Raw genomic sequence first — 57671 nt, 5'->3', positions numbered from 1 at the left:
AGTAGATGCACCCTGATAACTAACTTCCCCTAGCTGGCTAACACCACTGGGGGTTTTTTCTTGAGTTGATAAACAACACCCATGATGCATTTTAATTGTTCCGGAGGATGATATTAAACCCAGAACATTTAATTAGTAGATGCACCCTGATAACTAACTTCCCCTAGCTGGCTAACACCACTGGGGGTTTTTTGTGGTTAAGATCAATCATACTACCGCTTCATAAAATCTAGATTAATCTCAAAATTATTATTTGTAATGGGTCAATCGCTCCAGAGATGAACGGCAATTGATCACTCCTTCAAAATCCTCAATTGACTGACTCCTAACTTCTGACAGATGTATTCTTCAGGTAATTCTTCTATTACCTAGTCTCAGGACATCGGCAATTAATTTGATACAGTTTCCCCAAACAAATTAGCTACAAGTTTTTTGGGGATAGGTTCATATCAATAAATTACCATCCGGTTTTACCACGGCTTTATCTGAAGAAATTGTGCCTTAAGGATAGATTTGTAGAAATTTATGGGCAACTTTTTCACACCTTGATTATCAAAACTTGATCCGGATATTGTCAGTTAAACCAAGAACATTTAATTGGTAGATGCACCCTGATAACTAACTCCCCTAGCTGGCTAACACTAACTGGGGGGTTTTTTTATTTAGAAATAAAAACACGCTTCCTAGGGAAAATTTATCCGGAGGATTGTGCCATACCTGAGAACATTTAATTGGTAGATGCACCCTGATAACTAAGCTCCCCTAGCTGGCTAACACTAACTGGGGGGTTTTTTCTAGGTCAAAGCTGGTTTTGGATACCATCTGATTTACTCCAGACTGTAGCAATATGATTGTTTCAGTTGCCACTTGCTGTAGACCACTAGTCTAACCCTGTTTTCTGCCAAAGGTAAAGCCCTGTTTCTTTCCCGCTTTCATTCTATTTTGAGCCGAAGCTATGACTCCAGAATGATTGCGGCGATATATAATAGCACTCTTAATTATTTTTCTAGAATTAATGCCTTTGTGCAGTCTCGTGCAATCTGTTACTATTTTATGACATAATAAGCAATTTTTACAAAAAAGCTAGAGATTCTATAGCGATATGAGTTTATCTGTGATTAAGTTCTCTTCAGAAGAATGCGGCATCTGCCACAAGATGTCTTTTTATGACAAAAAGGTGGTTGAGGAACTGGGTTTGCTATTTATCGATGTGAAAATGCAGGATACGGCGACTTATCGCCAATACCGCAAAATTTTGTTAAGCCAGTATCCTGATAAATCACAAATGGGATGGCCTACCTATATTATCTGTGATTCACCTGAAGCCGAATTTCAGATTATCGGTGAGGTTAAAGGGGGACATCCCAAAGGGGAATTCAGAAGTCGGATTCAAGAAGTGTTAGATTCTACTGCTGCTAATCAGAACTAATTAGCTCGAAGGATTTTACCTCTAAAACAGGGCCAATCATGGCAATTGTCATGACATCTTCCCGTACCTGTCCCGTGACTTTGGCTTTTTGTCCTGATTTGAGTAAGCTTTTATCAGCGCCTTTGAGTATTTCGTAGGTAACGCCTTCGTCTGTAAATAACGCCCATGCGCCCATACCAATATTACGACGTTCGATAGTACCTGTAATTGTAATAGTCATTTGTTTTTTGAAAACGCAATGAAATCATTCGCCAACAAACAGAACGGGCATTACAAGAAAGCCAAATTCTGTTGCAGTTCGTCATGGATAGCCTACCCATAGCCATTTTTTGGAAAGACCGCAACTGCCGTTACTTGGGCTGCAACCGCCAGCTACTTTTAGATGCTGGACTATCTTCGGCTGCGGAAATTATTGGCAAAACAGACTTTGATGTGATATTTTTCTGGTTAGCGTGGCAAGGTTCACAGGAATATCAGAAACTTGAAGCTTATCGAATTTGGGCAGAACAGTTTGAACGGGCTAAATATGATATCTATGCAGTATTAGCTCAAAAAGGTAATGATATCACTTGGGGAAAACCTACAACTAAAGGACCAATTGAATTAGAAACTTTTTCTTTATTGGATGTTGAAGAAATCCGCTTTTTGGTAAATGGTAATTCAGTAGATTTAGAAAATCCACCCGAAAAAGGTCGTCAAATTGAATTAGAGTTTTTATTGAATACTGCTAAATCAATTCGTGTTCCATTTACAGAAGTTCACCTCGCAGCAGAATGGGCTAAGTTTTTGCAGAGGTTTTTGTCTAGGACGTAAATTAACGATACATTCTAGACAACCTGTACGGGCGTATTGCAATACGCCCCTACCGACTCCTGCTATACCACTTACCCATTACCCATTACCTTATTAAGCTGTTTGTTTCTCGTCTTTTAATGCTAAACGTACCAGCCCGTAACAAAGTAGGGCATTAACGATGAGGAAGGTACGGGCTAAGTTACCATCTCCTAATCCCCAAACTGCGGGATCATAAATGGCACTGACTGTTAAACAGGCGGCTATTCCCAAACTTGAACCAATAGCAAACCATTTCCAATTGGGATGTCCTAACAGTAATACTATCAATGTCAGGGGAATTAGCACAGAAGCAAAGATGGGATTTAAAGCACCTGTTCCTTGTATGCTATTGCCTAGTTCAGGAATGGAACTACCCAAAACCCGGAAAGGCCATTGAGGAAGATCAAAGATATAAATTCCCTTGAGGAAGAATAACCCAGAACTACCAAAAATTAACCCACTGGATAAAGACCAACTCCAAGTGAAGGGGAAGTAAACCCGTAAGAACCAAGCGAGGAGATAAGAACCTACTACCATGAATATTTTAGGTAATAGTGCGATCGCTCCGCCATCTATCCAAAAGCCAGGGTTGATATAGCCGTTATCCCGTAACCACCGGAAGAAATCGGGAAAACTGATTTGTCCTTGGGTGGCAAGTTTAACTGCGGCTTCGGCGTTAAGTTGTCCAGCGCCATAATAGTTCAAACCATCATCTTGAATAACTCTGGCTGATTGTTGGAGAACTTTTAAAATTTCATCTGTGTCTGTAACTCCCGCAGCTTTAATTAATGCTGCCACACCAGCAACGTGGGGGGAAGCCATGCTGGTTCCTTGGAGTCCTAAAAATACACCTTCGCCATTTTCATCAATAGTTTCTTGGAGAATTCCGCCGGTTTCACTCCCCCCAGGAGCGGAGATATCTACGCCAGCACCATAGTTGGAATATTCTGCTTTTTCTCCATCTGGTCCAAAGGCGGAAACGCCGATTACATGGGGGTAACGGGCTGGATAACTAGCCCCATTAGTGCTTTCATTTCCGGCAGCGGCAATGATGACTACACCTTTTCTGTGGGCATATTCGATGGCTTCTTTCATCAGTTGGCTTTCACCACCACCACCTAGACTCATGTTAATCACGTCTGCGCCTTTATCGGCGGCAAATTTGATGGCTTCGGCAATATCGGCAACTGTTCCTGAACCATAGGCATTTAGCACTTTTAAGGGCATGAGGCTGGCTTCGTAGGCAACTCCAGCGACACCATAGTTGTTATTGGTGGCTTGGGCGACTGTACCGGCAACATGGGTTCCATGTCCGTTGTCGTCGTTGGCTGCTTCGGTGTCGTTAACAAAGTCGTAGCCTTTGACGAATTTTGTCTCGGCTAAGTCGCGGACTTGGGTAATGCCGGTGTCAATAACCGCAACTTTAATACCACTACCTTTGGTCAGATTCCACGCGCCTTCTATGCCAATTTTGTGCAGGTTCCACTGTTTGCTGTAATATTGGTCATTGGGACCAATTAATGAGGGATTTACTGGTTCGTTTGCTGATGCTGTGGCTTTACCTTCGGGAACTGTTTTATAAATATAATTTGGCTCGATGAATTCTGTGGCTTTGGCAAAGGGAGATTTTTTGAGGTTTTGCAACCGTTGGCGATCGCCTTTGATAATATACACATTGTCCGCTGCTGAATATTTATTATCCAGTTGAGGTGTGACATTATATTGTTGTGCGATCGCTTGTAAATCCTTTTTAATGACGGTTTCTCCAATATCTTCCCGAAAATCCAGCAAAATTGTCTCAAAGTCACCTTTAGCTGCCAATCCCTGCAAATTCAGAAACCCAAACACAGCAGTTGTCAACCCAATGACAAACAAGGACAATAATATAAGTCTTCTCATATCAACTCATTGTCAGTTTGCTCACTACCATAACTCATAATAGGGAGTATTAGGGATCATCCCTGGCATTAAAACGAGGCAGCTTTGTCATACAATGTAACCAGTGCTTGCATGAGGTTAAGACACTGCTGTGAAGTCATGGTGTGTGGTTGTAAGGATTGGTCTATTTATGCCAAACTATATTTTTCAATTGGTAATTGGCAGATTTTAGAGCCTGAGTATTGATTGGGAAGATGGGGGAGATGACGATAAACTCTACTCTTTTGTCTATTTTCTAATTACAAATTACGAATTACGTATCCCTAGCGGGACTGTAAGCACTATTACGAATTACGAATTACGAATTATTATGGAACGTGGTCTTTTATGGTTGCCTTTGTTAGTGATATTTTTCTGGTTAGCGTGGCAAGGTTCACAGGAATATCAGAAACTTGAAGCTTATCGAATTTGGGCAGAACAGTTTGAACGGGCTAAATATGATATCTATGCAGTATTAGCTCAAAAAGGTAATGATATCACTTGGGGAAAACCTACAACTAAAGGACCAATTGAATTAGAAACTTTTTCTTTATTGGATGTTGAAGAAATCCGCTTTTTGGTAAATGGTAATTCAGTAGATTTAGAAAATCCACCCGAAAAAGGTCGTCAAATTGAATTAGAGTTTTTATTGAATACTGCTAAATCAATTCGTGTTCCATTTACAGAAGTTCACCTCGCAGCAGAATGGGCTAAGTTTTTGCAGAGGTTTTTGTCTAGGACGTAAATTAACGATACATTCTAGACAAATCAGACAAACGGTACTTTGAGAAAAATTACAACAAAAAAACCAACATTATCAAGTCTAGAAAGTGGCAGTGTAAACTACCGTGAGGTTTTTGTGATAAATTAGGAAAAAAAGCTACGCTAAAATATAATTTAAAGTGTGAATTAATTTAATTATTGAAAAAGCTTTATGGCAATCTCCCATTACTTAATTCTGATTCTGGAGAATTCGTCAGAAGATAGGTTATTATACTGCAATTACTTAGCTCAGGATATAGCTACTACTTACGATTTTATTGAAACTGAGACAGGAGCAGAAGCATTAACGCAACTGGAGCAAACCAGTCCAGACTTAATACTTCTAGACTATCAACTGCCAGATATGGATGCGTTGGAATTTCTGAACCAGTTGCGGTTGCAATCTGGTAGTATAAAAATTCCAGTCATTATGTTAACACAGCAAGGAGATGAAACCATAGCTGTTCAAGCTATGAAGAGTGGTGTTCAGGACTATTTAATCAAGAGCAAACTCACCTCTAGTGGACTCCACCGCGCTGTTCATACCACTCTAGAGAAAACCCGGTTGATAGAGCAGATTCGGATGCAGGAGCAACAACAGCAGTTGTTAGCTGGGATCTCACTTCACATTCGTCAGTTTTTGCGTTTAGAGGAAATTTTGTCAACAGCCGTTCAAGATGTTCGGGAATTTCTCAAAGCAGATCGGGTGATGGTGTCCCAGTTTGATTCCCAGATGAATGGTAAAATTGTTGCTGAATCTGTACTACCTCAGTGGAAAACCTTCCTAAACTGTGAAATTCAGGATAGTTGCTTTCGAGAGAATCAGGCAATAGCCTATCTTAACGGCAAAATTCAAGCAATTTCTGATATCCATCATGCTGGACTAAAAGCCTCCTATATCAACATACTAGAGCAATTTCAGGTTAAGGCTAACCTGGTTGTACCCATTTTGTTCAACACAGAAGTAACTGATCAGTCCGCTTCTACCTATCAACTTTGGGGGTTACTTATTGTTCACCAATGCAGCGGGACTCGTGAATGGGAAACAAATGAACTTGGTATACTCCAGCAACTTTCTGTGCAGATGGCTGTGGCCATTCAACAGGCAGAACTTTATCAAAACTTGCAAAATCTCAATACCTCTCTAGAGCAGAAGGTACAAAAAAGAACGAAAGAACTACAAGCTAATGAGCGCAGATTTCGGGCTATTTTCGATAACACCTTTCATTTGACCGGATTGCTGACAACCGCAGGAATTGTCTTAGAAGTCAACCAAACAGCTTTAAATTTTGGCGGACAGCAATTAGAAGATGTGATCAATCGACCGTTCTGGGAAACTTACTGGTGGACAATTTCTCAATCAACTCAGGAGAAGTTAACACAAGCGATCGCTCTTGCTGCCCAAGGTGAATTATTTATCCGCTACGAAGTAGATATATTGGGTGCTGGGGGTCAGATAAGCACCATAGATTTTTCTCTGCGTCCCCTCAAAGATGAATCAGAACAGATAGTGATGCTGATTGCAGAAGGGCGAGATATTAGTGATAAAAAACGCCTTGAACGTGAACGCCAAGAGGCGCTCAAAGCACTCCAAGCCTCAGAAGCTGAACTTCGAGGGCTGTTTAATGCCATGGTCGATGTAATTCTGGTGATAGATAAACAGGGACGTTATCTCAAAATTGCTCCCACCAATCCTGATAAGCTTTACCGACCAGCTGAAGAGTTGCTCGGTAAAACCCTCCATGAAGTTTTTCCTCATCACCTCGCAGATCAGTTTGTGAGCATTATTGAGCAAACTCTAACTACACAACAATTCTCAGAGTGTGAATACAGCTTACAGATTGGCAATCAAGAAGTTTGGTTTGGTGCTAAAGTTTCACCGATTTCAGCAGAAACGGTCATTTGGGCAGCACGAGACATCACCGCAGCAAAACGCAATGAAATCATTCGCCAACAAACAGAACGGGCATTACAAGAAAGCCAAATTCTGTTGCAGTTCGTCATGGATAGCCTACCCATAGCCATTTTTTGGAAAGACCGCAACTGCCGTTACTTGGGCTGCAACCGCCAGCTACTTTTAGATGCTGGACTATCTTCGGCTGCGGAAATTATTGGCAAAACAGACTTTGATCTGGTCTGGCGAGAACAAGCACCACTTTATCAGGCAGATGACCGCATCGTCATGGAGTCCGGTACGCCCAAGTTCAATATTGAACAAACATTTACGAAACATGGCAACATTCACAGGTGGTTAAACACTAATAAAATACCAATGCAAAACGCTGATGGTGAAATCATCGGCGTTGTGGCCAGCTATGAAGATATGACAGAACGCAAGCTGATCAAACTGGCATTACAGGAAAGTGAACAACGCTATGCAACACTGGTAACATCAGCCCCCGTTGGTATTTACCGCGCCGATACCGAGGGCAATTGTTTGTATGTTAATGATCGCTGGTGTGAAATTGCTGGATTAACTCCTGAAGAAGCGGCAGGCTTGGGCTGGTCCAGCGGTTTACACCCGGAAGATCGAGATATGATTTCAGCAGAATGGGATCGCTGCACCCAAACAGGTGGAACTTTTAGTTTGGAATATCGGTTTTTGCGACCGGATGGAGTTGAAACCTGGGTATTTGGGCAAGCTGTTCAAGAAAAAAATTTAGACGGAAAGATGACTGGTTATGTCGGCACAATTACTGATATTAGTACTCGCAAACAAGCAGAAGCAGCCTTGCGCCGAAGTGAGCAGCTTTATCGCACCCTGGTAGATAACTTTCCTAATGGGGCAGTTGTCCTATTTGACCATGACCTGCGATACCTACTGGTTGGAGGCTTAGGACTAGCTTGTGCAGGTTTGAGTAAGGCAGAAATGGAAGGAAAAACGATTTGGGAAATCTTTCCCGCAGAAATCGGTGAGAGGATTGGACGGAATTATCGGCAAGCACTGACTGGAGAATCTGCAATTGAGGAGATTTTATATCGCGATCGCCTCTACCTTGACCACAATATCCCTGTGCGAGATCAGCAGGGTAATGTGATCGCAGGTATGTCGATGTCCCAAGACATCACCGAGCGCAAACAAACAGAACAGGAACTTCAAAGAACTTTAAATCAGTTATACCACCTCAATCAAGACTTAGAAAATCAAGTTCAAGAACGCACCCAAGCATTGCTAAACAGTGAAAAATTCCTTAACTCGATTATCGAAAATATTCCGAATATGATTTTTGTTAAAGATGCTGATGAGTTAAAATTTATCCGTTTAAACAAGGCAGCCGAAAATCTCTTAGGTTATGCGCGAGAGGAATTGATAGGTAAAAGTGATTATGACTTTTTCCCAGAAGAAGCAGATTTTTTTGTTTCTGAAGATCGCAAAACTCTTGCCTCACAGGAGATTTATGAAATATTAGAAGAGGAAATTCATACTAAAAACCGGGGAATTCGCATATTACACACCAAAAAAATCGCCATCACAGATGAGCATGGCCAGCCGAAATATTTAGTCGGTATTGCCGAAGATATTACAGAACGTAAGCAAGCAGAACAAATAATTAAGCAACAAGCCGAAAGAGAACATTTGCTGCTCCAAACTACCCAACGCATTCGTCAATACCTGGATTTGTCCAGTATTTTTAATACTGCTACTCAAGAAATTCGGCAATTAATAAATGCCGATAGGGTAGGAATTTTTAAATTTGCTCCTCATAGTAATTTTAACGATGGTGAATTTGTCTCGGAATCTGTAGTTGGTGGCTTTAAATCTGCACTAAAAATTAAAATTCATGATCATTGTTTTGGTGAACAATATGCTGCTTACTATCATCTAGGGAAAATGCACGTAGTAGATGATATTAACAATGCTGGACTTACAGACTGTCATCGTGATGTTTTGGCACAATTTCAGATTCGAGCTAATTTAGTTGTGACATTACTAGAGGGAGAAAATTTATGGGGTTTGTTGTGTATTCATCAATGTTCTCAACCCCGTGACTGGCAAGATTTTGAAATTGAACTTGTCCAACAAATAGCTAACCAATTAGCAATAGCTATTCAACAATCTACTTTATATGAGCAAGTACAGTTAGAACTGATCATTAGAAAGCAAGCAGAAGAGGAAATTTTACTACAACTGCAACGACTAAAAATCATTCAGAAAATCACTCAACAAATTCGTAGCAAGCTAAATTTAAAAGATATTCTAGCCACCATCACCCAACACGTTCAAGAATTAATGCAAGTTGAGCGGGTGATTGTATTCCGTCTGTTTCCTGATGGTAAAAGTCAAATTGTCGAAGAAGTTGTTGCTAACGGTTATGTGGCTTTAAAGGATCTTCATTGGGACGACGAAAGATGGTCACAAGAGATTTTAGACTGTTACTGGCAAGGTCAACCCCGGATTGTGCCTGATGTGATGAACGATATCTGGACTAATTGCTTGGTAGAATATTCCTTAGCAGGAAATATCCAGTCGAAAATTGTCGCTCCCATCTTGCAGGAAATTGGAGAAAATGAAACCGGGCGCTGGGTAAATGCTCCTAATAACAAACTCTGGGGCGTATTAGTTGTCCATGCTTGTAGTACAAAACGCATTTGGGAAGATGGGGAAGCCCAATTATTGCAACAAATAGCTAACCAATTAGCGATCGCCATTCAGCAAGCAGATTTATTTGAGCAATTACAACTGTCTTTGGTTAAAGAAAAAGAAGTCAGCCAAATGCGAGCGCGCTTCATTACTATGGCATCCCATGAGTTTCGCACACCTTTAGCTATTATTTCCTCATCTACAGGCATTTTACAAAATTTTAGCGATCGTCTGACTACAGAAAAAAAACATGGACACCTAGAGATTATCCAAAAAACCATCAAGCATATCGTCCAACTTCTTGATGATGTCCTCATGATCAACCGCGCTGAAGCTGAGAGGATGGAATTCAACCCAGAAGCATTAGATATCATTGGCTTCTGTCGTCATCTCAAAGATCAAATAGAAGGTACTAGCAGCAAACATACAATAGAGTTTTTCTTAAATGCCAGTGAGCCGATATTAGATGACACTTTGGTTGTTCAATTTGATCCGAAAATCCTCCGCCAAATTCTGACAAATCTTCTTAGCAATGCCATTAAATATTCTCCTGAAAATAGTTTCATTTATTTTAGTTTGACTAGAGATACCGACAAGCTGATATTTAAAATTAAAGATTCGGGTATTGGTATTCCTGAAGAAGATAAAGTTAATTTATTTGCATCTTTTCATCGAGCTTCTAACGTTAGCAAGATTTCTGGTACAGGTTTGGGTTTAGCAATAGTCAAAAAATGTGTTGATCTGCACAAAGGTGAAATTACATTAGATAGCCAAATAGACGAGGGAACAACATTTACAGTCAGTATTCCTCTGCAAATTCCTTTAAAGTGACGATTTAGACTGGGTTTGCCGAATGGGAATTTCAATCACAAACTCTGCTCCTTTACCAGGAGAAGAAATACACTTTAACGAACCGTTGTGTTGTTCATTAATAATTTGATAACTGATATATAAACCTAATCCTGTACCTTTACCCACCGGTTTTGTACTGTAGAAAGGATCAAAAACTCTTTGTTGAATTTCTGCTGACATTCCTAACCCATTATCAGCGATGCGGATAGTGATATATTCAGAATTACATACCTGAGTAGAAATGTGAATTTTGGGTTTGGAAATGGGTAATTTATCATTGTGAATTCCGATTCCCTCCAAAGCATCTATAGCATTAATTAAAATATTCATAAATACTTGATTGAGTTGTCCTGGAAAACACTCAATTAATGGCAAATTTCCATATTCTTTAATAACTGTAATTCTGGAAATATGCGGTTGAGTATGGAGTCGATGTTCCAAAAGCATCAACGCGCTATTAATACCATGATGAATATTAGTAGGTTTTAACTCAGATTGATCAAGATGAGAAAATGTCCGCAAAGAATCAACTATTTTCTGAATACGTTCTGTACCAATTCTGATAGAAGAGATGAGTTTTGGTAAGTCTTTCTGTAAAAAGTTTAGTTCAATAACTTCGGCTTGTTCATGAATTTCATTAACTGGATGCGGATAATTAATTTGATACAGTTTTAATAAATTCAATAAATCTTGAATATGTTTATTAGCATAACTAATATTGCCAGAAATAAAGTTCAAAGGATTATTTATTTCATGAGCAATTCCTGCTACTAATTGACCTAAAGAAGACATTTTTTCACTTTGAATTAGTTGAGATTGGGTGCGTTGTAGTTTTTTTAAAGTTTCTTCTAATTCTAATGTCCGCTGTCTAAGTTGAGTTTCTGATTCTCGTAATTCTTCCTCGGCTCGATGACGATCAGTCACATCACGACTTACACCCAGCATAGCAAAAATTTCTCCTTTACTATTACATAAAGGAATTTTCCTTGTATCTAAAATATATAATTTACCATCACAACCAGGTGCAGGATCATAAGGATTATGGATGGTTTCACCTGATAAAACCAGTTGATCATCTGTGCGAAATCCACGAATTTTTTTATCGGCATTACCAAATACTATTTCTTCGGAAGTACCTAATTCTAAATCATCTTTACCAATAATTTCCTCAATAGTTTTACCAATTGAATTAGCTACGGTATAATTCACGAGAAGATAACGATAGTTTTGATCTTTGACAAATATCCAATCAACGGATTTTTCAATAATCATTCTAAAGAGGAAAGATTGCTCTTCCGTCTTTTGTAAATCTTGCTCTAATACTGTCTTTGCTTGTTTACATTCTTCTAACTCTTGTTGTAATTTATGATAATCTTCTAATACTTTTTCAAGTTCAGCATTCCGTTGACGTAAAAATGTAATTTCCTCATCTGGAGATTGATTGGACATAAAACAGTAAAGTATATATATAGGACTAATATTTGATTTTTGAAATTTTACGTAGGATGGGCATTGCCCACGATATCCTGGTTCTGTAAGGCATAGCCCTACCTACACTACTTAAAATTTTATGGCTACGCCACGCAAGCTATCAAATATAATTTATGATTCCTATAAGTAGCCATCATGAAGAACTGGTCGTCCTTGGTCTTGATTTTTATCTGCTTTAGGATTAAATCTAAAGGGTCGGACTGGTGAATCTTTCCACAACAAAGGCAGATGGCTGGACTTCATAAATCTCACCTTTTTGGCTGGTTCTGCCTGTTTGATATATTCCAGCCTTTCACGAGTAAAGTTACGGAAAACAGAGATACAAGGAGTAGGACAGACAGGAATAAACTGCCATAGTCCTGAGAATTTGAATTCTAGGTCTTCCAACTCTCCAGAAATTGTGTGTTCTTCTTTACCTGTATCAAAGCCAACTAGTTGAAAAGCGATGCTGTGGGGTTGCTCCTTTTTGGGGAAATGAATTACCTTAGGGTAAACAACCAATCTGTAAGTATGGTTGCCAGTATTTTCTATTTCTTTGGTCAGAGCATCAAATACTCTCCGTTTTTGGGGAATATAGAAAAGTTGGTATTCGGAGCGACCGATGGTAATTGTGTTTTTGCCATCAGCATTTAAGTTGACCTCCCCAACAATTACCCCAATAGCTTGAAATATCGCTCCCGAATCTTCAATATCTTGCTGTTGCTCGTCGGTATCAAGGTTGACTGGTTCCTGGTCAGATGGGGCTTGAAGTTGAGGGTCAGGAAGAGTAGGCTCATTAGGTTCAGGGTTGTTAGATGCCATAATTTTTATTCTTTTGACAGAGCGATAACGACAATTTTTAACGCCAACCTACTTATCTATTTTAAATAGTTAGACTCTATCATAATGATAACAAATACAACTTTCACCCCTGTTGCTTTAACTATTGCCGGTTCTGATAGTGGTGGGGGTGCAGGAATTCAAACCGATTTACGTACATTTGCTTTTCACTGCGTTCACGGTACAAGTGCTATTACCTGCATTACAGCCCAAAATACTTTAGGAGTTACACGTGTCGATGCTATGGCGGCGGAGGCTGTTGTAGCTCAAATTCAGGCTGTTCTAGAGGATATTGGTGTGCAATCTGCAAAAACGGGAATGTTACTCAACCAAAAAATTATCTTGGCAGTATCCCAGCAAATAACAGCTTATAAAATTAATAATTTAGTAGTTGATCCTGTGATGGTATCACGAACAGGAGCGCAATTAATTGATGATGATGCGGTGCAAACCCTGCGGAATACTCTGGTTCCCCAAGCAGCTATTATTACACCCAATCGCTATGAAGCGCAGATTTTAAGTGGGTTAGAAATTGCTTCTTTAGAAGATATGCAAACAGCAGCGGAAATTATGCACAGGGAATTAGGAGTTAAGGCTGTTTTAGTCAAAGGTGGAGGAATGTCTGGAAATTTGCGGGGGGTAGATGTGTGGTTTGATGGGGAAAGGTGGGAAACTTTAACAACCAAACTAGTAGAGACAAAAAACACTCATGGTACAGGTTGTACTCTATCAGCTGCGATCGCTGCTAATTTAGCTTTAGGCAAAGATTTGTGGACAGCAGTGCAACAAGCGAAAGAGTATGTGACAACCGCACTCACTTACTCCCTAAATATTGGCAAAGGACAGGGGCCTGTAGGACACTTTTTCCCGTTGTTGCAAATTCATGGTATCTAGTACAAGAAAGCAGATTGGATGTGTAACAACTTATTCTTGGGTATAGTCTCCGGGATAACTTTACTCTGATAGTATATTTTGTTAATCTAAAGACCTTATTTTGATACTAATATTGAGATGCGAACAACTACAGGTCATGTTCACAGTCAACCACCTACTCCCAGCTACTCTTCCTCTGTACCCCTTTATGTGTATAGGGAATTAGCAACAGAGTTACAAACAGTACAGGGCAAATTAGATGTAGTCACCATTAATAATCAGAAATTAGCCCAAGAAAATCAAATCTTGCGTCAAGAAATTCATAAAGTCGTTCAGTCTTGTTTAGAACTGCAAAAGTTGGTGGCATCTTCTGCTACAGCTGCTTCTCAACCAGTAAACCGTATTAATACAGAAGTAAAATCCGCACCCAATTCTCAACCAGCGCCCCAGAAGACAGAAGTAAAATCTACACCCAATTCTCAATCAGTAAACCGTACTAATACAGAGGCAAAATCTGCACCTAAGCCCCCAACAGCCGCACCTCCACGTCAGCCAGTTTCTCGTCCAGCTAAAAAAATCCAGCGTGAGGTTTTCTCTGTACCGATGATGGATATGAATTTCCCAGGATCAGAAGCAGTATTTATAGAAGAGCAGGAAGTACGCTATTATACTAATCCAGAATCACAGTTAAAAGGACTGAGTGGCTGGTGGTTAGTGATGACTATTGTTTTAATTATGGTGATGGGTTTTGGTGCTGGGTATTTAGTTGTGCGTCCTTTGTTGCAAAACCAGAATCAGAGTCGTTAACTGTCTGAATATGAGCAATATGATCAAAACTGTTGTTGGGTAGCGCGATCGCTTAACCCAACCTACGATGTTGCTAAACGAAAAGAGACTTTTAAAACATTCTCTGAACACAATCAGGTTTAATTTACCTAAAACGCTCCGGTTATTTGTCTATTTCTCCTTCAACGGCTGGGGAAGTTTTTTTCAGAACTGGTTTTTGTGGAGGATTGCTACGCTCCTCTCGATTATCCTTTTTGGATACTGGCATTACTGTAGGTTTATCCTTTCTGGATGCTTGTAATGCTGTAGCTTTATCCTTTTTAGACGCTTTAAGAAATTTTGGTGCAGTTTCTTGGGGTAAAGCTAATAGCGCCACAAAACCAAAGACATTCCGTTGGGGTAAAAATTTGGCCTTCAGGGAGACAAAAACTGGTCGTCCTTGGTCTTGATTTTTATCTGCTTTAGGATTAAATCTAAAGGGTCGGACTGGTGAATCTTTCCACAACAAAGGCAGATGGCTGGACTTCATAAATCTCACCTTTTTGGCTGGTTCTGCCTGTTTGATATATTCCAGCCTTTCACGAGTAAAGTTACGGAAAACAGAGATACAAGGAGTAGGACAGACAGGAATAAACTGCCATAGTCCTGAGAATTTGAATTCTAGGTCTTCCAACTCTCCAGAAATTGTGTGTTCTTCTTTACCTGTATCAAAGCCAACTAGTTGAAAAGCGATGCTGTGGGGTTGCTCCTTTTTGGGGAAATGAATTACCTTAGGGTAAACAACCAATCTGTAAGTATGGTTGCCAGTATTTTCTATTTCTTTGGTCAGAGCATCAAATACTCTCCGTTTTTGGGGAATATAGAAAAGTTGGTATTCGGAGCGACCGATGGTAATTGTGTTTTTGCCATCAGCATTTAAGTTGACCTCCCCAACAATTACCCCAATAGCTTGAAATATCGCTCCCGAATCTTCAATATCTTGCTGTTGCTCGTCGGTATCAAGGTTGACTGGTTCCTGGTCAGATGGGGCTTGAAGTTGAGGGTCAGGAAGAGTAGGCTCATTAGGTTCAGGGTTGTTAGATGCCATAATTTTTATTCTTTTGACAGAGCGAGAATTCTTTGAGCCGTAAGTATTTGACACGCTGATCTGAATTCTACAGGCGCGATCTTATCACACTCCAAATTTGGAAGCACTGCAACAAGCATTTAACAATTCACCTTTAACCGCTTAAACATAGCTGACCGTCCTTGCATTGCCAAGGTATCATCTAAAGGTGTAAGTTGAATTTCTTGTTGATACTTTAACCGCAGGGCTGTTTGAATTAACCAGTCGGCAACAAAGGGATTCTTGGGCAACAAAGGCCCGTGGGAATAGGTAGCAATGGCATTTTGATAAAATGCGCCCTCTGTTCCATCTTCACCATTATTACCCAAACCGTAGACTACGCGCCCCAAGGCTTCCACTTTCCCTAGTTTGGTGCGTCCACCGTGATTTTCAAAACCGACCAAATAGGGTTTGGTTCCAGTCATTGCTTCCAGTTCTTGTGCCAGACGTGAGGCTGTAACTTCTATGACTAAGTTACCAATGCAACGTTTGCTATTTTCTCCAGGATGAATAGAAACTAAATCTAATATTCCTAAACCTTCAATTCTCTGTCCAAACGCTGGTTCGTAATAATGTCCTAGAAGTTGGGGAGAACCACAGGTAAAGACTCCTGGTGTGCCATTTTCGATTTTTTCGCGCATGGCATCAGCTTTTGCCCCTTGTAAGTCGCGCATGACGATTTCTTGCTGACGGTCTTGTGCGCCGCCACCGACGATCACATCTACTGATTTTATATCTTCTGCGGTTGAGTTTTGGTCTAGGGGTAAAACAGTGACGTTGTATCCCCGCCATTGGGCGCGGCGTTCTATAGTGATCACATTTCCGCGATCGCCATAGGTACTCATTAATTGGGGATATAGCCAACCAATAATAATTTCCATCTGTGCAGAATTCATAAAATTAATGTGGGTTCAATGTTACCTTATTTTTTCTATTTCCCCGGACTTTTAGCTATTTTGTATTGTAGGCAACAGTTTTTTTGTTACTTTGTCCTGATAATAAGTAGGTGGGCGTTAAAAATTGTCGTTGGGGCAAGGGAACAGGGAACAGGAAGAGAGCTTTGGGCGATTTTACTTTTCTTCACATACCTTTAAATTTTTCTGTTAACCTACTTATCTAAGGGATTCAGCAAAAATTCGCGCTGTTTCTGTTGAGATTACAGAAAACATTAGATTTATTCAACAACCAAATAAATTAATTAATCAACTAATAAATATATGGATTGTAAAACCGCTACTTTAGTTTATCAAACGGAAAATCATCTAGAAAAAATTAGGGAGATTTTTCCAGAAGCTTGGCAATTTTTAGAAGCACAAGCTTTTGCTTATGTGCAAGGTAAAGCACACGATTTTGATTCCGCAGTCAAAGCCTTAGTTGGGAAAACCAATTTTAAGTTTAGAATGGTTCACCGCGATGATCAAGACCAATTAACAAAAGATTTGGGTGAGTTATTGGGTGATATCACTTCTCGCTTATTACTAGAAAAGCATTTTTCACAAGTTGTTGGCCAGACAGTTTTCTTTAGTACGATTTGCTGTAGTAGTCATCTCACTACTGACCATGAATTAAGTTTGGAGGAAGTTTTACCTCTCCAACGTGCCGCAATAAAATTGCAGTAAACCAATTAAGATGCAGTTGTATAGAATAAAATTTTAAGCACAATTGCCACAGATTAAATAATTAGTTTAATTCTATATTACTGTGGCAAAATTTGAACTTTATTACCAACTTGCAAAGTTTTCCCAACTTCTGATGTCGGTACTTTAGTATTCACACTCAATCTGTAAAAATGATTAAATCGGGATGTAGCTACCCATGAGGGCATAGTTGCTTGACGTTTCTGCACAAATATTTTTTGAAAGTTGGGGTAAACTGCTCCTAAGTAAGAATTACGAGTGGGGACTACACAACGTTGACAAGAGTTTACCCCAAAAAACAGTACATCTCCCACTTGAAAAGAAACTGTTTCTTCGTCAGCAGTAAACAACCTATCTTCCCAAAACGCAGGTACACCATCAATTTCTATATTGGCACGCATCCGGCGACGCATTTCATCTACACTCACACCAGGAAACCAAGAAGCTACTTCTATCAAGGTTGCTGTACTAATCACAGTTGCACCTGGTGACTCTGTGTCATCGGGAAAACCCATATTGGTGTTTTGCTTCAATGTCACAGCAAACCCAAAAAAATCGCTGAAAGTTGCTTCTAGTCTTTTCCTTTCTTCATCAAGATGAAAAACTTGTGGTGAATTGCTACCTGGTATTTGTAGGTGAACAACTCTGTTTTCTAGAGAAAATTCTGCACGCAATGTATGGATTTTAGGGTGGCGCTTGCCATTGACAAACCTGTTTTGTTCGTCAAAAATGGCAAACTCACGGTCACACTGAAGTGCGCCACTAGATATAATTGTTGCCTTTTCTACTTCCGCACCATCCAATGACTTAATGGGATACAGTAAAATCTTTGCTAAGTGTGACATAAAAAATTACTACATTCACCGCCATAGTAGAAGGCTATGGCGGAAGTATCTATAATTTAAGGATTTGCAGAAGGGTATAAGGGCGACTTATCCAGAGTTCCAATATGATTCACAGGCCAGAAACGAACTATGGCACGACCAATAATATTTTTCTGAGGAACCAGACCCCAACAACGTCCATCATAACTACTAGCACGGTTATCACCTAAGACCAAGTAGGCATCCGCTGGGATAGTTTGGGGTGTAGCTAAGTAAGGCGGTTGCTGACCGGATGTGCAAACATCAGTAACTGTAGCCTGAGAAGAGGATAGGTAATTATTTTCCTGGAGAGCTTTGTTGTTAATATAGACTTTGCCATCCCTGATCTCTATTTTTTCTCCAGGTAAGCCGATGATACGTTTAATGAAGGCATCATGATATTGTTCTTTTTTTAGTTCCTCAGTTGGAGAAAATACCACTATATCTCCTCGTTCTGGCTTAGTAAATTTATACTTCACTTTATCGACAATAATCTTGTCTGCTTCCCACTGGTTTGGTGTACCATGCAGCGTTGGTTCCATTGAACCAGAAGGAATCCAACGTGCTTCGGCAACAAAGGTACGAATTCCCAAGGCAAGAAAGACACTCAAGATAATAGTTTTACCTAGCTCTACGATCCAGGAATTATCGGGTTGTTGGCTAGAGTTGTTATCAGACACTTGATTTTGCATGAAATTACTTAACTTTAAAGGTAACAGGCAATGACTTAACTCATCGAGGGAGACTTTATTTATTAATCTTAACTAGAGAAGCTTGTTTTCCTGACAAGATGACATGGGGACAAAAAGATTTATCAATAATCAACTTTTTTTAACACGCAGTGCAGATTGACTATTCCGAGGGCGAATGAGTGTACCCTAAAAAGAAAGTTATCTATCATCAATAAAGCTCTCTACTTAACGTTGGTAAATCCATGTCATCTCCAAAAAGTTTACTAATTCGCCAAGCACGCTTGATTCTACCCAATGGTGAGTTGATGATTGGGGATGTGCTGACCCAGGGGCGGCAAATAGTCGAGGTAGCTTCAAAAATAGCTCCTACGACACCTACCCAAGAGATTGACGCACAGGGGTTAACTTTGTTGCCAGGGGTAATTGATCCGCAGGTGCATTTCCGGGAACCGGGACTTGAATACAAGGAAGATTTGTTTACTGCTAGTTGTGCTTGCGCTAAAGGAGGTGTTACTTCCTTTTTAGAAATGCCCAATACAAGACCTTTGACCATTACACAGCAAGCTTTAGATGACAAACTAGAACGTGCCTCAAATAAGTGCTTGGTTAATTATGGCTTTTTTATTGGCGCTACGGCTGAGAATTTACCAGATTTGCTTTTGGCAAAGCCGACACCGGGAATTAAAATTTTTATGGGGTCGATGCATGGTGACTTGCTGCTGGACGAAGAGGAGGCACTAGAGGCGATTTTTGCCCAAGGCAAGCGCTTGATTGCTGTTCATGCTGAAGATCAACAGAGAATCAAGCAACGTCGTCAAGAATTTGCTGGGATTGATAATCCTGCTGTGCATTCTCAAATTCAAGATAATCAGGCTGCGCTATTAGCAACGCAATTAGCCTTAAAACTTTCTAAAAAATACCAACGTCGATTACATATTCTGCATATGTCAACGGCAGAAGAAGCCGAGTTATTGCGTCAGGATAAACCAAGTTGGGTAACTGCGGAGGTAACGCCACAACATTTGTTGTTGAATACGAGTGCTTATGAAAAGATTGGGACTTTCGCGCAGATGAATCCACCATTGCGATCGCTCCACGATAATGAAATACTCTGGCAAGCTTTAAAAGATGGGGTGATTGATTTTATCGCCACTGACCATGCACCACATACCTTAGAAGAAAAGGCGCAAACCTACCCTAACACTCCTTCCGGAATGCCAGGAGTAGAAACATCCCTACCTTTAATGTTAACTGAGGCCATGGCAGGAAGGTGTACCGTTGCCCAAGTTGCCAATTGGATGTCTAAGGCTGTAGCGGTAGCTTATGGTATTCCTAATAAGGGAGAAATTACCCCTGGTTACGATGCTGATTTAGTGCTGGTAGATTTAAACAATTACCGCCCTGTTAAGCGAGAAGAACTGTTAAGCAAGTGTGGTTGGAGTCCTTTTGAGGGGTGGAACCTGACCGGCTGGCCTGTCACAACCATTGTCGGCGGTGAAATTGTCTATGACAAAGGCCAAGTAAATACGCAAATTCGCGGACAGGCTTTAACCTTTTCATAAGAAATTTATAGCAGGAGTCAGAAGGGGCGTATTGCAATACGCCCGTACAGGAGTCAGGAGTAAAACCCTCTTGTAGAGGAAGTTTCATTATCAATTGATGTCCTAAGCACCCTGTCCACGGCTATATCTGACAATTAACTGTAGTAATTTCTGCTTGACGAGTGCCTTCTTGCCCATACATCAAACGCACAATCAGATAACTATCGGGCTTGTAGGGCATTCGTTCTGCCCACTCAATAGCGACAATTCCTGGTGTTACTTCCATACCTTCCCAGTAGCTTTCCAAGTTCAAACCTGTGACTTCTTGAGGTTCTAGGCGATATAAATCTAGATGATAAAGGGGGATGCGTCCTTCTGTGTATTCATTAATCAGGGTAAAAGTAGGACTGACAATAGAGTCAGTGATACCCAAACCCTTGCCAATACCTTGCACCAAGGTAGTTTTACCAGCACCTAAATCACCTTCTAGTAATATGACACTTCCAGCAGCTAGGGTTTCTCCCAGGGTAATACCTAACTGCTGTGTGGCCTCTTTATCAGGAAGAAAAATTTTAGTCATTAGTCATTGGTCATTGGTCATTGGTCATTGGTCATTGGTCATTGGAAACTCTTAATTTTCTCCGCGTCCCCGCGTCTCCCCATCTCCATTACATCCCATGCTGCGCTCCACTGTACCACTTCAATAAAACTTTAGCTAGTTTTTGCGGGTCGTGGCGGACAAAACCAGTTTCATCTTCATACAATATGTTAGCTGGTACAATCCTGCGTCCTAACTGAGTAACAGCTTCTCTATCTAAGAAGACAGGATGGGAATTTTGTTGAGCATAGCGAATCAGGGCTTGGGCAGAAGGTGTTTTTTTATGAACTAGTACAGCATCAAAAAGCCTTCTGTTACCACAAGCAGCATCGATGGCTTGAATATGTTCACCAACGGTGTAGCCGTCAGTTTCTCCGGGTTGGGTCATGATATTGCAGATATAGATCCGAGGTACTTTTATTGCTGCGATCGCATCAGCAATTTCTGGAACTAACATATTTGGTATTAAGCTAGTGTAAAGACTACCTGGCCCAATAATAATATAATCAGCTTCTTTAATTGCCTTAATTGCTGAGGGTAAAGCTGGCGGATTTTCAGGAATACAGCCAATTTTCACAATTTTTCCCCCTGCTTTAGGAATGCTAGACTCACCCTCAATGCGGCGGCCATCTGTTAATTCTGCCCAGAGGCGGACATCGCTGAGGGTTGCAGGTAAAACTTGTCCTCTCACAGCCAGCACTTTAGAACTAGCAGCAACTGCCCTTTCTAAATCTCCAGTAATATCAGTCATGGCAGTTAAAAACAAATTACCAAAACTGTGACCTGTCAACCCGTCCCCCGCCCGAAAGCGATATTGAAACAATTCTGTTAATAACTTTTCTTCATCTGCTAATGCAGCCAAACAGTTACGAATATCCCCAGGAGGTAAAACGCCAAATTCCTGACGCAAACGCCCAGAAGAACCACCATCATCAGCTACAGTCACAATAGCTGTAATATTAGCACTGTAGGTTTTTAAACCTCTGAGTAAAGTCGAAAGTCCAGTACCACCACCAATTACCACGATTTTTGGACCCCGGTACAAGCGGCGATGGGCTAATAGCACATCTATGAGTTCTTCATCATCACCTTCTGGTCTTAAGACTTGAGTAATTGAACTGAGAGTGCGGGATTGTCCCCAAAGTACTAACAGCACACCGAACAGCAAGACTAAAGGGCCGCTGATGTAGTTGGGTAAAATGTTGGCGAGGAATCCCAGAAAACCTCTCAGCAATTCTATCGCCCAAAAAATGGGGGTTAGCTTAATCCAAATAGCCAATCCCAAACTCGCCAAGAAAACCCCCCCAACACTGATTAGTAACCAGCGTTTCACCGATAATCCGGGGGATAACCACTTGAACCACTGGTTAACTCGATGGGAAGTGCGGCTATGTGACTGTTGTTGTAGGGCGTTGAGGGCTTGTCTAAGAAAACCGATTGACATACCTAATAGGGAACAGTGGGACAAACAATGTTTAACAGAAACTCTACACCACCTGCTTTGAAGACCAAGGCTGGAAGCATGAGATTTTTCAATTCCTTTATATTTGGAGCCAGTCCTTAAAGTTAGCAGTATTCCCAGTTATACCAATGTGAGATTTGAGATTTTGGCTTGATAATACTCATTGTGGCTATTTTTCATCTATGAGCAACAATAGCATTTTTGAGTATCGCGTATTAAAAAACACCCTGGTTGGCAGACAGTGAATTTTATGGAAAAGCGAATTTTAGGATTAGATCCCGGACTGGCAATTTTAGGATTTGGGGCAATTACTTGGAAACAAAGTCAAGGTAAAGTACAAGACACAACGGTAAAGATGCTTGATTTTGGCGTGATTCGGACTTCGGCCGATACGGAAATGGTAGAGCGTCTATGTACTTTATTTGACGATTTACACACCCTGATGGAGGAGTTGCAACCTGATTTAGTAGCAATTGAAAAACTATTCTTCTATCGTATGGCAAATACTATCGTTGTTGCACAGGCTAGGGGTGTGCTGATGTTAGTTTTGGGACAGCGCAAGCTTCCTTATGTGGAATTTACCCCTGCTCAAATTAAGCAAGCTTTAACAAATTATGGTAATGCTGATAAGGCAGAAGTGCAAGATGCTGTGATGCGGGAGTTGGATTTAGATGAAATTCCTAGGCCAGATGATGCGGCGGATGCTTTAGCGGTGGCGTTAACGGCTTCGTTTCAGTTGTGAGTAAGTTCTAGTTACCAATTAAATAGAGGCGATGGCCTAGGGAAAAGCGATCGCAATTGTTTCCAGGAAATGTCGCTCTTGAAACAATGATCCGGCGCTATCGGTACAATTTAAAATTGTAAATATTCTACTTTTTATCATTTACGGTTTTCCATTTTAGCGATTGAGCGTTGACGCAGTTCGGCTTTTAAAAGAGTAAAATTTTAAACAGATAATTTTCACATAAACCTAAATATTACCTCTATGAATTATCCTGCAAAACCTCAAAAATTACCAACTCAAGCCATAGGCGCTAAAATATTTCACTCTCTGAATATCATTAGCCTCTTTTTAATGCTTACCAGTGGATTGCAAATTTACAACGCTAATCCTGTATTTGGTGGCCGTGCAGGTTTACAAATTCCGCCTATTTTCACTTTAGGTGCTTGGTTAGCAGGAGGTAGACACTGGCATTTTGCCGCGATGTGGATATTTTCACTCAATCTTTTATGGTATGGACTTTACATTTTAATTACCCGACGTTGGCGACATAGATTTGTGGGAAGTAATGATATTAAAGCCTTACAAAAAACTCAAAATCCTCAACGTCTAACTTATGCTTGGCATCGGATTATTTACACATCCATTATTCCGATATTATTACTGGCAATATTAACAGGAATTGGAATGTATAAACCTGCTCAATTTCCTTGGATAGTTGATATGTTTGGCGATTGGCAAGCATTAAGAATTGTGCATTTTGCTTCTGTGCCATTGGTGATAATATTTGTAATTATTCATTGGCGTTTAGGACAAAAAGCTGGAGGAGAAAAACTTACTGAATCTATGTTTTGGTAGTTTTTTGAATTCATAATTGAACGCAGATAAACACAGATAAACACAGATAGTTTTTGACCATTATCAAATAGATACACAATTTTTGTGATAGATTTTAATTAGGGGAAGTTATTAAATCATGAATCATGCTCATAAAAAAGACCTAATTCATATAGTTAAACCTCGATTTAACCGCCGGAAATTCTTACAAATTTCAGGTATTTCTAGTATGGGCTTGTTCCTGGGTGGCTGTGGTACACCAGCACTTGAAGATTTAGTAGGTAAACTTTCAGAACCTCTAAATCAAAAAGTTGAAAAATTAATCTTTCAGCCGCAAAAACTTGTACCAGAATTTTCAGCCAGTCAAATTGAACCAGAAGCTTTAATAATTAATAGTTTTCGCAATACACCAATTATTGATTTAGACAAATTTCGTTTAATTATTGACGGTGAGGTGAATAATCCTCTCAGCCTCAGTATGGCAGAAATTCAAGCTTTACCTTTGACTTCCATGATTATTCGTCATGTTTGTGTCGAAGGTTGGGCTGCAATTGTGCAATGGGGAGGTATACGCTTACGTGATATTATTACTTTAGCTCAACCGCAAGCAAATGTTAAATATGCTTTTTTTGAATCAGCCGATGGTTATTATGAAAGCTGGGATATAGCTTCAACTACACATCCTCAAACTTTGTTAGCTTATCAAAAAAATGGTGAAAAATTGCCTGTAGAAAATGGTGCGCCTTTGCGTCTAGCTTCTCCAATTAAACTAGGTTATAAACAAAGTAAATGGGTAACAAGAATTACTTTAACTAGCCATTTATCAGCTTTTAAAGGTTATTGGGAAGATCAGGGTTATGAATGGTTTGCTGGGCTCCACTGTACCACTTCAATAAAACTTTAGCTAGTTTTTGCGGGTCGTGGCGGACAAAACCAGTTTCATCTTCATACAATATGTTAGCTGGTACAATCCTGCGTCCTAACTGAGTAACAGCTTCTCTATCTAAGAAGACAGGATGGGAATTTTGTTGAGCATAGCGAATCAGGGCTTGGGCAGAAGGTGTTTTTTATAGTAAACAAATGGTTTAAAAGCAGAACCAGGCTGACGCAGTGCTTGAGTTACCCGGTTAAATTCGCTGGATTTTGAGTCTACACCACCTACCAATGCTTTGATGAATTGAGAGCGTGGATCAATTGCCACTAAAGCCATTTGATTTTTTCTTAAACCTTGATTTTCAAGAGTTTTATGCCATTTATTGATAGTTTCTTCTGCCTTTATTTGCAAATCTGATGATACTGTGGTTTGTACACGCATTCCACCTTTAAGAACGGCATCATGCCCAAACTTTTTAATTAATTCCTGCGTTACACTATTGGTAAGGGCTTTAGCCCTATCAAACCTAGCAAGAGAGTCCTAACTTAATTCGTACTTCGCTAAAGCGCAAAACTCAATTCATTCTACCATTTTCTAACGCAAAATAAAATTTATTAGGCAATTTAAAATGTTTTTTGTTGATAAATTAAATAAGAATATTTCCGAAAATCAAAGCTTACTATTTGTAGGACTTGATCCCAATCCAGAAATGCTCCCTGAGCGTTATCAATCACTGAATATTATTGCAGGTTTAGAGAATTGGTTGCAATTTATAATCGCAGAAACGGCTGATTTTGTCTGTGCTTATAAACCAACTTTGGGTTTTTATGAAGCTTTGGGTGTTCCTGGGTTAGAATTATTAATCAAAACTTTAGCTTCTATACCCGCCCACATTCCTATTATTTTAGATGCTAAACACAGTGATTTAAATACTAGTAGTATTTTTGCCAATACAGTATTTACAAAATGGCAGGTAGATGCTATTACTCTCACTCCTTATACTGGACAAGATCACGTAGCTCCATTTTTGGTTTATCCTGATAAAGCTGTGTTTATTTTATGTTGTACTTCTAACCCAGGTGCAGCAATTTTACAACAATATCCTCACAATAAATCACCTCTTTATTTGCAGGTAGTGCAGGAATCAAAAAACTGGGGAACTCCAGAACAATTAGGTTTGGAAGTAGGAACTACAAATGCGGAAATTTTAAAATCTATTCGCTCAATTGCTCCCGAAAGAATAATTATGGCGCGTAGCATTTGGGCTGAGGATGGGAATCTGAAACAAATTTTAGCAGCGGGTTTAAATGGTAACGGTGATGGTTTGTTGATTCCTGTTCCTCAAGATATGTTGGGTAGTGAAAATTTATCGCAGGAAGTTCAATCTTTACGCACAGAAATTAATCAATTCAGAAGTGAATTTATCCATGATGCTTCTACTTGTGAAGTGTGGCTACCTGATATTTCTGTGCAAGATAAACATCCTCATCAAGATTTGATTTTACAACTTTTTGATATTGGCTGTATTATGTTTGGGGAATTTGTTCAAGCTTCAGGGGCGACTTTTCCTTATTACATTGACTTACGCAAAATCATTTCTAATCCTCAAGTTTTTAATCAAGTTCTCAGTGCTTATGAGGAAATTTTAAAAAATCTCACTTTTGATAGAATAGCTGGTATTCCCTATGGTTCTTTACCAACAGCAACTGGTTTATCTTTACGGCTGCATTGTCCGATGATTTTTCCCCGTAAAGAGGTGAAAGCGCATGGTACACGGAGAGTAATTGAAGGTAACTTTCATCCCGGGGAAACAGTTGCGGTAGTTGATGATATTCTCATCAGTGGTAAAAGTGTAATGGAAGGCGCAGAAAAGTTAAAATCAGCGGGATTAAAGATTAATGATATTGTGGTTTTTATTGATCATGAGCAAGGTGTAAAAGATAGGTTAACAGAAAATGGTTATTGTGGTCATTCGGTTTTAACTATTTCGGAAATAGTAACAACTCTGCACCAAGCTGGAAGGATAAATGATGAGCAATTGTTAGCTTTTAGGGAAAGTGAGTATTGATGAAGCAGGAAGAAAATGCGGAAAGAAATTATCCTAAAAATGGTTGGAAAATTTCCTTTTAAACGCAGAGGTTCGCTGAGGTAAACGCAGCGAAAAGTTCCTCGAAGCCGGGTTTCCCGGCGTAGGAAACTTTTCAAGACAAAGTTACGCAGAGTTTTTATTGAAGTTTTCGCTTTGAATTTTGTTATCCTCATAAAGTCGAGATATTAACCGTTTTTAGTATAACTAGGTTTGATGAGGTTTGGGTCAGTTTTTCGGAGCAGACAGCCGTTTTTTTAATCCGCTTGGTTTAGTATTTTTAATTGGCTGAGGGCGAGAAAACTTAGAAACTGGCTGGAACTTTTCTACTGGTACATCTTGAAGCGCCTTTTCCATAAAGTCTCGCCAAATGGGAGCAACCATACCTCCACCCGTAGCACGGTGAGCTAACTGTTTATTATCATCTCTTCCCACCCAAATTGCAGTTGTTAACTGGGGTACTGTACCAATAAACCAAATGTCCTTTTCTGAAGAAGTTGTGCCAGTTTTTCCCGCAGACGGGCGGTTGATAATAGCACCTGTACCAGTTCCTTCTTTAACTGCCGATTGCAACACATCTAAAATTGCAGCTGATGCCCAAGGATTAAGAACTAGCTGAGGTTTTGGGGTATTATCTAGTAAAATATTGCCAGTACTATCACTGACACGAGCGATGAGGGTTGGAGGAGATTTCCAGCCATAGTTAGCAAAAGTAGCATAAGCACTAGCCATTTCCAGTGGTGTGACACCAATTGCACCTAATGGCAAAGAAGTTACAGGTTCCATCGGACTGTGAATTCCCAATGTACGGCAAGTTTCAATAACTTTTTTGATTCCTATCTCTTGGCCAAGTTTAACCGCAGGAACATTACGAGACAGTGCTAAAGCATTACGAATTGGTATTGCACCCTTAAAAGTATTATCGTAGTTGCGTGGAGAATAGACAGTTCCTTCAACATCAGGGTAGCTGATTGGGGAATCGAATACTGTTGTATCTGGTGTAAATTTACCACTAGCAAAAGCAGTATAGTAAACAAATGGTTTAAAAGCAGAACCAGGCTGACGCAGTGCTTGAGTTACCCGGTTAAATTCGCTGGATTTTGAGTCTACACCACCTACCAATGCTTTGATGAATTGAGAGCGTGGATCAATTGCCACTAAAGCCATTTGATTTTTTCTTAAACCTTGATTTTCAAGAGTTTTATGCCATTTATTGATAGTTTCTTCTGCCTTTATTTGCAAATCTGATGATACTGTGGTTTGTACACGCATTCCACCTTTAAGAACGGCATCATGCCCAAACTTTTTAATTAATTCCTGCGTTACACTATTGGTGACATCAGGAAAAATACTACCTTGAAATGACTTGATTTTGCCAAGTTTAATTGTTTGTTGGAGAGCATCATCATATTCTTGCTGGCTAATCCATTTTAATGACCGCATTCGTCCCAATACTTGCCTTTGCTTTTGTTGAGCCAAATTCATGTTTACAAAAGGGCTAAATTGTTCTGGAGCTTGAATTAAACCTGCCATCATTGCTGACTCACTCAAAGTCAAATTCTCTGATGATTTATCAAAATAGGTCTGTGCTGCTGTTTCTACACCATAGTTGTTATGACCCCAATAAACTTGATTGAGGTACATTTCTAAAATTCGGTCTTTATTGATAATTTGCTCTAAGCGAATTGCTAATATTGCTTCTGCAATTTTGCGTCTTAAAGCACGCTCCCTAGATAAAAAGATATTTTTCACCAGCTGCATGGTGATTGTAGAACCTCCTTCCTTGATACCACCTGCTACCCAGTTGACTAATGCAGCACGTCCGATACCTCCGGGGTCAATACCGTGGTGGTTGTAGAAATAACTATCTTCACTGGCTAATACTGCTCGTTTTAAATTTGGAGAAATTTGATCTAGCGATACAACTTTTCTATTAGCTTCCCCATGTATACCTACTAATAACTTGCCTTTGATGTCATAAATGTAAGTTGTTTCTGCTGGTAAATAATTTTGTAATTGTTTGACATTTGGTAAATTGCGGGAACTCAATAATAAACCAATCAGTCCTCCAGCAAGAACAGAAGTTGCCAGCATACCGATTGAAAATAAAGTACCACCTGTGATCAGACCGACTCTTCTCCAAAACTCGAAATTAGGTGAAGTCTGAAATTCTGGCTGTTCCTGTTTAAAAGTTTCTGATGAAGACATATAGCAATCTGATTTGATTTATGACTTTTTTGTTGGGGCTGTTAATAGGGAATAGAATCCGATAAGATTTAGGTGTACTGAGTTTTTAAGCGCAAAGGGCAGGCTGCGCCAACAAAAATAAAATAGGAATCCTAACGCACCCTAAAAATACTTAGATTTTTTCACAATTCAAATACTATTGCTATAATTACTTGTTGTGAACACTTGTTGTAATTACATATAAAAATCCGGTTTGATTCCTGTTCGCGGTAGCGTGCCGTAGGCATATTTACTCGTAGAGGCAGGGAACTCTTAACAGGGAACTCTTAACAGAAAAGAAGGAATATAAGGTGTACTGAGTTTGTAAGCGCAAAGCGCAGGCTGCGCCAACAAAAATCAAATATTATTCCTATATTTTCATCACTGTGAAAACATTAACATCTGACAAAAGTTAGAAACTATAGAGTCAAAGGTTAGCTTGTGGGGATTGGATGTTTGAACGCCTTTTAACAAAAAATATACAGCCTTAATTTGTTACCAAAGTATTATTTAAGTAAATTTACAGCACTTCCAGGTGTTATGAGGTACAATAACCCCACCCCCAACCCCCTCCCCGCAAGCGATGAGGGGGCTAAGATGTACTTCAGATGCTATATCTGGTGAGGTTGGCATCTAATTAACGGATATTGTTTTGCTTATATCAATACCTTGTCCAAATCGAAAAAAGTCTTGATTTGTAGGTTGGGTTGAGGTACAAAACCCAACAAATGCGTCGGGTTGCGCTGTCGCTTAACCCAACCTACAAAAAATGGACAAGGTATTGTTATATATATCACTAGAAAAACTAATAGCTTGATTTGCAGTTATTTGCCAAAATCGTAGTTATTGCTACATACAATCGTAGAAACCGCAGATAACATTAGAAAAATATCGCACTCGAAGAAAACATTGGAAACAACCATTTTTGTTCTCTGTTTATCTTCATATCTTGCGGATAACCGCATATAGGAGTCCGTCTTCTTCAGAAATTAACCTGCATTCAATAGTATTAAATTCTTCTGGCCTGATCTTTTAGGCTATAAATTACCCCACCAGATTGAAACAGGTATTGACAAAAACCTGTCATTATGCAATATAAGCTAAACGCAAAGGAGTTTACCATGCATCGACAAATGTGCTGGTTATCTAAGTCTGGCAGTGATGGAGAAAAAATATTGCATTTGCAGACTTCACCTGGACAACCTTGGCGGCCTTACACAGCATTTGGGCAATTTTCAGTACCAGATTATCAAATACCCGGTGGTTCTAAAGGTTGGGCAACTTATCAAAAACTGTTAAAAGCCGGCTGGACATTAGTACATAGCGCACGGGCTAATGAGTTTAGCAGCAGCTACACAGAGTCTATAGTGCAGAATTAAGAGCCGCTGGAGTAGCCATCACCACGGGGATCAGCTGCACCTTCTAGAGTACCATTTTCTGGAACTGCGATACCTTCGGTGAGCGTAGCTATCGCTCGCATTACCATTTCCCCAAGGTGTGGTTTTTTTAATTAAGCACTTTATTGCTGACTACAAATCTATCAATCGCAAACTTCTGTAACTTATCAACCCTTGCCTGATCTGCCTCTCCTATCACTCCAAGCCCTATCAGAGGATATAGGAGTTACGAGAAATTAAAAGCTAGTGTTATGGAATCACCTGTTCAAAAGGTACAAACCCATGACATCAAAAACCCCTCCAGACAATCGGCAAGATGATGCTAAATATAACCCGGAAGATAATCCTGGAACCGAAACGACTGTACCAACTACGGAAGAGGGCGATACTCCTCTCGATGAAAGATATCGCATGACTGGTCAAGAATCAGGGACTGATGTTCGTCCCGGTGCTGAACCTGAAGCGGCTGGAGGTACTGTTACCAGACCAGGACTTCCCAATCAAGGAACAGAGTCTCGGTGAAAGAGGAGAAGGGAGGGGAGCATTACGGCTCCCCTAAATTTTTGAGCATTATATTGTTGTGTTAATCGACCGAAACGGTTGGAAACTTTACTTTTAAACGCAGAGGTTCGCTGAGGTAAACGCAAAGTGACGCAGAGTTTTTATTGAAGTTTTCGCTTTGAATTTTGTTATCCTTAGGACTTACGCATTTTATCTCTTCTATGGTGTGGTTCGGCAAGCTCACCAACCACGTCAGACCCGATAATTTGCCCACATTTAACAAAATTTGGCCATCTGACGCACCTCACTAATATTAGAGGATGTTTGAAAAGTTGCAAATTATACTCTAAACCCCTCTCCAAACCTCTCCCCCACAGGAAGAGAGGCTTTGATTCTTACTCCCCTTCCCTGGTAGGAAAGGGGTTGGGGGTTAGGTTCTGAGACTTTTGATGTTACCAAAAATACTTTTAAAACATCCTCTTAGGCCGGAAATAACTAATTTGGGTTGATGCAGATCATGTCTCATTTGTATAGTGCCTAAGTCCTATTAAGTAGGTGGGCGTAGTCTTGCCAATGTAAGTACCAAGCGATGCCTACGGCGAGCGAAGCTATCGCGCAGTTGGCACTAAAAATTAGACATTTCCCCGAAATATAAATCTTCTCTCTGCGCCTGGAGCGTCTCTGCGTGAATAAATCATACCTAACTATCCTCACAAGTTTCTCAAATTGTTCTTCTATGATCATAATTATGAGACGCAGAACATCCTGAAGAGACAAGAGGCTCAAACCATGAATTCAGCATCTGCTGTTAAAACTAACAACACAGCAAAAGCACCCTCAGCAACTCGTGGGGATAAGCGCTTTAAAATGCTGGAAGCCACTATAAAACGCTACCAATATCAACAGGATGCACTGATTGAGATATTGCATAAAGCGCAGGAACTGTTTGGCTATTTAGAAAACGATGTCTTAATTTACGTTGCTCATAATCTCAAACTGCCACCTAGTCGAGTTTATGGTGTTGCCACATTCTACCATTTGTTTTCACTAGCACCTAATGGCGTGCATACCTGTGTGGTGTGTACGGGTACAGCTTGTTACGTCAAAGGCGCTGAAGCTATCCTGGCAAATTTAGAAAAATCTGCCCATATCCACGCTGGTGAAACCACAGCAGATGGTCAAATTTCACTGCTAACAGCCAGGTGTTTAGGTGCTTGTGGAATTGCCCCTGCTGTAGTATTTGATGGCACCGTTTTAGGCAACCAAACCCCTGAATCAGTTAGCGAACGCATCAAAGGATGGTGGCAAGATGGATCTACCTGAATTAATAGAAATTTCCCAAAAAGAACGTGCTTTAGAGAAACCTGTGCAAATTCGCTGTTGTGTTGCAGCTGGTTGTCTGTCTGCAAATTCACAAGCCGTCAAACAAGGTTTAGAAGCGGCTGTAAAAGCAGAGAATTTAACAGAAACTGTCGAAGTTCGTGGCGTTGGCTGTATGCGTTTGTGCTGTCAAGGGCCATTAGTACAAGTTGAGAAAAACACCGAACCAGAAAGTCTGGGTACGCTGTATGAGAAAGTCACAGCTGATGATACACCCTCAATTATCGCCGCTCTGAATGGGGGAGAGACAACAGTCCAACAAGGTGATTTAAATCATCCATTTTTTACATCCCAGATGCCGATTGTGTTAGAAAACAGCGGCAAAATCGACCCAGAACGCATTCAATCTTATATTGCTGCCAAAGGTTATCAAGCCCTTTACCATGTCTTGCGGGAGATGACACCCAATGCGGTAGTAGATAGTATTACTCGCAGCGGTTTACGGGGACGTGGTGGTGCTGGCTATCCTACCGGTTTGAAATGGGCAACAGTTGCTAAAGCAAAAGGGGAACGCAAATTTGTGATCTGTAACGCCGATGAAGGCGATCCGGGAGCGTTTATGGATCGCAGTGTTTTAGAAAGTGATCCCCATCGGGTTTTGGAAGGAATGGCGATCGCAGCTTATGCTGTCGGAGCAAATCAAGGCTACATTTACATCCGGGCAGAATATCCCGTTGCTATCAATCGTCTGCAAACTGCAATTCGTCAAGCGCAACGTCTTGGCATCTTAGGCACTGAAATTTTCGACTCTCGCTTTGATTTTAAAATTGATATTCGTATCGGTGCTGGGGCTTATGTCTGTGGTGAAGAAACAGCTTTAATGGCTTCTATTGAGGGTAAACGCGGTCTTCCTAATCCCCGTCCACCCTACCCCGCTGAGTCTGGTTTGTGGGGCTATCCTACCTTAATTAATAATGTCGAAACCTATGCCAATGTTGCACCTATTATCCGCAAAGGTGCTGAATGGTTCGCGAGTATTGGCACTGCAAAAAGCAAAGGTACAAAGGTTTTTGCGTTAGCAGGCAAAATCTGTAACACAGGTTTGATAGAAGTACCGATGGGAACTCCATTACGGCAAATTGTGGAAGCAATGGGTGGTGGCGTACCAAATGGCGGTGTAGTCAAAGCCGTGCAAACTGGTGGTCCTTCGGGGGGATGTATTCCCGCATCAGCTTTTGATAGTCCGGTAGATTATGAATCACTCACTCAACTCGGTTCGATGATGGGTTCCGGGGGCATGATTGTTATGGATGAAACTACCAACATGGTGGATGTCGCCCGCTTCTTCATGGAATTCTGCATGGATGAATCTTGCGGTAAATGCATTCCCTGTCGGGTGGGGACGGTGCAGTTATATAAATTGCTGACAAAGATTAGTGAAGGTAAAGCATCTTTTGCTGACTTGGAACAGCTAGAAGAATTATGTGACATGGTGAAAAATACCAGTTTGTGCGGTCTTGGTCAGTCTGCACCGAATCCGGTATTTAGTACTTTGCGTTATTTCCGTGAGGAATATTTGGAGTTGATTAGTCATTAGTCATTAGTCATTAGTCATTAGTCATTGGTCATTTGTATTTACAAAGTACTGGAAAAAATGTGCAATTTGAAAGCGGATTAGCGTCACAAGGAATAAATACTAAATGGCAGTAAAAACTTTAACAATTAATGAGCAGTTAATTAGCGCCCGTGAGGAGGAAACTATTCTCCAAGCAGCGCAGGATGCAGGAATTCACATTCCGACTTTGTGTCACTTGGAAGGAGTTGGAGATGTGGGGGCTTGTCGGCTTTGTTTGGTAGAAATTTCTGGTAGTAATAAACTCCAACCTGCTTGTGTGACAAAGGTTTCGGAGGGTATGGAAGTGCAGACGAATAGCGATCGCTTACAAAGATACCGTCGCACTATTGTGGAAATGCTGTTTGCGGAAGGTAATCACATTTGTTCGGTCTGCGTGGCTAATAATAATTGTGAATTACAAGATTTGGCAATAGAAATGGGTATGGATCATGTTCGATTAGAATATCAATTTCCTCACCGTACTGTTGATACTTCTCATGATCGTTTTGGGATTGATCATAATCGTTGTGTTCTTTGTACTCGCTGTGTGCGGGTATGTGATGAAATCGAAGGCGCACATACTTGGGATATGGCGGGAAGAGGTTCACAATCTCACGTTATTACTGATTTAAATCAGCCTTGGGGAACTTCTCAAACTTGTACTTCTTGCGGTAAATGTGTTAATGCTTGTCCCACAGGTGCGCTGTTTGATAAAGGTGCAAGTGTTGGTGAAATGAAACATGATCGCGGCAAAATTGACTTTTTAGTCACGGCACGCAATAAAAAAGAATGGAATTTTTAATCATGATCAGCCAACATCTGAACTATAGGAATCCGGTTTGGTTTCTGTTCGCGGTAGCGTGCCGTAGGCATATTTACTCGTAGAGGTAGGGAACTCTTAACAGGGAACAGGGAACAGAAAAGAAGGAATCAAGGTATACGGAGTTCTGTTCAAAATTCAAATAGGAGTCCTATATGAATAAGTTAGCAAAAACTCAATCTTATGTTACACCATATTCGACATTTCTTTTGGCAAATTCTCATAGTGGTAATACTGACAACATTGATATTACTGGGTTTAGTCAATCTCACATCCCAGACAGGACTTGCTGCTGTGACTCAGTTAGGAAACTCACCAGGAGAAGTGATGTATCGCTCACAAGTAAAATTAGATGATCAATCAGGAAAAGTTTGGCAAGTTGTTTTATTTAAACAAGTTTATTCTGATCAACCTTCTCAGATAAATCTTCGCTTAATTGGTTTTCCTGGTTCTGCTGAATTGATTCATCCCCAACCTTTAAAAATTACCTCGACTACAGGTAAAGTTTGGAATGCTATGGATATATTTTTAGATGAAGCCCCAGCACCAACTATTGGTCAATATGACTTGACGAAGATATTACCTCAATTACCTTCCGAACCTTTAACTTTATCAATACCTCTTCCCGGTGCAAAATTAATTAATATCTCAATTCCTACTTTTGTAGTTAAAGAATGGCAATCATTAATAATAACTGAAAAGGCAAAAATATGACTCGGATAAAATTAGCGACGGTTTGGCTAGGCGGTTGTTCTGGCTGTCATATGTCTTTTCTCGATTTGGATGAATGGCTGATTGATTTAGCAGAACAAGTAGATTTAGTTTTTAGTCCTTTTGCTGATGCTAAAGAATATCCTCAAGGCGTGGATGTGGTATTAGTTGAAGGTGCAGTAGCTAATGAAGATCATCTAGAAATGATTCATACAGTAAGAGAACGGACTAAAACAATAATTTCCTTTGGTGATTGTGCTGTTACTGGTAATGTTACCGCTTTACTTAATATCTCTGGAGGTGCTGAAACTGCTTTACAATTAGCTTATATACAAGGTGCTGATGCTAACCAACAAATTCCCCATTCACCAGGTATTGTTCCACCTTTACTAGATAAAGTTGTACCTGTACATCAAGTAGTACCTGTTGATATTTATTTACCTGGTTGTCCGCCTTCAGCACCTCGTATTCGTGCTGCACTTGAACCCTTATTAAAGGGAGAAAAACCACATTTAGAAGGACGAGAAATGATTAAATTTGGCTAATACCATTTTCAACTTTCAACTTTCAACTTTCAATTATTTTCAAGGTGACTTATGTTAACAGCAGCAGATGTGATGACTAAAGATGTGGCGATGATTCGCAGTTCGGCAACAGTAAAAGAAGCTGTTGATTTAATGAGAGCTAGAGACTGGAGAGCATTAATTGTAGATCGTCGTCATGAACAAGATGCTTATGGAATTATCACAGAAAGCGACATTGTTTATAAGGTAATTGCCTATAGTAAAGACCCGAATAAAGTCCGTGTTTATGAAATTATGACTAAACCTTGTATTGTGGTTAATCCAGAATTAGGTTTAGAATATGTAGCCAGATTATTTGCTAACAATCATCTCCGTCGTGCGCCTGTAATTAGTGGCGAATTAGTAGGAATTATCTCACTGACTGACATCTTAGCGCGGAGTAGTTGTCTAGAAAAACCTCGCTCAATTTTGTTAGAACAAGAATTACAAGATGAAATTAAAAAAGCTCGTCTTGTTTGTGCTGAAAAAGGCATCAATTCTGCTGAATGTGCAGCAGCTTGGGATGTGGTGGAAGAAATACAAGCAGAAATTGCCCATCAACGTGCCGAAAAACCTCTTAAAACAGCCTTTGAAGATTACTGTGATGAATATCCCGAAGCTTCTGAAGCTAGGGTTTATGATTTGTAATTCGTAATTCTGAATTACCATAGCGGTTCTCGATTGAGTGATGTACAAAAACCCAACCCCCTCCCCGCAAGCGATGAGGGGACTATGATGTACCTCATGTGATTAGGAAACGCTATAAACACAAAAAATGAAGGATGAGCAGGATTAATCTTCAAAATTATTAAAGTAAAGTTATGCAAGAAATCCTGTTAATCCTTTAATCCTTTCATCCTGATCCAATTAATTATGAAAAAAATTGTTATTGATCCCGTTACTCGCATTGAGGGACACGCTAAAATTAGTATCTATTTAGATGACGAAGGTCAAGTAAATGATGCACGTTTTCATGTAACTGAATTTCGCGGTTTTGAAAAGTTTTGTGTTGGTCGTCCTTTTCCAGAAATGCCGGGAATTACTGCTAGAATTTGCGGTATTTGTCCGGTAAGTCACTTGTTAGCATCGGCAAAAACAGGCGATCGCATTCTGGCGGTGACAATTCCTAAAACAGCTGAAAAACTACGTCGCTTGATGAATTTGGGACAAATTGTCCAATCTCACGCTTTGAGTTTCTTCCACCTCAGCGCCCCAGATTTATTATTAGGAATGGATAGTGATCCTGAAAAACGCAATGTCTTTGGATTAATTGCAGCCCAGCCAGAACTTGCGCGTGGGGGAATTCGCTTGCGTCAATTTGGACAAGAGATTATTGAACAATTAGGTGGGCGAAAAATACACCCATCATGGGCGGTTCCTGGTGGTGTGCGCGAACCTTTATCGATAGCAGGACGTACTCATATTCAAAACCGCATTCCCGAAGCACGCACTACAGTATTAGATGCACTGGGTAAATTTAAAGGCTTACTCAATGATTATCAAAAAGAAGTGCAAACTTTTGGGAATTTTCCTAGCTTATTTATGGGGTTAGTTAGTCCTGATGGTTTGTGGGAAAACTACGATGGACATCTTCGTTTTGTAGATAGTGCTGGAAATATCATTGCTGATAAACTTGATCCCACTAATTATCAAGAATTTATTGGTGAAGTGGTTCAATCGGATTCTTATTTAAAGTCTCCTTACTATCGTCCTTTGGGTTATCCTGATCAAAGCGATCATTGTCGTTTAGATAGTGGTATTTATCGGGTGGGTCCCCTAGCACGTCTGAATGTTTGTAGTCACATTGGTACGCCTTTAGCTGATGCGGAATTGAGAGAATTTAGAGACAGAGGTAAAGGAACTGTCACTTCATCATTTTTCTATCACTACGCCCGCTTAATTGAAATTCTGGCATCAATTGAGCGAATTGAAATTTTACTAGATGACCCTGATATACTATCAAATCGATTGCGTGCTGATGCTGGCATTAATCAATTAGAAGCAGTGGGTGTGAGTGAAGCACCAAGAGGCACATTATTTCACCATTATAAAGTTGATGAAAATGGCTTACTTGAGAAAGTAAATTTAGTAATTGCTACAGGTCAGAATAATTTAGCAATGAATCGCACAGTAGCGCAAATTGCCCGACATTTTATTCATGGTTCAGAAATTCCTGAAGGAATGTTAAACCGTGTTGAGGCAGGAATCAGAGCTTTTGACCCTTGTTTAAGTTGTTCAACTCATGCAGCAGGACAAATGCCTTTGCATATTCAATTAGTTGGGAAAGATGGGAGTATCGTTAATGAAGTTTGGCGAGAGTAATTCTTAATTGACCTGAGTTCTATAGCTGGAATCGCAAAGGTTGTTTGAAAAATAATTGATTGTAATTTTAGGCGCTTATTGATACCCATTAAAAAAGGAAAAAATCGGCATCAAAAGCCACAAAAGTTCTCTCATAACATTCAATATTCATTCTTCTGTGATTTGCATTTCAAAATGCAAATCTGCCAAGCGCGATAATGCCTAATGGTAAGAGAACAGAAGTATGAAAGCGTGAATACAAAACTCCTCATTTCTCCTCAAGAACTCACGTCCCTGTTAGCAGAAAATTCATCACGGGCTGTCATTATCGATACGCGAAGTCAAGAAGATTATGCTATTTCTCATATTCCTGAATCCATAAATATTAAAGATTTTTTCACCTATCTTTTAGACAATTCCTACCCAGCAGGATTCAAGAAATTGCAAGAGTATTTTGCAGAAATTATGAGCAGGGTAGGAATATCTGGTGCGGAACAGTTAATTGTTTATGAAGATGCTTTAAATAAAGGTTATGGTCAATCTTGTCGAGCAGCTTTCTTACTGAAGTATTTGGGTTGCGCTCAGGTATCTATCTTACAAGGAGGATATAGAGCATGGCTCAGGGAGAGATTAACTACTACCGATGAAGTGCCATTACGTGAAAGCAGCATATTTAGATTGCATCCCCACGCTGACATGATGGTGACTACCATCGAGATGTTGCAAGCAATTGACAATCCAGCAATTATTAAATTAGATGTACGCGATCGCCACGAATGGCTTGGGTTGAGTTCTTCTCCCTACCATCCTGACTTTTGTCCTCGCAAAGGTAGAATCCCTAATGCAGTATGGTTAGAATGGCATCGTCTGATGAATTCTGAGTCGGAAATCCCCACGTTTAGATCGCCAGATGAAATCCGAGAAATTTGTCAGTCAGTAGGTATTACTTCAGAGTCAGAAGTGTATATTTACTGCTTTAAGGGTTCAAGGGCTGCTAATAGTTTGATAGCCCTAGAACAGGCAGGAATTTCTGCTAGAAATTATTTTGGCTCTTGGAATGAATGGTCTCGTGACTTTTCACTACCAATTGATAGCAGAGTTATGCAATGAGCGTGTAATATCAATTCACTTAATTAAAGCTACAAATGAATCTCCGCGTCAGAGCATCTGTCCATTTGTATCAATCTTCAAGTGAAACGGTATTAGTCGTGCTTTTAGCTCTCTTTAATCTGCAATCCCATTTGCGCTGGATCAAAATCTTGAGGAAAATGAGTACTGCGATCGCAATCTGCTTTTTCCAGTTTCGCTCCCTTAAGATTAGCTTGACGGAGATCGGCCGAGAATAACAAGGCTCCCCGAAGATCAGCATCTTGCAAATTGGCTTGACTGAGATTTGCAAAGCTGAAATCACAGCCTCTAAGATTAGCACCATTTAGATTAGCTTCACTCAAGTCAGCGTAGCTGAAGTCACATCCTTTGAGATCAACACCTTGTAAATCGGCATTACCCAAGTTCGCTTCACTAAAATTGCGTTTCCCCTCTGTATACTTTTTTACGAGAGTCACGGCTGTATTAATGATCTGTTGAGAATTTGTTTCAGACATAGAACCGCCTTACAGCTTGTCTCATGATTACCGTAGTCGAAACTCATTAATGATGGTTTCCACCACATCCATTAATCATAAGACCGCTGATGCCCAAATCGGCAAATATTGTTAATTTTGACAAGACTTACCCAACTGGCATAGTTAATGGGACTTAGACAAAACAGAAGAAGAAACTCCCCCCTCCTGACTCCTGTACGGGCGTATTGCAATTGTACGGGCGTATTGCAATACGCCCCTTCTGACGCTACGCTATCACCAAAAAACTTTTTCCTTAAACCCTATTTAAATCGGTCTTTCACGTACTCCAACAGTACAGGGAGCAAAATGTATTTACCTCTTTTTTTCTCAATTAAAGAGCGTGAATATAATTCCTCCATTGCTTGCAAAAGCTGGGATTTAGACACAGTAAATACTATACTTTTCTCTATATCAGCAATGTTTGTCAGATCCGGATTAATTGCCAACCAGTAAAGAATTTTCTGTTCTATATGAGAGAGGGGATTTAATTGCTGTTCTAATAAGCGTTTAATATAATTACTGACTAATAAAGTATCTTCTTCTAAAAATCTGCCAATATGTCGATTAAAAAAGTTAGTAATGGTATTGGCAACAATTTTAATTTTTAGAGGGTTATTACCGTATAGATGGCATAATTCGTACTTTTGTTTATCTGTTCCCAAGAGTCGTTTTGATTGTACTAAAGCAAAGGCTATTTCTGGTGAACCACTCAACCGGAAGCAACACACAGGAAGTTTTGGAAATTCTAGAACAGTGATTTCAGCAGGTTTATATCGACTCGAGAAAATTAGACAGCTTTGATGGTTGGTTTCTGCAATTATTCTAATCAACTGAATATATTCTGTATTACCAACATCTAAAGCCGTGTCTAGGTTATCCAAGATGATTAGACATCGACGGGTACGCAGATAATGCATGAGTCGATTAATGTCGGGTTTGCGTTCCTTGTGATTGGAGATAAAGGAGAGCAGATCAGTGATCATGCTATCAAAAGATGGGATGATAGGCACTGAACGCCAAATAACATAATCAAACTGATCCTGAATCTGTTTTGTCAGTTGAGTCGCTAACGTAGTTTTACCGACTCCACCCATACCCACCAGCGCTACCAACCGACAGCTATCTTTTAAAATCCATGACTCTAGCTGCGTCAGTTCTTGGCTGCGTCCGTAAAATGCTGAAATATCAACCGCTGTTCCCCAGTCTTGAAATTCTGGTTTTTTTTTACATATTTGTATGTTCTTCGTGGAGGAAATAGATGTTACTTCCTCATTCGTAGTGGTAATTTGTCGCCAATCTAGATTTAATCTGCAACATAGTTCTTCAAAGGTTGCATAACTAACAGGTTTACCAGTGAGGAAATTACTAACTGTAGCTAAGGACAACCCGGTATCATGAGCCAATGCTCTTTGATGGGGATAGCCATTGCGTGTAACAGCTATTTTAACTTTTTCAATACATTCATGACTAACTCTGAGTGACCTTGGCATAAATAATAATAATCCCAGAATTTACCGATTGATGTAAATAATCAAGTCTTTAATCGGGATTTTGCCAAATTTTAGACGTTATAGATTTCATTTTTTCACGATTAATGAGTTCTCACAATCTATTCTTAGATAGATGACAAAAGCTTTAAAATACTAAATTTCGTTACTTCATATAATGAGCTATTTGTAAATAGAGTAAATCTTAAGACTTTCAGTATATTTGCTATAATTTTGATAAAACAATAAATCTTGTGGCAAAGCTATTAAATTTGCCATATTATGTATATTTTAGGTTGAATTTTGCATTATTTGGGCTTTATAAACATTTTTGACCCTGATATCTCTATTTATCTACAGATAGCTTTTCCTGTTTAAGTCTCAAAACAGCCTTTTAAATTATCTAAGTCAGTACAAGTCAGTACGGAACTCAGTACACACTTGGGTAAGCTGGAGCATTGAACCATTCAATTTATGAACTGAATATACTACACACCGGGACAAATTGCGCTTTTGATTGTCATGCTTCGTTCCTCAATATCTCGGAGATTCTTCCCTGCGATCAAAATGACAAAAGCGTTAAATTATGACCGTCTGAAGTATAAATAAAACCCAAATGGGTTAACAGTTTTTAAAATGGCCAACTTACGTGTAACGACCCAAGGACGGATTTTATGGCTATATTACGGCAAGACCAGTTTGATCAGACAGTTCTCAACCTTGTTAATCAATATCGGGCGCAAAATGGTCGCCAATCCCTGACATTATCTCAAGAATTAGATCAGGCGGCCGATAAATACGCGATTCGCATGGCGACTGGAGACTTTTTTGCTCATAATGATCCAAATGGCTCGACTCCTTTTACAAGAATAAGCGCAGAGGGCTATAATTACACCTCAGCAGGGGAGAATATAGCGGCTGGGCAGTTAACCCCAGAGAGTGTATTTCAAAGTTGGATCAACAGTCCAGGTCATCGCGCCAATATTTTAAATGCCAATTATACCCACATGGGACTGGGATACGCATACCTAGCGAATGACACAGGGACAACGAATTATAGTCACTATTGGGTTCAAACGTTTGGTGGTGGAGATCCGAATCCCGGAACGTATGTGGCACAAACAGATTCAAACATCATCAATGGTGGAAATGGTAATGATATCCTTAATGGTGGAAATGGTAATGATATCATCAATGGTGGAAATGGTAATGATACCCTGAATGGTGGAAATGGTAATGATATCATCAATGGTGGAAATGGTAATGATATCCTTAATGGTGGAAATGGTAATGATATCATCAATGGTGGAAATGGTAATGATATCCTTAATGGTGGAAATGGTAATGATATCATCAATGGTGGAAATGGTAATGATATCCTTAATGGTGGAAATGGTAATGATATCATCAATGGTGGAAATGGTAATGATATCCTTAATGGTGGAAATGGTAATGATATCATCAATGGTGGAAATGGTAATGATACCCTGAATGGTGGAGATGGCAATGATACTCTGTTTGGGGGTGCGGGTAGTGATATCCTCTATGGTGGAAATGGTGATGATATTCTTGATGGCGATCTAGAAATTGCTGTATCAGGTTCTGCAAAAGATACAATTTACGGTGGAGCAGGCAATGATAAATTATATGGTGGAGAAGATAACGACAGCCTTTACGGTGAGAATGGTAATGATACCCTAGATGGTGAAGATGGCAATGATACTCTGTTTGGGGGTGCGGGTAGTGATATCCTCTATGGTGGGAATGGTGATGATATTCTTGATGGCGATCTAGAAACTGCTGTATCAGGTTCTGCAAAAGATACAATTTACGGTGGAGCAGGCAATGATAAGTTATATGGTGGAGAAGATAACGACAGCCTTTACGGTGAGAATGGTAATGATACCCTAGATGGTGAAAATGGTAATGATACTCTAGATGGTGGTGCGGGTATTGATACCTTGATTGGTGGTTTAGGCAATGATATTTATGTTGTCGATACCACCACCGACATTATTACTGAACTTTCCGGGCAAGGTACAGATACCATTCAATCTAGTGTCACCTTTAGTCTAGCTACCCTGCCTAACATTGAAAACCTCACCTTGACAGGAACAGCCGCGATTAACGGTACAGGTAATGCTGGTAATAACGTCATCACTGGCAACATTGGTAACAACATCCTTAATGGTGGTGCTGGCAATGATACTCTGTTTGGTGGTGCGGGTATTGATACCTTGATTGGTGGTTTAGGCAATGATATTTATGTTGTCGATACCACCACCGACATTATTACTGAACTTTCCGGGCAAGGTACAGATACCATTCAATCCAGCGTCACCTTTAGTCTAGCTACCCTGCCTAACGTCGAAAACCTCACCTTGACAGGAACAGCCGCGATTAACGGTACAGGTAATGCTGGTAATAACGTCATCACTGGCAACATTGGTAATAACATCCTTAATGGTGGTGCTGGCAATGACTTACTCACCGGGGGAAATGGAAAAGATACTCTAACCGGGGGACTTGGAGTAGACCGTTTTGATTATCGCAACTTAGCTGATTCCGTCTTCAGTAGCTTTGACATTATTACGGGCTTCAATGCTACGGTTGGTAATGATTTATTCCTCGTTTCCACTGCACGAGCCGGATTCAATAATGCGGGAAGTGTTGCCACACTTAATACAGCAGGCATTGCAGCCAAGTTAACCAATACCAACTTTGCAGCTAACTTTGCTACTCAATTTACCTTTGGTAGCCGTACCTTTGTCGCTATTAATAATGCTACAGCCGGCTTTAGTGCCACTACTGATGCCATCATTGAGGTGACAGGATTAACAGGCACTCTGGGACTCAATAACTTTACAACTACCTTAGCGTAGCTTCTGGTATCGTTTGGGGAAATCATATTGTAGAGATGTTTTATGAAACGTCTCTACATCAGCATATCCTGTGATTGATGCAATATGTAGGGGTTTAGGAATTCGCTTTACCCCTACCCAGGTTTAGGTTTTATGAGCCAATTTATAAGTATTTTTTCTATCCAAATCTTCAAGAAGATTACGGAAGCGATCGCATCTGACAATATCGTCTTAGAGGTTGTTTGAAAAGTATTAGATGAAACCGATAATCAAGAGAAACCTAACCCCCCTTCCCCCCTTCCCTACGAGGGAATGGGGGTTTCAAAGCCTCTTCCCGTGTCGGGGAGAGGTTTGGAGAGGGGTTGATTTATACATTAAAAACTTTTCAAACATCCTCTTAATAACTCTCCTGCTTTCCCTTTCCCAAATGGGATCAGCAACCATGAATAAGACATTGATAGTGATTGGTTATGGTAATGAATTGCGTAGTGATGATGGTATTGGACAACGAGTAGCTCAAGCATTGCATCTATCAAAGGTGAAATCTATTGCTGTCCATCAACTTACCCCGGAACTTGCCGAAACTTTAGCAAATGCTGATTTGGCAATCTTTATCGATGCTTGTTTAGCGTCCGAAAGTGACCAGGTGCAAGTAGAAACAATCTCACCTGAATCTTTCAACATCATAGCCGGACATACAGCCGATCCGCGATCGCTCTTAGCTCTGACTCAAGCCCTTTATAGTCGTTGTCCGCAAGCTTGGTGGATAAAAGTTCCCGGCGTAAACTTTGAATTAGGATACAGCTTATCACCCATTGCCGAAACTGGAGTTGCGATCGCTTTACAAAAAATTACTCAAATCATCGACGAAAATTCCAGCTTAGATATTTAATAAAATTTTCCAGCACATTGTGTATGAGCGATCGCACACAGTTCCAGGGTGCAGATTAGCAAACATTTTTCCTAATCTCCAGTCCCTTTGATTTCTTCACAAGTTTCTCAACTTCTTCTCCTAACGTTAAAAGCAGATTCAGCTTAGTCATTACTAGCGCTTAGAGACACAGGTGCAAAAAAATGAACAAGAGAAGCTTTGCAATCATAGACGGTAATGAGGCTGTTGCCCAAGTCGTCTATCAACTGAATGAAGTCATTGCTATTTATCCAATTACTCCTTCTTCACCAATGGCTGAGTGGGCAGATACTTGGGCTAGTGAAGTCAAACCCAATATTTGGGGTACTGTTCCCTCGGTGGTACAGATGCAGAGTGAAGGCGGTGTGGCTGGTGCTGTACATGGTGCTTTACAAACTGGTTCACTGACAACCACATTTACAGCATCCCAGGGATTATTGTTGATGATCCCCAATATGTACAAGATTGCCGGCGAACTTACACCGACAGTTTTTCATATTGCGGCGCGATCGCTTGCCGCCCAATCTCTCTCAATTTTCGGTGATCACAGCGATGTTATGGCAGCCCGTGGTACTGGTTTTGCCATGTTATGTTCTGCATCAGTCCAAGAAGCACAAGATTTTGCTTTAATAGCCACCAGGACAACTTTAGAATCACGAATACCTTTTCTACATTTTTTTGATGGCTTTCGTACTTCCCACGAAATTAACAAAGTAGAAACTTTAACAGCAGATGATTTGCGAGAATTCATTCCTGATGAATTAGTATTTGCCCATCGTTCACGCGCCCTCACTCCCGATAAACCAGTTTTGCGCGGGACAACACAAAATCCTGATGTCTACTTTCAAGCCAGAGAAACTGTCAATTCTTACTATTTAGCTTGTCCAGACATTACCCAAAAAGTCATGGATGAATTTGCCACCATGACTGGGCGACAATACCAATTATTTGAATACCACGGCAACCCAGCAGCCGAACGAGTTATTGTGCTGATGGGTTCCGGTTGCGAAGCAGTACATGAAACAGTAGATTATCTCAACGCCCGTGGTGAGAAAGTAGGCGTTTTGAAAGTACGATTATATCGCCCATTTGATGCCAAACGCTTTGTCGCCGCCTTGCCAGAAACTACCCATGCGATCGCAGTCTTAGACCGCACCAAAGAACCAGGCTCATCTGGTGAACCATTATATTTGGATGTAGTCGCGGCTATTTATGAAGCATGGGAAAATCAAACAGCAAAATCATCCCCCAAAGTCATTGGTGGTCGTTACGGTTTATCTTCTAAAGAATTCACGCCAGCAATGATTAAAGCCGTCTTTGATAACCTGGCTACGGCTGAACCAAAAAATCATTTTACTATCGGTATTAATGATGATGTCACCTACACCAGTTTAAATTATGACCCCGAATTTAGTATTGAACCAGACAATATAGTCAGAGCGATTTTTTATGGTTTGGGTGCAGATGGTACGGTGGGGGCTAATAAAAACTCAATTAAAATTATTGGTGAAGAAACAAACAATTACGCTCAAGGATATTTTGTCTACGATTCTAAAAAATCAGGTTCTGTCACAGTTTCACATTTACGCTTTGGTTCGCAATTAATTCGCTCAACTTATTTAATCAGCAAAGCCAACTTTGTTGCCTGTCATCAATGGGATTTTGTCGAAAAATTTCCGATTTTAAAAGATATCGTATCAGGCGGAATATTTTTGGTAAATTCTCCTTATGAAAAAGATGAAGTTTGGAATCATCTACCGTCATCAGTACAAGAGCAAATTATTCAAAAGCGCCTGAAATTTTATGTGATTAATGCCTATAAAGTTGCTCGTCAAGCAGGCATGGCTGGCAGAATTAACACGGTAATGCAGGTTTGTTTCTTTGCCTTATCAGGTGTATTGCCACGAGAAGAAGCCATTGCACAAATTCAAAACTCTATCCGCAAGACTTACGGTAAAAAAGGCGATGAAATTGTCCAGATGAACCTGAAAGCAGTAGATACCACTTTAGAGAATTTGTATGAGGTGGGGAATAGGGAATTGGGAATAGGGAATGGGAAAGAAAAACAATCCCCAATTCTTGATGCTGCACCGCCATTTGTCCGTGATGTCTTATGTAAAATGATTGCCCGTGAAGGGGATGAACTACCAGTTAGTGCTTTACCAGTAGACGGTACTTATCCCACTGGTACAGCGAAATGGGAAAAACGTAACATTGCCCAAGAAATACCAGTTTGGGATACGGATGTCTGCATTCAGTGTGGTAAGTGCGTGATGGTGTGTCCTCATAGTGTCATTCGTAGTAAGGTTTACGAACAGCAGCAGTTAGAAAATGCACCACCGACATTTAAAAGTGCCAATGCAAAAGATCATGATTGGCAAGGTTTGAAATACACTATTCAAGTGGCAGCAGAAGATTGTACTGGTTGCGGTATTTGCGTAGATGTTTGTCCGGCGAAGAATAAATCAGAACTACGCCGCAAAGCCATTAACATGGAACCGCAAAGACCATTACGGGAACAAGAACGGGAAAATTGGGATTTCTTTTTGAGTATTCCTAATCCTGATAGAAGTCATCTGCAACTGACTCATATTAACCAGCAGCAAATGCAAGAACCATTATTTGAGTTTTCTGGGGCTTGCGCTGGTTGTGGTGAGACACCTTATCTGAAGTTAGCAACACAGTTATTTGGCGATCGCATGATTGTTGCTAACGCCACTGGTTGTTCTTCTATCTATGGCGGTAATTTGCCCACCACTCCTTGGACGCAAAATGCTGAAGGACGTGGCCCAGCTTGGTCAAATTCGTTATTTGAAGATAATGCTGAATTTGGTCTAGGTTTTCGCATTTCCATTGATAAACAAGCCGAATTTGCTGCGGAATTACTCAAACAATTAGCAACGGATGTGGGCGAAAAACTGGCAAATAGTATCCTTGATGCTGAACAAAAAGACGAAGCTGATATTTGGGAACAACGAGAAAGAATTGCTATCCTCAAGCAACAATTAGATAAAATTCTGACACAAAACCCCAATCTAAAATCCAAAATCCAAAATCTAAAATCGATTGCTGATTATTTAGTGAAAAAGAGCGTCTGGATTATCGGTGGTGATGGCTGGGGTTACGATATCGGCTTTGGAGGATTGGATCACGTCTTAGCCAGTGGACACAACGTGAATATTCTCATTCTCGATACTGAGGTTTATTCCAATACAGGTGGACAAATGTCCAAAGCCACACCCAAAGCAGCTATAGCAAAATTTGCTTCTGGAGGTAAAGCTGCGCCTAAAAAAGACTTGGGTTTAATGGCCATGACTTACGGCAATATCTACATTGCCAGTGTCGCAATGGGCGCACGAGATGAACACACTCTCAAGGCATTCTTGGAAGCCGAAGCTTATCAAGGCCCATCACTAATTATTGCCTACAGCCATTGTATTGCCCACGGGATCAACATGAGTACAGCAATGCAAAATCAAAAAGCTGCTGTCGATTCGGGTCAATGGTTATTGTATCGATTTAATCCAGACCGCATCAAGCAAGGAGAAAACCCACTACAACTGGATTCACGCACACCAAAGTTACCGCTAGAACAATATATGTATCTAGAAAACCGCTTCAAGATGTTAACCAAAACTAACGAAGAAACGGCACAGCAGTTACTTAAAGAAGCTCAAGCAGATGTAAAAACCCGTTGGCAGATGTATCAATATTTGGCAGCAAGAAATTATTGAAAATTGGAGTAATCATCATGGATTTGACTACAACTTATCTGGGGATGAAATTGCGATCGCCTCTTGTACCTCATCACATCGGGAAGTGCTGTAATGCTCCTAACTGTTGTAAATTCATTCCACTCCAGGCAACTTTTTTTGTTAGATGACTTGTTGGGTTTTTTCATTACTAAAAAAGTTATCTTGGGTAAATACTTTAAATTTTCTATACTCTGGTGTTTCCGGTGCAGGAATTTTTAAACTGTTTAATAGTATCACAATACTTGCTACTCCACAATAAGCCAGATTATCTTGAGTGACAAACTGCATACTTAAAGGGAAAAAATCAGCCCGCAATTTACTTTCAATTAACAATTTTTCACCGTCAGGAGTATCAAACCCAATTAATTTTTCTGGAAGAAATAAGGTTTGCGCGAGAATATTCTCCCCAGATATGCATAATCCAATTATCAAAGCTGCAAGGCAAGTGTGAATGGTTAAATGTTTGTGAATTTTCATATTTGTCTGATTCTGAAAAACGGTAACGGGCTTTTTCTCTGGTTTAGGGTATAATACCAACTAAGTTGGAAATATATAAACTATGCCACAGGATTTATCACCCCTCTGGATATCGCTGAAAACCTCATTATTAGCAACGTTTATCACTTTCTTTTTGGGTATTGGTGCTGCTTACTGGATGTTGGGATATCGCGGTAAAGGGAAATCTGTAATTGAGGGTATATTCGTCGCACCGTTGATTTTACCACCTACAGTTGTTGGTTTTTTGCTGCTGCTATTTTTTGGCAAAAATGGACCGGTTGGTAAATTGATGGAACCATTTGATGTCACCATCGTGTTTACTTGGTATGGTGCAGCCATTGCCGCAACCGTGGTTTCTTTCCCATTGATGTATAAAACTGCATTGGGAGCTTTTCAGCAAATTGATGCTAATTTATTGCGGGTAGCGAGGACATTAGGTGCTAAAGAATCAACAATATTTTGGCGCATTAGTTTACCTTTAGCATTTCCTGGGATTGTGGCAGCAACTACCTTAGCTTTTGCTCGTGCTTTGGGTGAATTTGGTGCAACTTTGATGTTAGCGGGTAACATTCCTGGACAAACTCAGACGATACCAATGGCGATATATTTTGCTGTAGAAGCCGGCGCAATAAATGAAGCTTGGTTTTGGGCGATCGCTATTATGGTAATTTCTTTATCAGGAATTATTTTGGCTAACTTATGGCAAGAATTACAGCACAAAAGCCGACCCAAGGAAAAAGCAGAAACAGGAGAATTAGAGAATCAATCCTTATCTTCACCTGTAAATTATTCCACATCTCATTTATTTCTAGATATTGAAAAAAGACTAGCAAGTTTTCATCTTCAAGTTGCCTTTAATACCGATGACCAACCTTTAGGATTGTTGGGAGGTTCTGGTGCGGGAAAAAGTATGATTTTGCGTTGTATTGCAGGAATAGAAACACCAACAAGAGGGCGGATATTGTTGAATGATCGGGTATTATTTGATTCAGAAAAAAGCATTAATATTCCTAGCCGTGATCGCAATATTGGTTTTTTATTCCAGAATTATGCCCTTTTTCCACACTTGACTGTAGCGCAAAATATCGCTTTTGGTTTACCCAAGGGATTATCTAATGGAAATATACGGTTAGAGGTAGAACAGCAATTATCAGCAATGCGATTACAAGGATTAGGCGATCGCTATCCGCACCAACTTTCTGGAGGACAACAACAACGAGTAGCCTTAGCTAGAGCTTTAGCAAGTCAACCAGAAGCATTACTTTTAGATGAGCCATTTTCTGCCTTAGATACACATTTACGTAGTCAGTTAGAACAACAAATGACAGAAACTTTAGCTGATTATTCGGGTGTGACTTTATTTGTTACTCACAACATGGAAGAAGCTTATCGGCTGTGTCCTAATTTATTAGTATTAGAACAGGGAAAAGAAGCTCATCATGGTTCTAAATATGAAATTTTTCAGCATCCTGCTAGTATGAGTGTTGCCCAAATTACTGGGTGTAAAAACTTTTCTCAAGCTGTGGCGATATCACCACAAAAAGTAGAAGCAATTGATTGGGGTTGTATTCTCAAAGTTACAGAAACAATTCCTAATCAATTATCTCACATTGGTATTCGCGCTCATCAAATTACCTTTAGCAACAACCCTAATCAAGAAAATACTTTCCCTTGTTGGATAGCCAGAATCAGCGAAACACCTCACCGGGTGACTTTATTTTTAAAGTTGCATTCACCTGCTAAGGATGCTCATGATTACCATTTACAAGCTGAAGTTTATAAGGAAAAATGGATGAAAATTAAAGACCAATCTTTTCCTTGGTATGTACATTTACATCCTTTACAGTTGATGTTGATGGAGTAAATGTAGCGGTTCTCGGTTGAGTGAAAAACCCCACCCCCAACCCCCTCCCCGCAAGCGATGAGGGGACTATAGCGATTACTTAACCTCGGAGACTTTCAATAGCATCTAAATAATCGGCTATTGTTTCTCCACCAATTTCACAAGCCACACGGTCAACTGTCAGCATATCTTCACCAGCAAATACTTTACCTAATTCTATAGATTTACCTTTATCTGGTTTCCAATCTGCACTGATAAACTTGAGATTACCATCTACAACCGCACCATTAAATAAATGTCCAATAGTGAAATAAACATCTTGCAAAATTAAAGGAACAGAAGGACGGTGTAATTGTCCTCGTGATTTTGGACTTCTGGCTTTATAACGACTGCGAGGAAACAACCCATACAAGTTTTTTAAAGAAGCTGAAATTAAAGGCTTGTCATTAATATATGTACGTTTGAAAGCACCAACAGAAATTCTACAATCTACTTCTTCTAAAATTGCGGGAGCCAGCATTGTTTTAAACCGAACTGGTTGAGGAGAAAGATTGGGATATTCTTTCAATGGTAATTCATCTGCATCTAATAATTGCATTCCTACATCTAGCAATGAATATAAACCATTACGACTGGCTATTTCTGGTAAAGAAACTGGTGAACATACACCTTCAACAATTAAAATTTCGGCATGAGGATTACAGGAACGTAAACCTTGAAGTACCGCACCTAAGACTTTCATGCTGACAGTTACAGGAGGTGCAACTGGATAACCCAAATTAGGTTTGACTAAAATTTGTTTAGCATTAATAGCCGCAGTCGGTGGTTGATATATAAATTCATTGGTATCTGTGACTTGAACAGGAAACTTTAATTTATTATTCATCAATTGACTAAGAAGATAATATTAATAATAAGTTTTTTGATTATCAGATTTAAAAGTTCCAGCGATAAAATCTCGCTTTTTTAAATGCTTCGTCTTCCGCTGAGTTACACGCTCCCTCCACATTCTAAAACTAGATTCTTTCATCTCCCGACGCATGATAGCAATCACTTGTTTTTCCAGTAGCCCAAATTGAATCTCAATAGCATCAAAAGGGGTTCTGTCTTCCCATGCCATTTCTACAATTCTGTCTATTGTGGCTTGTTCAAGTTCTGGTAATTTCATATTTGATAAAAAAGTATAGTCCTATTTATTTTAGCAATGACGATGACAAATCGCAATTGACCTTTTTTAAATTAAAAGTTAAAAATTTAAGATTAATAATAATTTTTAATTAATTTTGGGTGCAAGCCTCCACTGATTGCAATTTTTAATTAATAATTTTTAATTTTTAATTTGGAGCGTTCGCGCAGCGTCTCGTAGAGAAGCGATTTGACTTTTAAAACATCTTCTAAAGAACAGCAGAAATTGCACAAACCTGTAAGCCAACGGGGGTATTAATAATTATAGATTCTACCCCAAAAACTTGAGCAATATTATTTGGTGTTAGCACTGCTTCTGGTGTACCAACTTCCCAAAGATGACCTTGTTTTAATAAAGCAATCCGGGAACTATACCGCGCGGCTAAATTTAATTCATGTAAAACTGTGACTATGGTTAAATTTTGCTGCTGATTGAGATTTTTTAATAATTCTAATAATTGTAATTGATAATTTATATCTAAATAAGTGGTAGGCTCATCTAATAATAATACCTTGGGTTCTTGAGCTAAAGCTAAAGCTAAAAAAGCCCGTTGTCTTTCACCCCCTGATAATTCTTCAATTAAGCGATTGCTAAATTTTTCTAATTGGGTTTTTTTAATTGCTGCTTCAACTTTTTGTCTATCTTCAGAACTTAATTCCCATTGCCACCAAGGTTGATGAGGTGTTCTTCCTAAACTCACTAATTGACGTACTGTTAAACCGACAGGAACTGTTTGTTGTTGGGGTAAAAGTGCCAATTTTTGAGCAATTAAATTGGGAGGTTGTGAGTGAATTGCTTTCCCATCTAATAATATGACTCCCTGCTGTGGTGAAAGAATTCGACTAATTAATTTGAGTAGAGTAGATTTGCCAGAACCATTAGCACCAACTAAACTTAACCATTCTCCAGTTTGCAAAGAAAGATTAATATTTTGAATAATTGGCGAAACAGTATAACCACCTGTGAGATTTTGTAATTCAAGAGGCATTTTAAGATTTTAAAACTCATTAAAATAAAAAAACAATTGATTCGCTATTTTATTTCTAGCAGACTGCATCATTTTTTGCAACCTAATTACCTTTTCACAATGTCCGAAGAATATGACTTTAGTCATGACTATATTAGTGACTTTTTACCTATATCGCCATGCAACTCTAATTTTATGCTTTAAGTAGGTTGAAATAAAGCAACCCTAAAACTAATTTCATTCTCAAGAAAACTGACTATGAATTTACACAAATATCTTATCTTGCTTGGTACACTTGGTTTAATCACACTAAGTAGTGTAGGTATATCTCCAGCATTAGCTGACAATCCAAACAATTATAGAAATAATCGGCAAGAAATTCGTCACAGACGAGACGATAATCAGAGACGAGACGATAATCACAGACGAGACGATAACCACAGACGAGACGATAACCACAGACGAGACGATAACCACAGACAAGAAACTCGTCGAGAACGTCGATATTAAAGTAGACTATCCTGGCAAATATTTTTACTAATTATTGTTATTACCATCTCACATCGACTTTATTTAAGTAGATCGAGATGGTACTTTTTTAAAGTTGTTAAAAGCAGCTATATTTTTTGAAGCTTACCCCAAAATAACTGATATAAAAATAGTATGCCTCGATTAGATTGAGATGTATTTATGGAGTATCAATTCATGAACTATAAACGGATGTTGAGTATTTTTGCTATACCTGCTGCGGTTTTAGCTATCGCTATTCTGACTACAGGATGTCAATTAACTTCTCCTAATCGTAATCGAGCTTCTTTTCCCATTGATTCTACGGAAAATAGCACAAATGATAACTCATTTGAAGATGGTACAAATGATAACTCATCTGAAGATGGTACAAATAATCGCTCATCTGAAAATGGCAGAAATAATCGCTCATCCCAAAGAAAATAATCGCTGCAGAAATAATCGCTCATCTGAAAATGGCAGAAATAATCGCTCATCTGAAAATGGCAGAAATAATCGCTCATCCCAAAGAGATATAAATCAATATCCAGAAGAAATGTCAGAACTGAACTTAACTGACAATCAACAAGCCAAAATAAGACGAATTAGAACGCAAAATGAAGCGAAAGTAGTTGCACTCCTATCTTCTGAACAGCAAGAGGAATTTGAATCTGCTGATAATAGTAGTGATAAATTGTCAATGAGTAGACTGCGATCGCTAAATCTGTCAGCAAATCAAAAAAAGGCAGTTAATAGAATTATACGCAATCAACGAAAACAAATTCAAGCAGTTTTGAATACAGAACAGCGAGAAATGATGAAACAATGGCGTATGTCTCCCAGAGAAAATTCATCTTACTAATAGTTACATCAGATTGACTGTGTAATTATCTGGGCTTAATTGCTGATTAAAGAATCTCTGCGTCCGTCCTAATTATAAGTATTAAAATAATTCGTAATTCATAATTCATAATTCATAATTAGGGCTTGCTGATAGCGCAGCGTGGCGTAAGCCATATAAATGTAAAACCTAGATAGCTCAAGGGATTCAGGGCTAAAAAAGTTAAGTTGGTGCAAGGAATAGACATTTTACCCATCCAAAACTTATCACTTTTCCGCCAAAGCAACTATTCAAAAGCTGCTTCTAATTCTTCCTCCTGACTCCTGACTCCTGAATTCTTAAATATCACCAGAACGACGATAAAGCAACCAAATAAACAACGGTGAACCCAACAAAGCAGTTACAGAACCGACAGGAAGTTCTACTGCACCTAGTCGAGAAAGTAAATCTGCAAACATCAATAACCATGCACCCGCTAAAGCTGAAAGTGGTAAAACAAAACGGTGATCTGTTCCCACAATTAAACGTACACCGTGAGGAACAACCAACCCCACAAAACCGATTAAACCACCGATACTAACAGCACCTGCGGCTAATAAAGTAGCAATACCACCAATTAATAAACGCGATCGCATTAACGAAACCCCCAACCCTACAGTCAAATCATCACCCAAAGCCAAGACATTGAGCGATCGCGCCAACAAACATCCGCACAATAAAGCCACAATAATATAAGGACTAGCTGTAGAAATTTCTGTCCAACCCCGACCATTTAAACTACCCACTAACCAACTTAGCGCAATTTGTACCTGTCCATCTTCCGCCATTAATAACAATGTACTTTGTACAGAACCGAACAAAGCACTAACAGCAACTCCTCCTAAAATCAATCTTTCCACAGAAATTCCCCCACCTGCACGACCGAGGAAAATAACTATAGCCGAGGTCAAAATTGCCCCCAACCAAGCTGCTAAAGGAATCGCTATGGGGAAAACTTGCAAAACAATCATAATAATGACAATTAGTCCTGCACCAGCAGAAATTCCCAATATAAAAGGGTCAGCCAAACTATTACGTAACATTCCTTGCAAAAGTGCGCCCGACATTCCCAAAGCCGCACCCACAATTAACGCCGCAACAATACGAGGTAGCCGTAAATCCCAAAGAATAGTTTGCTTAATGGGGTCGCCTTGGCGTAGAATTGCTTGGTAAAATTCCGATAAATTCAAAGGAACCGCACCTTGAGAAAGGGAAACTAATAACGTTATTACCAAGGCGCTAACTAGAAGTAAAATTGCCCAAAGTAGGCGATGTTTTGTGAAAATTGTCTGCATTTGTTATTTGCAGTCAGTAGTAAGACTGAATAAAATAAAAGGTTTTACATTTATATGGCTTACGCTACGCTATCAGCAAGCCCTACTTAGAGGGTGTAACAGACAAGAAATTGAGAAATTGGTTTTTGTTGAGGATGAAAAAAGATGAGAATCATGATTTAAATCTCTCCCATTTGCGAACAGCACATTTAAACCTGCTATATCATTAATAATAACGTTATTAATACCAATTATGGAACAATATAACCAGAAACCAGGGAAAACATCCCGACGTGGGTTTCTAGAACAGGCACTCACTACAGCCGGAGCAGCTATTACTGTTCCTTCATTGCTCAATCAAAGAAGTGTAGCCAAAGAAACTAATTCAGGAGGCAAAGGTGAGATGAATATGACACTGAATGTCAATGGTGAGCAACGCGCCCTAACTGTTGAGCCGCGTGTTACCCTCCTTGATGCCCTGCGGGAACGCTTGGGATTAGTGGGAAGTAAAAAAGGCTGTGATCATGGACAGTGTGGCGCTTGTACCGTACTTATTGATGGACAACGAGTTTATTCTTGTCTTTCCTTGGCAGTCATGCAGGAAGGAAAAAAAATTGTCACCATTGAAGGACTAGCAACAGGGAATACTCTCCACCCTATACAAGCTGCCTTTATTGACAACGATGGGTTTCAGTGTGGTTACTGCACACCGGGGCAAATTTGCGCCTCTGTAGCTTTACTGGAGGAAGTTAAACGCGGTTGTACTAGTGCTGTTACTTCAGATTTGAATAATCCTCCCCAGTTAGCTCAACTCTCAGAAGCGGAAATCAAAGAGCGATTGAGTGGGAATCTCTGTCGGTGTAGTGCTTACAATGGGATTGTCGCCGCAGTCCAACAGGCCATTGGTCAAAAACCCCCTTCCCCCATGGCAAATGTGATGGTTTCTGAAGGAATACAAGCATCATGAATAATTTCACCTATATTCGCGCCACTTCAGTCAAAGATGCCGTCAACCGAGCGGTAGCCGATGATAATGCCATGTTTATTGGTGGGGGAACAAATTTAGTCGATCGCCTGAAAGCCTTTTTAGACGAGCCATCACAACTGATTGATATCTCTCGGTTGCAGATGCAAAGCATTGAAAAAATGGCTAATGGTAGTTTGCGAATCGGGGCATTGGTGACAAATACGGCTTTAGCTGATCATGCCGATATCCGCCGCAATTACCCTATATTAACTAGAGCGATTCTCTCCGGTGCATCTCAACAAATTCGCAATATGGCCACAGTCGGGGGAAATCTCTTACAAAAAACTCGTTGCCCCTACTATTACGATACTGCTTTTCTTTGTAACAAAAGAGTGCCTGGAAGTGGTTGTGCAGCCGCAACAGGGATTAATCGAATGCACGCTATTTTAGGTGCTAGTGATCAATGTGTGGCAGTTCATCCCTCGGATATGTGTGTGGCGCTGGCAGCTTTAGATGCTGTGGTAGAAGTAGAAGGTTCTCAGGGTAAACGGCAAATCCCCTTTGTAGATTTCCACCGTCTCCCAGAAAATACGCCCCAGCGAGATAGTAATTTAACACCAGGTGAATTAATTAGCGCCGTAATTTTACCACCTGTATCCTTTGCCAAATCGGGAGTTTATCTAAAACTGCGCGATC

The 57671-nt window shown here is 39.9% G+C and carries 48 protein-coding genes and 3 pseudogenes (1 of these 51 cut by a window edge); 31 read left to right on the top strand and 20 right to left on the bottom strand.

Going from position 1 to position 57671, the window contains the following annotated elements; all coding sequences use genetic code 11:
• Window positions 1-1102 precede the first annotated feature (1102 nt).
• The gene (locus tag A9Y75_RS13160) at window positions 1103-1429 is read left to right on the top strand and encodes a thioredoxin family protein (RefSeq protein ID WP_071190007.1); all 327 of its coding nucleotides are present in this window, start codon (window positions 1103-1105) and stop codon (window positions 1427-1429) included.
• On the opposite strand, the gene A9Y75_RS13155 is transcribed toward A9Y75_RS13160, so the two are convergent.
• Window positions 1416-1649, bottom strand: a complete 234-nt coding sequence (locus A9Y75_RS13155; RefSeq protein WP_071190006.1) for a hypothetical protein — start codon at window positions 1647-1649, stop codon at window positions 1416-1418. The genes A9Y75_RS13160 and A9Y75_RS13155 overlap by 14 nt on opposite strands.
• A gap of 83 nt (window positions 1650-1732) precedes the next feature.
• Between A9Y75_RS13155 and A9Y75_RS13150 the strand changes: the two genes are divergently transcribed.
• Entirely contained in the window at window positions 1733-2242 is a 510-nt protein-coding gene (locus tag A9Y75_RS13150; protein WP_236721395.1) for a hypothetical protein, read from the top strand.
• A gap of 93 nt (window positions 2243-2335) precedes the next feature.
• Here A9Y75_RS13150 and A9Y75_RS13145 read toward each other — a convergent pair whose 3' ends face one another.
• Window positions 2336-4162 (bottom strand): S8 family peptidase, encoded by a 1827-nt coding sequence (locus A9Y75_RS13145; RefSeq protein WP_071190005.1) that lies wholly within the window; start codon window positions 4160-4162, stop codon window positions 2336-2338.
• Window positions 4163-4511: 349 nt separating this feature from the next.
• Between A9Y75_RS13145 and A9Y75_RS13140 the strand changes: the two genes are divergently transcribed.
• Together A9Y75_RS13140 and A9Y75_RS13135 are read left to right on the top strand one after the other, a co-directional pair.
• Window positions 4512-4925 carry a hypothetical protein gene (locus tag A9Y75_RS13140; protein ID WP_071190004.1) on the top strand — a complete coding sequence of 138 codons (414 nt, stop codon included), beginning with the start codon at window positions 4512-4514 and terminating at the stop codon, window positions 4923-4925.
• A gap of 189 nt (window positions 4926-5114) precedes the next feature.
• Window positions 5115-10355, top strand: coding sequence for a PAS domain S-box protein (locus tag A9Y75_RS13135; protein ID WP_071190003.1), 5241 nt, complete (start codon window positions 5115-5117; stop codon window positions 10353-10355).
• On the opposite strand, the gene A9Y75_RS13130 is transcribed toward A9Y75_RS13135, so the two are convergent.
• Both A9Y75_RS13130 and A9Y75_RS13125 read right to left on the bottom strand, forming a co-directional pair.
• Complete coding sequence (locus A9Y75_RS13130) at window positions 10347-11825, bottom strand: ATP-binding protein (protein WP_071190002.1); 1479 nt, start codon at window positions 11823-11825, stop codon at window positions 10347-10349. The two genes, A9Y75_RS13135 and A9Y75_RS13130, sit on opposite strands and share 9 nt — an antisense overlap.
• A 192-nt stretch (window positions 11826-12017) precedes the next feature.
• Window positions 12018-12668, bottom strand: a pseudogene (locus tag A9Y75_RS13125) (hypothetical protein); the annotation flags it as partial.
• Window positions 12669-12752: 84 nt separating this feature from the next.
• On the opposite strand from A9Y75_RS13125, the gene thiD reads away from it, so the two are divergent.
• Window positions 12753-13580, top strand: coding sequence for a bifunctional hydroxymethylpyrimidine kinase/phosphomethylpyrimidine kinase (gene thiD / locus A9Y75_RS13120; protein ID WP_071190001.1), 828 nt, complete (start codon window positions 12753-12755; stop codon window positions 13578-13580).
• A 117-nt stretch (window positions 13581-13697) separates the two neighbouring features.
• A complete protein-coding gene (locus A9Y75_RS13115; RefSeq protein ID WP_071190000.1) occupies window positions 13698-14366 on the top strand; it encodes a hypothetical protein in 669 nt (222 codons plus the stop codon).
• 142 nt (window positions 14367-14508) lie between these two features.
• On the opposite strand, the gene A9Y75_RS13110 is transcribed toward A9Y75_RS13115, so the two are convergent.
• Together A9Y75_RS13110 and A9Y75_RS13105 are read right to left on the bottom strand one after the other, a co-directional pair.
• Complete coding sequence (locus tag A9Y75_RS13110; RefSeq protein ID WP_071189999.1) at window positions 14509-15432, bottom strand: hypothetical protein; 924 nt, start codon at window positions 15430-15432, stop codon at window positions 14509-14511.
• 119 nt (window positions 15433-15551) lie between these two features.
• Window positions 15552-16346 carry a type 1 glutamine amidotransferase gene (locus tag A9Y75_RS13105; RefSeq protein WP_071189998.1) on the bottom strand — a complete coding sequence of 265 codons (795 nt, stop codon included), beginning with the start codon at window positions 16344-16346 and terminating at the stop codon, window positions 15552-15554.
• Between the two features lie 321 nt (window positions 16347-16667).
• Here A9Y75_RS13105 and A9Y75_RS13100 point away from each other — a divergent pair, with 321 nt between their 5' ends.
• Window positions 16668-17069, top strand: coding sequence for a hypothetical protein (locus tag A9Y75_RS13100; RefSeq protein ID WP_071189997.1), 402 nt, complete (start codon window positions 16668-16670; stop codon window positions 17067-17069).
• A gap of 77 nt (window positions 17070-17146) precedes the next feature.
• On the opposite strand, the gene A9Y75_RS13095 is transcribed toward A9Y75_RS13100, so the two are convergent.
• Both A9Y75_RS13095 and lepB read right to left on the bottom strand, forming a co-directional pair.
• On the bottom strand, window positions 17147-17932 hold the full coding sequence (locus A9Y75_RS13095) for an MOSC N-terminal beta barrel domain-containing protein (RefSeq protein WP_071189996.1): 786 nt from the start codon (window positions 17930-17932) through the stop codon (window positions 17147-17149).
• Between the two features lie 56 nt (window positions 17933-17988).
• Window positions 17989-18642 carry a signal peptidase I gene (gene lepB / locus A9Y75_RS13090; protein ID WP_071189995.1) on the bottom strand — a complete coding sequence of 218 codons (654 nt, stop codon included), beginning with the start codon at window positions 18640-18642 and terminating at the stop codon, window positions 17989-17991.
• A gap of 242 nt (window positions 18643-18884) precedes the next feature.
• Here lepB and A9Y75_RS13085 point away from each other — a divergent pair, with 242 nt between their 5' ends.
• Window positions 18885-20204 (top strand): dihydroorotase, encoded by a 1320-nt coding sequence (locus A9Y75_RS13085; RefSeq protein ID WP_071189994.1) that lies wholly within the window; start codon window positions 18885-18887, stop codon window positions 20202-20204.
• A 121-nt stretch (window positions 20205-20325) separates the two neighbouring features.
• Here A9Y75_RS13085 and tsaE read toward each other — a convergent pair whose 3' ends face one another.
• Together tsaE and A9Y75_RS13075 are read right to left on the bottom strand one after the other, a co-directional pair.
• Entirely contained in the window at window positions 20326-20763 is a 438-nt protein-coding gene (tsaE, locus tag A9Y75_RS13080; RefSeq protein WP_071189993.1) for a tRNA (adenosine(37)-N6)-threonylcarbamoyltransferase complex ATPase subunit type 1 TsaE, read from the bottom strand.
• Between the two features lie 88 nt (window positions 20764-20851).
• On the bottom strand, window positions 20852-22225 hold the full coding sequence (locus A9Y75_RS13075) for a gluconeogenesis factor YvcK family protein (RefSeq protein ID WP_071189992.1): 1374 nt from the start codon (window positions 22223-22225) through the stop codon (window positions 20852-20854).
• A gap of 268 nt (window positions 22226-22493) precedes the next feature.
• Between A9Y75_RS13075 and ruvC the strand changes: the two genes are divergently transcribed.
• From ruvC to A9Y75_RS13060, 3 genes are all read left to right on the top strand, one after another.
• Window positions 22494-22985, top strand: a complete 492-nt coding sequence (gene ruvC / locus A9Y75_RS13070) for a crossover junction endodeoxyribonuclease RuvC (protein ID WP_071189991.1) — start codon at window positions 22494-22496, stop codon at window positions 22983-22985.
• Window positions 22986-23228: 243 nt separating this feature from the next.
• Window positions 23229-23822, top strand: coding sequence for a cytochrome b/b6 domain-containing protein (locus A9Y75_RS13065; protein ID WP_071189990.1), 594 nt, complete (start codon window positions 23229-23231; stop codon window positions 23820-23822).
• Window positions 23823-23940: 118 nt separating this feature from the next.
• Complete coding sequence (locus tag A9Y75_RS13060) at window positions 23941-24705, top strand: molybdopterin-dependent oxidoreductase (protein ID WP_071189989.1); 765 nt, start codon at window positions 23941-23943, stop codon at window positions 24703-24705.
• Here the strand turns inward: A9Y75_RS13060 and A9Y75_RS27605 are convergent.
• Both A9Y75_RS27605 and A9Y75_RS13055 read right to left on the bottom strand, forming a co-directional pair.
• Window positions 24632-24868: pseudogene (locus A9Y75_RS27605) on the bottom strand (hypothetical protein); the annotation flags it as partial. The gene A9Y75_RS13060 and the pseudogene A9Y75_RS27605 overlap by 74 nt on opposite strands.
• Window positions 24869-24870: 2 nt before the next feature.
• Window positions 24871-25182: pseudogene (locus tag A9Y75_RS13055) on the bottom strand (penicillin-binding protein); the annotation flags it as partial.
• A 121-nt stretch (window positions 25183-25303) separates the two neighbouring features.
• On the opposite strand from A9Y75_RS13055, the gene A9Y75_RS13050 reads away from it, so the two are divergent.
• Window positions 25304-26743 carry a bifunctional orotidine-5'-phosphate decarboxylase/orotate phosphoribosyltransferase gene (locus tag A9Y75_RS13050; protein ID WP_071189987.1) on the top strand — a complete coding sequence of 480 codons (1440 nt, stop codon included), beginning with the start codon at window positions 25304-25306 and terminating at the stop codon, window positions 26741-26743.
• Window positions 26744-26989: 246 nt separating this feature from the next.
• Here A9Y75_RS13050 and A9Y75_RS13045 read toward each other — a convergent pair whose 3' ends face one another.
• The gene (locus A9Y75_RS13045) at window positions 26990-28969 is read right to left on the bottom strand and encodes a transglycosylase domain-containing protein (RefSeq protein ID WP_071189986.1); all 1980 of its coding nucleotides are present in this window, start codon (window positions 28967-28969) and stop codon (window positions 26990-26992) included.
• Between the two features lie 1139 nt (window positions 28970-30108).
• Between A9Y75_RS13045 and A9Y75_RS13040 the strand changes: the two genes are divergently transcribed.
• The 10 genes from A9Y75_RS13040 to A9Y75_RS12995 all read left to right on the top strand — a co-directional run bounded on the left by A9Y75_RS13040 (window position 30109) and on the right by A9Y75_RS12995 (window position 39325).
• Window positions 30109-30366 carry a hypothetical protein gene (locus tag A9Y75_RS13040; protein WP_071189985.1) on the top strand — a complete coding sequence of 86 codons (258 nt, stop codon included), beginning with the start codon at window positions 30109-30111 and terminating at the stop codon, window positions 30364-30366.
• Window positions 30367-30666: 300 nt separating this feature from the next.
• Window positions 30667-30906, top strand: a complete 240-nt coding sequence (locus A9Y75_RS13035; protein ID WP_071189984.1) for a hypothetical protein — start codon at window positions 30667-30669, stop codon at window positions 30904-30906.
• 768 nt (window positions 30907-31674) lie between these two features.
• Window positions 31675-32208, top strand: coding sequence for a bidirectional hydrogenase complex protein HoxE (gene hoxE / locus A9Y75_RS13030; protein ID WP_071189983.1), 534 nt, complete (start codon window positions 31675-31677; stop codon window positions 32206-32208).
• Entirely contained in the window at window positions 32195-33802 is a 1608-nt protein-coding gene (nuoF, locus tag A9Y75_RS13025) for an NADH-quinone oxidoreductase subunit NuoF (RefSeq protein WP_071189982.1), read from the top strand. The genes hoxE and nuoF overlap by 14 nt, the downstream gene beginning before the upstream one ends.
• A gap of 103 nt (window positions 33803-33905) precedes the next feature.
• On the top strand, window positions 33906-34622 hold the full coding sequence (gene hoxU / locus A9Y75_RS13020) for a bidirectional hydrogenase complex protein HoxU (RefSeq protein ID WP_071189981.1): 717 nt from the start codon (window positions 33906-33908) through the stop codon (window positions 34620-34622).
• A gap of 201 nt (window positions 34623-34823) precedes the next feature.
• Window positions 34824-35354, top strand: coding sequence for a DUF3122 domain-containing protein (locus A9Y75_RS13015; RefSeq protein WP_071189980.1), 531 nt, complete (start codon window positions 34824-34826; stop codon window positions 35352-35354).
• A complete protein-coding gene (locus A9Y75_RS13010; RefSeq protein ID WP_071189979.1) occupies window positions 35351-35896 on the top strand; it encodes an oxidoreductase in 546 nt (181 codons plus the stop codon). Before A9Y75_RS13015 ends, A9Y75_RS13010 begins: the two co-directional genes overlap by 4 nt.
• Before the next feature lie 51 nt (window positions 35897-35947).
• Window positions 35948-36562: a CP12 domain-containing protein gene (locus tag A9Y75_RS13005; protein WP_071189978.1), complete on the top strand. Its 615-nt coding sequence runs from the start codon at window positions 35948-35950 to the stop codon at window positions 36560-36562.
• Between the two features lie 225 nt (window positions 36563-36787).
• Window positions 36788-38236, top strand: coding sequence for a Ni/Fe hydrogenase subunit alpha (locus A9Y75_RS13000; protein WP_071189977.1), 1449 nt, complete (start codon window positions 36788-36790; stop codon window positions 38234-38236).
• 231 nt (window positions 38237-38467) lie between these two features.
• Entirely contained in the window at window positions 38468-39325 is an 858-nt protein-coding gene (locus A9Y75_RS12995; RefSeq protein ID WP_071190140.1) for a sulfurtransferase, read from the top strand.
• A 104-nt stretch (window positions 39326-39429) separates the two neighbouring features.
• Here the strand turns inward: A9Y75_RS12995 and A9Y75_RS12990 are convergent, their stop codons facing one another.
• Both A9Y75_RS12990 and A9Y75_RS12985 read right to left on the bottom strand, forming a co-directional pair.
• Window positions 39430-39819, bottom strand: coding sequence for a pentapeptide repeat-containing protein (locus A9Y75_RS12990; protein ID WP_071189976.1), 390 nt, complete (start codon window positions 39817-39819; stop codon window positions 39430-39432).
• A gap of 281 nt (window positions 39820-40100) precedes the next feature.
• Complete coding sequence (locus A9Y75_RS12985) at window positions 40101-41330, bottom strand: NB-ARC domain-containing protein (protein ID WP_071189975.1); 1230 nt, start codon at window positions 41328-41330, stop codon at window positions 40101-40103.
• A gap of 671 nt (window positions 41331-42001) precedes the next feature.
• Here A9Y75_RS12985 and A9Y75_RS30345 point away from each other — a divergent pair.
• The 3 genes from A9Y75_RS30345 to nifJ all read left to right on the top strand — a co-directional run bounded on the left by A9Y75_RS30345 (window position 42002) and on the right by nifJ (window position 48832).
• Window positions 42002-44209 carry a CAP domain-containing protein gene (locus tag A9Y75_RS30345; protein ID WP_071189974.1) on the top strand — a complete coding sequence of 736 codons (2208 nt, stop codon included), beginning with the start codon at window positions 42002-42004 and terminating at the stop codon, window positions 44207-44209.
• Between the two features lie 421 nt (window positions 44210-44630).
• The gene (locus tag A9Y75_RS12975) at window positions 44631-45080 is read left to right on the top strand and encodes a hydrogenase maturation protease (RefSeq protein ID WP_071189973.1); all 450 of its coding nucleotides are present in this window, start codon (window positions 44631-44633) and stop codon (window positions 45078-45080) included.
• A 182-nt stretch (window positions 45081-45262) separates the two neighbouring features.
• Window positions 45263-48832 (top strand): pyruvate:ferredoxin (flavodoxin) oxidoreductase, encoded by a 3570-nt coding sequence (gene nifJ / locus A9Y75_RS12970; protein ID WP_071189972.1) that lies wholly within the window; start codon window positions 45263-45265, stop codon window positions 48830-48832.
• Window positions 48833-48973: 141 nt separating this feature from the next.
• On the opposite strand, the gene A9Y75_RS12965 is transcribed toward nifJ, so the two are convergent.
• Window positions 48974-49330, bottom strand: coding sequence for a phytochelatin synthase family protein (locus tag A9Y75_RS12965; RefSeq protein WP_071189971.1), 357 nt, complete (start codon window positions 49328-49330; stop codon window positions 48974-48976).
• Between the two features lie 82 nt (window positions 49331-49412).
• Here A9Y75_RS12965 and modB point away from each other — a divergent pair, with 82 nt between their 5' ends.
• Entirely contained in the window at window positions 49413-51215 is a 1803-nt protein-coding gene (gene modB / locus A9Y75_RS12960) for a molybdate ABC transporter permease subunit (RefSeq protein WP_071189970.1), read from the top strand.
• Between the two features lie 79 nt (window positions 51216-51294).
• On the opposite strand, the gene A9Y75_RS12955 is transcribed toward modB, so the two are convergent.
• From A9Y75_RS12955 to A9Y75_RS12945, 3 genes are all read right to left on the bottom strand, one after another.
• The gene (locus A9Y75_RS12955) at window positions 51295-52080 is read right to left on the bottom strand and encodes a DUF362 domain-containing protein (protein ID WP_071189969.1); all 786 of its coding nucleotides are present in this window, start codon (window positions 52078-52080) and stop codon (window positions 51295-51297) included.
• 21 nt (window positions 52081-52101) lie between these two features.
• A complete protein-coding gene (locus tag A9Y75_RS12950) occupies window positions 52102-52362 on the bottom strand; it encodes a TIGR03643 family protein (RefSeq protein ID WP_071189968.1) in 261 nt (86 codons plus the stop codon).
• A 226-nt stretch (window positions 52363-52588) separates the two neighbouring features.
• On the bottom strand, window positions 52589-53368 hold the full coding sequence (locus A9Y75_RS12945) for an ABC transporter ATP-binding protein (RefSeq protein ID WP_071189967.1): 780 nt from the start codon (window positions 53366-53368) through the stop codon (window positions 52589-52591).
• 237 nt (window positions 53369-53605) lie between these two features.
• On the opposite strand from A9Y75_RS12945, the gene A9Y75_RS27600 reads away from it, so the two are divergent.
• The 3 genes from A9Y75_RS27600 (at window position 53606) to A9Y75_RS12935 (ending at window position 54716) form a co-directional block, all read left to right on the top strand.
• Entirely contained in the window at window positions 53606-53857 is a 252-nt protein-coding gene (locus A9Y75_RS27600; RefSeq protein ID WP_143046417.1) for a hypothetical protein, read from the top strand.
• A gap of 195 nt (window positions 53858-54052) precedes the next feature.
• Window positions 54053-54301: a hypothetical protein gene (locus A9Y75_RS28470; RefSeq protein ID WP_071189966.1), complete on the top strand. Its 249-nt coding sequence runs from the start codon at window positions 54053-54055 to the stop codon at window positions 54299-54301.
• Window positions 54267-54716, top strand: a complete 450-nt coding sequence (locus A9Y75_RS12935; protein WP_071189965.1) for a Spy/CpxP family protein refolding chaperone — start codon at window positions 54267-54269, stop codon at window positions 54714-54716. The genes A9Y75_RS28470 and A9Y75_RS12935 overlap by 35 nt, the downstream gene beginning before the upstream one ends.
• Window positions 54717-55033: 317 nt before the next feature.
• Here the strand turns inward: A9Y75_RS12935 and A9Y75_RS12930 are convergent, their stop codons facing one another.
• The gene (locus A9Y75_RS12930) at window positions 55034-56029 is read right to left on the bottom strand and encodes an iron ABC transporter permease (protein ID WP_071189964.1); all 996 of its coding nucleotides are present in this window, start codon (window positions 56027-56029) and stop codon (window positions 55034-55036) included.
• A gap of 232 nt (window positions 56030-56261) precedes the next feature.
• On the opposite strand from A9Y75_RS12930, the gene A9Y75_RS12925 reads away from it, so the two are divergent.
• Window positions 56262-56975, top strand: a complete 714-nt coding sequence (locus A9Y75_RS12925) for a 2Fe-2S iron-sulfur cluster-binding protein (protein ID WP_071189963.1) — start codon at window positions 56262-56264, stop codon at window positions 56973-56975.
• Window positions 56972-57671, top strand: the 5' portion of a protein-coding gene (locus tag A9Y75_RS12920; protein WP_071189962.1) for a xanthine dehydrogenase family protein subunit M. It continues 296 nt past the right edge of the window; only the first 700 of its 996 coding nucleotides appear in the window; it begins with the start codon at window positions 56972-56974; its stop codon lies off the right edge, out of view. Before A9Y75_RS12925 ends, A9Y75_RS12920 begins: the two co-directional genes overlap by 4 nt.

This window comes from Trichormus sp. NMC-1 (assembly GCF_001858025.1).
GTDB lineage: Bacteria > Cyanobacteriota > Cyanobacteriia > Cyanobacteriales > Nostocaceae > Anabaena.
This window is presented reverse-complemented; position numbering and strand designations above follow the sequence as displayed.

What these genes read in the sequence shown, in the direction of transcription:
- A9Y75_RS13110 (WP_071189999.1), bottom strand. Translation starts at nt 15,432, where the DNA reads ATGGCATCTAACAACCCTGAACCTAATGAGCCTACTCTTCCTGACCCT.
- A9Y75_RS13005 (WP_071189978.1), top strand. Translation starts at nt 35,948, where the DNA reads ATGTTAACAGCAGCAGATGTGATGACTAAAGATGTGGCGATGATTCGC.
- A9Y75_RS13010 (WP_071189979.1), top strand. Translation starts at nt 35,351, where the DNA reads ATGACTCGGATAAAATTAGCGACGGTTTGGCTAGGCGGTTGTTCTGGC.
- A9Y75_RS13135 (WP_071190003.1), top strand. Translation starts at nt 5,115, where the DNA reads ATGGCAATCTCCCATTACTTAATTCTGATTCTGGAGAATTCGTCAGAA.
- hoxE (WP_071189983.1), top strand. Translation starts at nt 31,675, where the DNA reads ATGAATTCAGCATCTGCTGTTAAAACTAACAACACAGCAAAAGCACCC.
- A9Y75_RS13095 (WP_071189996.1), bottom strand. Translation starts at nt 17,932, where the DNA reads ATGTCACACTTAGCAAAGATTTTACTGTATCCCATTAAGTCATTGGAT.
- A9Y75_RS13130 (WP_071190002.1), bottom strand. Translation starts at nt 11,825, where the DNA reads ATGTCCAATCAATCTCCAGATGAGGAAATTACATTTTTACGTCAACGG.
- A9Y75_RS13100 (WP_071189997.1), top strand. Translation starts at nt 16,668, where the DNA reads ATGGATTGTAAAACCGCTACTTTAGTTTATCAAACGGAAAATCATCTA.
- ruvC (WP_071189991.1), top strand. Translation starts at nt 22,494, where the DNA reads ATGGAAAAGCGAATTTTAGGATTAGATCCCGGACTGGCAATTTTAGGA.
- A9Y75_RS13150 (WP_236721395.1), top strand. Translation starts at nt 1,733, where the DNA reads ATGGATAGCCTACCCATAGCCATTTTTTGGAAAGACCGCAACTGCCGT.
- A9Y75_RS13035 (WP_071189984.1), top strand. Translation starts at nt 30,667, where the DNA reads ATGACATCAAAAACCCCTCCAGACAATCGGCAAGATGATGCTAAATAT.
- A9Y75_RS13045 (WP_071189986.1), bottom strand. Translation starts at nt 28,969, where the DNA reads ATGTCTTCATCAGAAACTTTTAAACAGGAACAGCCAGAATTTCAGACT.
- A9Y75_RS13140 (WP_071190004.1), top strand. Translation starts at nt 4,512, where the DNA reads ATGGAACGTGGTCTTTTATGGTTGCCTTTGTTAGTGATATTTTTCTGG.
- A9Y75_RS27600 (WP_143046417.1), top strand. Translation starts at nt 53,606, where the DNA reads ATGAATTTACACAAATATCTTATCTTGCTTGGTACACTTGGTTTAATC.
- A9Y75_RS13065 (WP_071189990.1), top strand. Translation starts at nt 23,229, where the DNA reads ATGAATTATCCTGCAAAACCTCAAAAATTACCAACTCAAGCCATAGGC.
- A9Y75_RS12965 (WP_071189971.1), bottom strand. Translation starts at nt 49,330, where the DNA reads ATGAAAATTCACAAACATTTAACCATTCACACTTGCCTTGCAGCTTTG.
- A9Y75_RS28470 (WP_071189966.1), top strand. Translation starts at nt 54,053, where the DNA reads ATGAACTATAAACGGATGTTGAGTATTTTTGCTATACCTGCTGCGGTT.
- A9Y75_RS30345 (WP_071189974.1), top strand. Translation starts at nt 42,002, where the DNA reads ATGGCTATATTACGGCAAGACCAGTTTGATCAGACAGTTCTCAACCTT.
- A9Y75_RS13115 (WP_071190000.1), top strand. Translation starts at nt 13,698, where the DNA reads ATGCGAACAACTACAGGTCATGTTCACAGTCAACCACCTACTCCCAGC.
- A9Y75_RS12990 (WP_071189976.1), bottom strand. Translation starts at nt 39,819, where the DNA reads ATGTCTGAAACAAATTCTCAACAGATCATTAATACAGCCGTGACTCTC.
- nifJ (WP_071189972.1), top strand. Translation starts at nt 45,263, where the DNA reads ATGAACAAGAGAAGCTTTGCAATCATAGACGGTAATGAGGCTGTTGCC.
- A9Y75_RS13050 (WP_071189987.1), top strand. Translation starts at nt 25,304, where the DNA reads ATGTTTTTTGTTGATAAATTAAATAAGAATATTTCCGAAAATCAAAGC.
- A9Y75_RS13060 (WP_071189989.1), top strand. Translation starts at nt 23,941, where the DNA reads ATGAATCATGCTCATAAAAAAGACCTAATTCATATAGTTAAACCTCGA.
- A9Y75_RS12950 (WP_071189968.1), bottom strand. Translation starts at nt 52,362, where the DNA reads ATGAAATTACCAGAACTTGAACAAGCCACAATAGACAGAATTGTAGAA.
- A9Y75_RS12930 (WP_071189964.1), bottom strand. Translation starts at nt 56,029, where the DNA reads ATGCAGACAATTTTCACAAAACATCGCCTACTTTGGGCAATTTTACTT.
- A9Y75_RS13145 (WP_071190005.1), bottom strand. Translation starts at nt 4,162, where the DNA reads ATGAGAAGACTTATATTATTGTCCTTGTTTGTCATTGGGTTGACAACT.
- A9Y75_RS12985 (WP_071189975.1), bottom strand. Translation starts at nt 41,330, where the DNA reads ATGCCAAGGTCACTCAGAGTTAGTCATGAATGTATTGAAAAAGTTAAA.
- A9Y75_RS13085 (WP_071189994.1), top strand. Translation starts at nt 18,885, where the DNA reads ATGTCATCTCCAAAAAGTTTACTAATTCGCCAAGCACGCTTGATTCTA.
- tsaE (WP_071189993.1), bottom strand. Translation starts at nt 20,763, where the DNA reads ATGACTAAAATTTTTCTTCCTGATAAAGAGGCCACACAGCAGTTAGGT.
- A9Y75_RS12955 (WP_071189969.1), bottom strand. Translation starts at nt 52,080, where the DNA reads ATGAATAATAAATTAAAGTTTCCTGTTCAAGTCACAGATACCAATGAA.
- lepB (WP_071189995.1), bottom strand. Translation starts at nt 18,642, where the DNA reads ATGCAAAATCAAGTGTCTGATAACAACTCTAGCCAACAACCCGATAAT.
- A9Y75_RS13160 (WP_071190007.1), top strand. Translation starts at nt 1,103, where the DNA reads ATGAGTTTATCTGTGATTAAGTTCTCTTCAGAAGAATGCGGCATCTGC.
- hoxU (WP_071189981.1), top strand. Translation starts at nt 33,906, where the DNA reads ATGGCAGTAAAAACTTTAACAATTAATGAGCAGTTAATTAGCGCCCGT.
- A9Y75_RS13075 (WP_071189992.1), bottom strand. Translation starts at nt 22,225, where the DNA reads ATGTCAATCGGTTTTCTTAGACAAGCCCTCAACGCCCTACAACAACAG.
- A9Y75_RS12975 (WP_071189973.1), top strand. Translation starts at nt 44,631, where the DNA reads ATGAATAAGACATTGATAGTGATTGGTTATGGTAATGAATTGCGTAGT.
- A9Y75_RS13105 (WP_071189998.1), bottom strand. Translation starts at nt 16,346, where the DNA reads ATGAATTCTGCACAGATGGAAATTATTATTGGTTGGCTATATCCCCAA.
- A9Y75_RS13000 (WP_071189977.1), top strand. Translation starts at nt 36,788, where the DNA reads ATGAAAAAAATTGTTATTGATCCCGTTACTCGCATTGAGGGACACGCT.
- A9Y75_RS12935 (WP_071189965.1), top strand. Translation starts at nt 54,267, where the DNA reads ATGGCAGAAATAATCGCTCATCCCAAAGAAAATAATCGCTGCAGAAAT.
- A9Y75_RS13155 (WP_071190006.1), bottom strand. Translation starts at nt 1,649, where the DNA reads ATGACTATTACAATTACAGGTACTATCGAACGTCGTAATATTGGTATG.
- A9Y75_RS12925 (WP_071189963.1), top strand. Translation starts at nt 56,262, where the DNA reads ATGGAACAATATAACCAGAAACCAGGGAAAACATCCCGACGTGGGTTT.
- A9Y75_RS13040 (WP_071189985.1), top strand. Translation starts at nt 30,109, where the DNA reads ATGCATCGACAAATGTGCTGGTTATCTAAGTCTGGCAGTGATGGAGAA.
- A9Y75_RS13015 (WP_071189980.1), top strand. Translation starts at nt 34,824, where the DNA reads ATGTTACACCATATTCGACATTTCTTTTGGCAAATTCTCATAGTGGTA.
- nuoF (WP_071189982.1), top strand. Translation starts at nt 32,195, where the DNA reads ATGGATCTACCTGAATTAATAGAAATTTCCCAAAAAGAACGTGCTTTA.
- modB (WP_071189970.1), top strand. Translation starts at nt 49,413, where the DNA reads ATGCCACAGGATTTATCACCCCTCTGGATATCGCTGAAAACCTCATTA.
- A9Y75_RS12945 (WP_071189967.1), bottom strand. Translation starts at nt 53,368, where the DNA reads ATGCCTCTTGAATTACAAAATCTCACAGGTGGTTATACTGTTTCGCCA.
- thiD (WP_071190001.1), top strand. Translation starts at nt 12,753, where the DNA reads ATGATAACAAATACAACTTTCACCCCTGTTGCTTTAACTATTGCCGGT.